Source organism: Eisenbergiella porci (genome assembly GCF_009696275.1).
GTDB classification, from domain to species: domain Bacteria; phylum Bacillota; class Clostridia; order Lachnospirales; family Lachnospiraceae; genus Eisenbergiella; species Eisenbergiella porci.
Window position 1 is genome coordinate 1 of sequence record NZ_VUMI01000038.1, and the last position, 52375, is coordinate 52375.

General features: G+C 52.5%; 72 protein-coding genes (1 of these 72 cut by a window edge). 14 read left to right on the forward strand and 58 right to left on the reverse strand.

What is annotated here, in order from left to right; translation table 11 throughout:
* Positions 1–418 precede the first annotated feature (418 nt).
* The 55 genes from FYJ45_RS19665 to FYJ45_RS19935 all read right to left on the reverse strand — a co-directional run bounded on the left by FYJ45_RS19665 (position 419) and on the right by FYJ45_RS19935 (position 38841).
* Positions 419–931, reverse strand: a complete 513-nt coding sequence (locus FYJ45_RS19665; RefSeq protein ID WP_154466849.1) for a hypothetical protein — start codon at positions 929–931, stop codon at positions 419–421.
* Positions 932–946: 15 nt separating this feature from the next.
* The gene (locus FYJ45_RS19670; RefSeq protein WP_154466851.1) at positions 947–1789 is read right to left on the reverse strand and encodes an endolysin-like domain-containing protein; all 843 of its coding nucleotides are present in this window, start codon (positions 1787–1789) and stop codon (positions 947–949) included.
* Between the two features lie 10 nt (positions 1790–1799).
* Positions 1800–2093, reverse strand: coding sequence for a hypothetical protein (locus FYJ45_RS19675; protein WP_195841900.1), 294 nt, complete (start codon positions 2091–2093; stop codon positions 1800–1802).
* Entirely contained in the window at positions 2090–2431 is a 342-nt protein-coding gene (locus tag FYJ45_RS19680; RefSeq protein WP_154466853.1) for a hypothetical protein, read from the reverse strand. Before FYJ45_RS19680 ends, FYJ45_RS19675 begins: the two co-directional genes overlap by 4 nt.
* Before the next feature lie 259 nt (positions 2432–2690).
* Positions 2691–2849, reverse strand: a complete 159-nt coding sequence (locus FYJ45_RS19685; protein ID WP_154466855.1) for an XkdX family protein — start codon at positions 2847–2849, stop codon at positions 2691–2693.
* Position 2850: 1 nt separating this feature from the next.
* The gene (locus FYJ45_RS19690; protein ID WP_154466857.1) at positions 2851–3192 is read right to left on the reverse strand and encodes a hypothetical protein; all 342 of its coding nucleotides are present in this window, start codon (positions 3190–3192) and stop codon (positions 2851–2853) included.
* Entirely contained in the window at positions 3098–4189 is a 1092-nt protein-coding gene (locus FYJ45_RS19695; protein ID WP_154466859.1) for an RNA-directed DNA polymerase, read from the reverse strand. Before FYJ45_RS19695 ends, FYJ45_RS19690 begins: the two co-directional genes overlap by 95 nt.
* Positions 4190–4677: 488 nt before the next feature.
* Positions 4678–6288: a hypothetical protein gene (locus FYJ45_RS19700; protein WP_154466861.1), complete on the reverse strand. Its 1611-nt coding sequence runs from the start codon at positions 6286–6288 to the stop codon at positions 4678–4680.
* Positions 6285–6863 carry a phage tail-collar fiber domain-containing protein gene (locus FYJ45_RS19705; RefSeq protein WP_154466863.1) on the reverse strand — a complete coding sequence of 193 codons (579 nt, stop codon included), beginning with the start codon at positions 6861–6863 and terminating at the stop codon, positions 6285–6287. The genes FYJ45_RS19700 and FYJ45_RS19705 overlap by 4 nt, the downstream gene beginning before the upstream one ends.
* Before the next feature lies 1 nt (position 6864).
* The gene (locus FYJ45_RS19710) at positions 6865–7512 is read right to left on the reverse strand and encodes a phage tail protein I (RefSeq protein WP_154466865.1); all 648 of its coding nucleotides are present in this window, start codon (positions 7510–7512) and stop codon (positions 6865–6867) included.
* A gap of 11 nt (positions 7513–7523) precedes the next feature.
* Positions 7524–8651 carry a baseplate J/gp47 family protein gene (locus FYJ45_RS19715; protein WP_154466867.1) on the reverse strand — a complete coding sequence of 376 codons (1128 nt, stop codon included), beginning with the start codon at positions 8649–8651 and terminating at the stop codon, positions 7524–7526.
* Entirely contained in the window at positions 8648–8938 is a 291-nt protein-coding gene (locus tag FYJ45_RS19720) for a GPW/gp25 family protein (protein WP_154466869.1), read from the reverse strand. The genes FYJ45_RS19715 and FYJ45_RS19720 overlap by 4 nt, the downstream gene beginning before the upstream one ends.
* Before the next feature lie 15 nt (positions 8939–8953).
* The gene (locus tag FYJ45_RS19725; RefSeq protein ID WP_154466871.1) at positions 8954–9391 is read right to left on the reverse strand and encodes a hypothetical protein; all 438 of its coding nucleotides are present in this window, start codon (positions 9389–9391) and stop codon (positions 8954–8956) included.
* A gap of 12 nt (positions 9392–9403) precedes the next feature.
* The gene (locus FYJ45_RS19730) at positions 9404–9610 is read right to left on the reverse strand and encodes a hypothetical protein (protein WP_154466873.1); all 207 of its coding nucleotides are present in this window, start codon (positions 9608–9610) and stop codon (positions 9404–9406) included.
* The gene (locus FYJ45_RS19735) at positions 9611–10540 is read right to left on the reverse strand and encodes a hypothetical protein (protein ID WP_154466875.1); all 930 of its coding nucleotides are present in this window, start codon (positions 10538–10540) and stop codon (positions 9611–9613) included. It abuts the gene before it with no gap.
* 4 nt (positions 10541–10544) lie between these two features.
* On the reverse strand, positions 10545–10760 hold the full coding sequence (locus FYJ45_RS19740; protein ID WP_154466877.1) for a tail protein X: 216 nt from the start codon (positions 10758–10760) through the stop codon (positions 10545–10547).
* Entirely contained in the window at positions 10750–12936 is a 2187-nt protein-coding gene (locus tag FYJ45_RS19745; protein WP_154466879.1) for a phage tail tape measure protein, read from the reverse strand. The genes FYJ45_RS19740 and FYJ45_RS19745 overlap by 11 nt, the downstream gene beginning before the upstream one ends.
* A 164-nt stretch (positions 12937–13100) precedes the next feature.
* Positions 13101–13478, reverse strand: coding sequence for a hypothetical protein (locus FYJ45_RS19750; protein ID WP_154466881.1), 378 nt, complete (start codon positions 13476–13478; stop codon positions 13101–13103).
* Between the two features lie 66 nt (positions 13479–13544).
* Positions 13545–14042 (reverse strand): phage major tail tube protein, encoded by a 498-nt coding sequence (locus FYJ45_RS19755; protein WP_154466883.1) that lies wholly within the window; start codon positions 14040–14042, stop codon positions 13545–13547.
* Positions 14043–14045: 3 nt separating this feature from the next.
* Positions 14046–15530 (reverse strand): phage tail sheath protein, encoded by a 1485-nt coding sequence (locus tag FYJ45_RS19760; RefSeq protein WP_154466885.1) that lies wholly within the window; start codon positions 15528–15530, stop codon positions 14046–14048.
* Between the two features lie 18 nt (positions 15531–15548).
* A complete protein-coding gene (locus FYJ45_RS19765) occupies positions 15549–16175 on the reverse strand; it encodes a hypothetical protein (protein WP_154466887.1) in 627 nt (208 codons plus the stop codon).
* A gap of 11 nt (positions 16176–16186) precedes the next feature.
* Positions 16187–16501, reverse strand: a complete 315-nt coding sequence (locus tag FYJ45_RS19770) for a sugar ABC transporter ATP-binding protein (protein ID WP_154466889.1) — start codon at positions 16499–16501, stop codon at positions 16187–16189.
* A complete protein-coding gene (locus FYJ45_RS19775; RefSeq protein WP_154466891.1) occupies positions 16498–16959 on the reverse strand; it encodes a Rho termination factor N-terminal domain-containing protein in 462 nt (153 codons plus the stop codon). Before FYJ45_RS19775 ends, FYJ45_RS19770 begins: the two co-directional genes overlap by 4 nt.
* 28 nt (positions 16960–16987) lie before the next feature.
* Positions 16988–18055 carry a major capsid protein gene (locus FYJ45_RS19780; RefSeq protein ID WP_154466893.1) on the reverse strand — a complete coding sequence of 356 codons (1068 nt, stop codon included), beginning with the start codon at positions 18053–18055 and terminating at the stop codon, positions 16988–16990.
* Between the two features lie 19 nt (positions 18056–18074).
* Positions 18075–18428 (reverse strand): hypothetical protein, encoded by a 354-nt coding sequence (locus tag FYJ45_RS19785; protein WP_154466895.1) that lies wholly within the window; start codon positions 18426–18428, stop codon positions 18075–18077.
* Between the two features lie 4 nt (positions 18429–18432).
* A complete protein-coding gene (locus tag FYJ45_RS19790; RefSeq protein WP_154466897.1) occupies positions 18433–19686 on the reverse strand; it encodes a head maturation protease, ClpP-related in 1254 nt (417 codons plus the stop codon).
* A 4-nt stretch (positions 19687–19690) separates the two neighbouring features.
* Positions 19691–21229, reverse strand: coding sequence for a phage portal protein (locus tag FYJ45_RS19795; RefSeq protein ID WP_154466899.1), 1539 nt, complete (start codon positions 21227–21229; stop codon positions 19691–19693).
* Between the two features lie 12 nt (positions 21230–21241).
* Positions 21242–21481 (reverse strand): hypothetical protein, encoded by a 240-nt coding sequence (locus tag FYJ45_RS19800; RefSeq protein ID WP_235930908.1) that lies wholly within the window; start codon positions 21479–21481, stop codon positions 21242–21244.
* Between the two features lie 11 nt (positions 21482–21492).
* Positions 21493–23397: a phage terminase large subunit family protein gene (locus tag FYJ45_RS19805; protein WP_154466903.1), complete on the reverse strand. Its 1905-nt coding sequence runs from the start codon at positions 23395–23397 to the stop codon at positions 21493–21495.
* Positions 23381–23947: a protoporphyrinogen oxidase gene (locus tag FYJ45_RS19810; RefSeq protein ID WP_154466905.1), complete on the reverse strand. Its 567-nt coding sequence runs from the start codon at positions 23945–23947 to the stop codon at positions 23381–23383. The genes FYJ45_RS19805 and FYJ45_RS19810 overlap by 17 nt, the downstream gene beginning before the upstream one ends.
* A gap of 282 nt (positions 23948–24229) precedes the next feature.
* Entirely contained in the window at positions 24230–24901 is a 672-nt protein-coding gene (locus FYJ45_RS19815; protein ID WP_154466907.1) for a hypothetical protein, read from the reverse strand.
* Between the two features lie 238 nt (positions 24902–25139).
* Complete coding sequence (locus FYJ45_RS19820; protein ID WP_154466909.1) at positions 25140–25637, reverse strand: hypothetical protein; 498 nt, start codon at positions 25635–25637, stop codon at positions 25140–25142.
* 15 nt (positions 25638–25652) lie between these two features.
* Positions 25653–27329: a site-specific DNA-methyltransferase gene (locus tag FYJ45_RS19825; RefSeq protein ID WP_154466911.1), complete on the reverse strand. Its 1677-nt coding sequence runs from the start codon at positions 27327–27329 to the stop codon at positions 25653–25655.
* A complete protein-coding gene (locus tag FYJ45_RS19830; protein WP_154466913.1) occupies positions 27326–27520 on the reverse strand; it encodes a hypothetical protein in 195 nt (64 codons plus the stop codon). Before FYJ45_RS19830 ends, FYJ45_RS19825 begins: the two co-directional genes overlap by 4 nt.
* Positions 27521–27651: 131 nt before the next feature.
* A complete protein-coding gene (locus FYJ45_RS19835) occupies positions 27652–28086 on the reverse strand; it encodes a helix-turn-helix domain-containing protein (RefSeq protein WP_154466915.1) in 435 nt (144 codons plus the stop codon).
* Positions 28083–28847 carry a DNA-methyltransferase gene (locus FYJ45_RS19840; protein WP_235930909.1) on the reverse strand — a complete coding sequence of 255 codons (765 nt, stop codon included), beginning with the start codon at positions 28845–28847 and terminating at the stop codon, positions 28083–28085. Before FYJ45_RS19840 ends, FYJ45_RS19835 begins: the two co-directional genes overlap by 4 nt.
* Positions 28825–28995, reverse strand: a complete 171-nt coding sequence (locus FYJ45_RS19845) for a hypothetical protein (protein ID WP_154466917.1) — start codon at positions 28993–28995, stop codon at positions 28825–28827. Before FYJ45_RS19845 ends, FYJ45_RS19840 begins: the two co-directional genes overlap by 23 nt.
* The gene (locus FYJ45_RS19850; RefSeq protein WP_154466919.1) at positions 28973–29836 is read right to left on the reverse strand and encodes a DNA-3-methyladenine glycosylase family protein; all 864 of its coding nucleotides are present in this window, start codon (positions 29834–29836) and stop codon (positions 28973–28975) included. The genes FYJ45_RS19845 and FYJ45_RS19850 overlap by 23 nt, the downstream gene beginning before the upstream one ends.
* The gene (locus FYJ45_RS19855; protein ID WP_154466921.1) at positions 29823–30437 is read right to left on the reverse strand and encodes a Holliday junction resolvase RecU; all 615 of its coding nucleotides are present in this window, start codon (positions 30435–30437) and stop codon (positions 29823–29825) included. Before FYJ45_RS19855 ends, FYJ45_RS19850 begins: the two co-directional genes overlap by 14 nt.
* 85 nt (positions 30438–30522) lie before the next feature.
* Positions 30523–30927 carry a DUF7768 domain-containing protein gene (locus FYJ45_RS19860; protein ID WP_154466923.1) on the reverse strand — a complete coding sequence of 135 codons (405 nt, stop codon included), beginning with the start codon at positions 30925–30927 and terminating at the stop codon, positions 30523–30525.
* On the reverse strand, positions 30924–31094 hold the full coding sequence (locus FYJ45_RS19865; protein WP_154466925.1) for a hypothetical protein: 171 nt from the start codon (positions 31092–31094) through the stop codon (positions 30924–30926). Before FYJ45_RS19865 ends, FYJ45_RS19860 begins: the two co-directional genes overlap by 4 nt.
* Positions 31095–31107: 13 nt before the next feature.
* Positions 31108–31671 carry a class I SAM-dependent methyltransferase gene (locus FYJ45_RS19870; RefSeq protein WP_154466927.1) on the reverse strand — a complete coding sequence of 188 codons (564 nt, stop codon included), beginning with the start codon at positions 31669–31671 and terminating at the stop codon, positions 31108–31110.
* 89 nt (positions 31672–31760) lie between these two features.
* Positions 31761–32504 carry a hypothetical protein gene (locus FYJ45_RS19875; RefSeq protein ID WP_154466929.1) on the reverse strand — a complete coding sequence of 248 codons (744 nt, stop codon included), beginning with the start codon at positions 32502–32504 and terminating at the stop codon, positions 31761–31763.
* 13 nt (positions 32505–32517) lie between these two features.
* Complete coding sequence (locus FYJ45_RS19880) at positions 32518–33027, reverse strand: replication protein (protein ID WP_195841901.1); 510 nt, start codon at positions 33025–33027, stop codon at positions 32518–32520.
* Positions 33024–33746: a replicative helicase loader/inhibitor gene (locus FYJ45_RS19885; RefSeq protein ID WP_195841902.1), complete on the reverse strand. Its 723-nt coding sequence runs from the start codon at positions 33744–33746 to the stop codon at positions 33024–33026. Before FYJ45_RS19885 ends, FYJ45_RS19880 begins: the two co-directional genes overlap by 4 nt.
* A gap of 1 nt (position 33747) precedes the next feature.
* Complete coding sequence (locus FYJ45_RS19890; protein ID WP_154466933.1) at positions 33748–34530, reverse strand: DUF6291 domain-containing protein; 783 nt, start codon at positions 34528–34530, stop codon at positions 33748–33750.
* Positions 34531–34551: 21 nt separating this feature from the next.
* Positions 34552–34989: a single-stranded DNA-binding protein gene (locus tag FYJ45_RS19895; protein WP_154466935.1), complete on the reverse strand. Its 438-nt coding sequence runs from the start codon at positions 34987–34989 to the stop codon at positions 34552–34554.
* Positions 34982–35425: a hypothetical protein gene (locus tag FYJ45_RS19900; RefSeq protein WP_154466937.1), complete on the reverse strand. Its 444-nt coding sequence runs from the start codon at positions 35423–35425 to the stop codon at positions 34982–34984. Before FYJ45_RS19900 ends, FYJ45_RS19895 begins: the two co-directional genes overlap by 8 nt.
* Positions 35422–36294, reverse strand: coding sequence for an ERF family protein (locus FYJ45_RS19905; protein WP_154466939.1), 873 nt, complete (start codon positions 36292–36294; stop codon positions 35422–35424). Before FYJ45_RS19905 ends, FYJ45_RS19900 begins: the two co-directional genes overlap by 4 nt.
* A gap of 12 nt (positions 36295–36306) precedes the next feature.
* A complete protein-coding gene (locus FYJ45_RS19910) occupies positions 36307–36912 on the reverse strand; it encodes a host-nuclease inhibitor Gam family protein (RefSeq protein ID WP_235930910.1) in 606 nt (201 codons plus the stop codon).
* An 11-nt stretch (positions 36913–36923) separates the two neighbouring features.
* Entirely contained in the window at positions 36924–37559 is a 636-nt protein-coding gene (locus tag FYJ45_RS19915) for a cell wall hydrolase (RefSeq protein ID WP_154466958.1), read from the reverse strand.
* Between the two features lie 159 nt (positions 37560–37718).
* Complete coding sequence (locus FYJ45_RS19920) at positions 37719–37892, reverse strand: hypothetical protein (protein WP_154466941.1); 174 nt, start codon at positions 37890–37892, stop codon at positions 37719–37721.
* The gene (locus FYJ45_RS19925) at positions 37889–38278 is read right to left on the reverse strand and encodes a hypothetical protein (protein ID WP_154466943.1); all 390 of its coding nucleotides are present in this window, start codon (positions 38276–38278) and stop codon (positions 37889–37891) included. The genes FYJ45_RS19920 and FYJ45_RS19925 overlap by 4 nt, the downstream gene beginning before the upstream one ends.
* A gap of 14 nt (positions 38279–38292) precedes the next feature.
* Positions 38293–38550 carry a hypothetical protein gene (locus FYJ45_RS19930; RefSeq protein ID WP_154466944.1) on the reverse strand — a complete coding sequence of 86 codons (258 nt, stop codon included), beginning with the start codon at positions 38548–38550 and terminating at the stop codon, positions 38293–38295.
* Positions 38551–38565: 15 nt separating this feature from the next.
* Positions 38566–38841: a hypothetical protein gene (locus tag FYJ45_RS19935; RefSeq protein WP_154466945.1), complete on the reverse strand. Its 276-nt coding sequence runs from the start codon at positions 38839–38841 to the stop codon at positions 38566–38568.
* Positions 38842–39011: 170 nt separating this feature from the next.
* Here FYJ45_RS19935 and FYJ45_RS19940 point away from each other — a divergent pair, with 170 nt between their 5' ends.
* The 7 genes from FYJ45_RS19940 (at position 39012) to FYJ45_RS19965 (ending at position 44035) form a co-directional block, all read left to right on the forward strand.
* Positions 39012–39371: a helix-turn-helix transcriptional regulator gene (locus FYJ45_RS19940; RefSeq protein ID WP_207708438.1), complete on the forward strand. Its 360-nt coding sequence runs from the start codon at positions 39012–39014 to the stop codon at positions 39369–39371.
* Between the two features lie 86 nt (positions 39372–39457).
* Positions 39458–40213, forward strand: a complete 756-nt coding sequence (locus tag FYJ45_RS19945; protein ID WP_154466947.1) for a potassium channel family protein — start codon at positions 39458–39460, stop codon at positions 40211–40213.
* A 36-nt stretch (positions 40214–40249) separates the two neighbouring features.
* Entirely contained in the window at positions 40250–41863 is a 1614-nt protein-coding gene (locus tag FYJ45_RS19950; protein ID WP_154466948.1) for a recombinase family protein, read from the forward strand.
* Positions 41864–41952: 89 nt separating this feature from the next.
* A complete protein-coding gene (locus tag FYJ45_RS19955; RefSeq protein WP_154466949.1) occupies positions 41953–42111 on the forward strand; it encodes a hypothetical protein in 159 nt (52 codons plus the stop codon).
* Between the two features lie 32 nt (positions 42112–42143).
* A complete protein-coding gene (locus tag FYJ45_RS30900) occupies positions 42144–42437 on the forward strand; it encodes an MATE family efflux transporter (protein WP_235930911.1) in 294 nt (97 codons plus the stop codon).
* Positions 42438–42451: 14 nt separating this feature from the next.
* A complete protein-coding gene (locus FYJ45_RS19960; RefSeq protein ID WP_235930912.1) occupies positions 42452–43096 on the forward strand; it encodes an MATE family efflux transporter in 645 nt (214 codons plus the stop codon).
* Positions 43097–43216: 120 nt separating this feature from the next.
* Positions 43217–44035, forward strand: coding sequence for an alpha/beta fold hydrolase (locus tag FYJ45_RS19965; protein ID WP_154466950.1), 819 nt, complete (start codon positions 43217–43219; stop codon positions 44033–44035).
* A 96-nt stretch (positions 44036–44131) separates the two neighbouring features.
* Here the strand turns inward: FYJ45_RS19965 and FYJ45_RS19970 are convergent, their stop codons facing one another.
* From FYJ45_RS19970 to rbr, 3 genes are all read right to left on the reverse strand, one after another.
* Positions 44132–44344, reverse strand: coding sequence for a DUF3006 domain-containing protein (locus FYJ45_RS19970; protein WP_154466951.1), 213 nt, complete (start codon positions 44342–44344; stop codon positions 44132–44134).
* 35 nt (positions 44345–44379) lie between these two features.
* Positions 44380–45540, reverse strand: a complete 1161-nt coding sequence (locus FYJ45_RS19975; RefSeq protein WP_154466959.1) for a ComEC/Rec2 family competence protein — start codon at positions 45538–45540, stop codon at positions 44380–44382.
* A gap of 154 nt (positions 45541–45694) precedes the next feature.
* On the reverse strand, positions 45695–46291 hold the full coding sequence (gene rbr, locus FYJ45_RS19980; protein WP_025490235.1) for a rubrerythrin: 597 nt from the start codon (positions 46289–46291) through the stop codon (positions 45695–45697).
* 171 nt (positions 46292–46462) lie between these two features.
* Between rbr and FYJ45_RS19985 the strand changes: the two genes are divergently transcribed.
* From FYJ45_RS19985 to FYJ45_RS20015, 7 genes are all read left to right on the forward strand, one after another.
* On the forward strand, positions 46463–46858 hold the full coding sequence (locus FYJ45_RS19985; RefSeq protein WP_021636312.1) for a hypothetical protein: 396 nt from the start codon (positions 46463–46465) through the stop codon (positions 46856–46858).
* 12 nt (positions 46859–46870) lie between these two features.
* Complete coding sequence (locus FYJ45_RS19990) at positions 46871–47710, forward strand: DUF5685 family protein (RefSeq protein WP_154466952.1); 840 nt, start codon at positions 46871–46873, stop codon at positions 47708–47710.
* Positions 47703–48446, forward strand: a complete 744-nt coding sequence (locus tag FYJ45_RS19995; protein WP_154466953.1) for a DnaJ domain-containing protein — start codon at positions 47703–47705, stop codon at positions 48444–48446. Before FYJ45_RS19990 ends, FYJ45_RS19995 begins: the two co-directional genes overlap by 8 nt.
* Before the next feature lie 43 nt (positions 48447–48489).
* Positions 48490–49014, forward strand: a complete 525-nt coding sequence (gene bilS, locus FYJ45_RS20000; protein ID WP_025490233.1) for a flavodoxin family protein BilS — start codon at positions 48490–48492, stop codon at positions 49012–49014.
* Positions 49015–49141: 127 nt separating this feature from the next.
* On the forward strand, positions 49142–50494 hold the full coding sequence (locus FYJ45_RS20005; protein WP_154466954.1) for an MATE family efflux transporter: 1353 nt from the start codon (positions 49142–49144) through the stop codon (positions 50492–50494).
* Between the two features lie 197 nt (positions 50495–50691).
* A complete protein-coding gene (locus FYJ45_RS20010) occupies positions 50692–51369 on the forward strand; it encodes a response regulator transcription factor (RefSeq protein ID WP_154466960.1) in 678 nt (225 codons plus the stop codon).
* 89 nt (positions 51370–51458) lie between these two features.
* Positions 51459–52375: the 5' portion of a sensor histidine kinase gene (locus FYJ45_RS20015; protein WP_021636318.1), read on the forward strand. It continues 655 nt past the right edge of the window; only the first 917 of its 1572 coding nucleotides appear in the window; its start codon is at positions 51459–51461; its stop codon lies beyond the right edge, outside the window.

A 52375-nucleotide genomic window follows, 5' to 3' on the forward strand; every position in this document is an offset into this window, starting at 1 on the left:
CGCTAATATTAGCGCATTGTCAATCATCAACAGAATAATACTAAAAATACGAAATAAATAAGTTTAAAAACTGAATAACTCGTGTTGCATTTCGTGTTGCATAGTATGGTATTATAATATAATTAAGCAGATTAAAATGCGAAAAACTGTATTATAATACAATGCATAATCCCGCATTTACGCCATTCCCCGTAAATACGGGATGAGTTTCTTCCTATTAAAATGGGTTCGACTCCCGTCTACTCCACTAAATGAGTCTTATCCGAACACGGTCGGACCGCTTATATATAGCGGGTTCGTGGCTTTTGCGTTTCGGTTGACTCTAGCAGAAAAAACACAATAAAAAAGGCCCGGGGATCTCTCCCCGGGTTCTTTTTGTGCACTTTTACTATGTGAAAATGTGGATAACTTGCCGCCGTTATTCCTGATCGGGTGGCTGCGCCTCAGCGGCGAGCTGCTGGATCGCTGTCGTGGCAACCGTAGCGGCCACGCTGGCGGCTTTTACTGCAGTGTCCGCATCTTTCTCCGTCTCGGGCTTTTTCGGCTCTGTCTTGAGGTTTCTGCACGTCTCCTCGATCTTTGTCTCCAGATACTTCGAGAGGTCTCCGTATATTTCAATGATCGCGTCCTTGACGTCAGTCGTGAGCATTTGCTCGGCAGCAGTCACCGCCTTGTTAAAGGCTGCGACCTGGGCCTCTTTGTCGAATTTCCCGGCAGCTTTGAGGCTGTCGACGTATGTCTGGTTGACATACGCCACGGCCTGAGTGATGGCGCTGTTGGCCATTCCGATCAGAGCCGCAAGATCCTCGCGGCCAGCTTCCAGAGCTTTGGCCTCGAGATACTCAGCCGCCTTATTGAGTAAGTTAAGCGCAAAGATCACGGCAATCACGACCGCGATCCCGATCAATATGTTTCCGATGTTCTGCATCATAGTTCTGGTACCTCCTTATGCTTTTTTGAGGTATTTGCTGCTGCAGAAGCCGGTGTACTTTTTGCCGTTCACCGTTGCGACAACATAATACCACTTGACGCCGTTTGTCACATTGTAATAACCGTAGCACTGTACCGATGTACCGGCCGGCATTACTACCATAGACGCGTACTTTGTAGAGTCTGCGCCATATCTCAAATTGAGCTCGGTTGTAGTCTTATACTTTCCGGCTATGCTCTTGTCGAGCTTTTCGGCGCTCTGGAGCTTTGTGCTCAGTTTTGAGCCACTGTCGGAAACTGGCGCCGCTGTCTCTGTCGTTGTGATACCGGCTTTTTTGAGCATGTCGGCGCACTTTGCGCCGTTATCCAGGGCGGCCATTGTATGAGACGAAGCCTTCACGTAGATTGCACCGCGTACACAATACGCCGCGCTCGCAAGCATCGTCGTATCTGTTACGATTTTGTAGCCCAGGGCCTTGAGCGCCGACTTCATCGTTGAAGTAGTCCAGCCGTTGCTTCCGTATGTCGCGCCGGATCCCGATGCCACCGCTGCCACGTTCTGGAGGCTGCTGCAGTCGCAATTACACTTTCCAACCTTCGAGAGATCGTAGCCTACGGCTTTGGCCAGTGTGTTCAATGTGTTTCGATCACTCTGGCCGTACCCGATGTTGTCGTTTTTGCAAGCTGCCTCGATTGCTTTGGCGTGTTTTTCTCGGACGGTTGCGTTCGGGTGGATAGCAGCGAAGTCCCACGGCTTGCTATAAAATTCGCGGATACATACTTCGCGGCCAGTACCGTCGCCTTTTGTTCCGTTGATCGTGCCTTTTTCGGATATACTTGCGTGTCCTATTCTTGCCATATCGCACCTCCTATTCCTCCGGATCTGAGTCCGGAACTGTCTGGTCCTGATCTCCAGGGCCGTCGCTTGTTTTTAGTCCGAGCTTCTTGCGCTCGATGTCGAGCTTGATCATATTCTCAGCTTTGGCCTTCCAGAAGTAGAAGCCGGTCGCTGCGGATAGCTCGGCAAAAATACCCGGGATGATGTACGCGAGGGCGCTGGTGTCCCCGGCGTGCCACATTAGAACGAAGGCAGCGACGACGATCGCCGCCGTTGCCACCGCTACCGTTGCGAGGATCCGCTTTGAAAATTCAATTTTTTTCATGCTGTACCTCCTCGTCGTTCAATGCCATGTTCTCGAGTCAGATGCTCGTCGATGCGGTTGTGGGCCGACTTCGCCGACTCATGTGCGCGACTTGCTTCGCTCGAGATCTCTGACATTTGCCGGCTGATCTCGTCGATCCGGCCCTCGAGACGCTGCGTGTCTCTGTCTAGCTTGGACTCTATGCGTCCGACGCTTTCTTTGACATACTTGAGATCGGTCTCCAGGGCTCCGGCAGCTTTTCCGTCGTTCTTGCTTGCTGTCTGTCTGCCGATGTAGAACGTGGCCACGGATAGCAGCAAGCCGACGATCGTGATGGTGATGCTGAGGTCTGTGCTCATAGCGTGCCTCCTTTCTCAAAAATAAAGCGACCAGGACGATCCTGATCGCTTATTCTTGCTGTGTCATTCCTCGATTGTGCTGCGGATGTTCGCTGCCAGGTTGATCTTGGCGACCGCCGGCAGCGCTTCGGCTTCCTCGACGTTATGTGCTGCATGAGTAGGCCGTAAAGGTCATTGATCACGTCTGCCTGGATCTGGATGATCCGGTTCTGTTTTTCTATAATTTCCGCCGTGTTTTTCAACATCCGAAGTACCTCCGTTATTCCGCATACTCCTCGCCGGTGATTTCTTTGTATTCCTCGGGAGTGAGCTGGCCGGCGCGTACAAAAGTTTTTACGTCGTCCTTGGAATAATATTTCGGGTAGTACCTTTTCACGGTATTGAAAAGCCTTGATTTTGTCGTGGTTGTTTCTGCCATGTTAATTTACCTCCATTTGACTCATTTGGTTTAATAATATGTTTGCAAGTGTCTCGTCCTGGGCGCTCTGGGTTGCCATGATGCTCATTTGGTTCAGTAGGGCGTCGGCGTTCTCCTCCTCTTGCATCTCAAACCGTTCCAGTATAATCAGCATTTCTGGTGACTCCATGAGTTCCAGGTATTTTTCGTATTCTGCGAGGCTCATCTGGCGCTCCTCGTAGCTCCACGCATCGTTGCCTTCTTTGTCCTTAATTTTGGTCGCGTTCCTCCTGAGGTACACGGTTGTTTTCCCGACCTCGACCGCTTTCGGCTCTGTGTAGCCGATCACTGTTTTCCATTTCATGCTTTTCGTTCTCCTTTCTCGCATGTTTTGAAACCATGCGCTTGAGTTGCTTTACGTTCACCTTTGGTTTTATTCTTTCGGCATAAACGCCGTACATGTCGGCATGCTCGAACCATCCCAGGTGGGAAAGCATTTGCTGGCCATCGTAAAAGGTTTTTCGCTCTTTCTTTGCGATTTTGTTCGCCTTTCTCGTAGTTTTCAACATGTGGCTTTCTCGCAATATGGTCCGGTTGCCATAAAATAGATAGCCGCACACATCGAGAGGTTTGCCGTGTTTCTTGCCGTGCCGATCCTCCCACTCGATCGGAAAAACCTGGTGGCTGTGGTTGATCTCCATGTTGTATTCGCGGCGCATGTAATCAATGACATCGCGCTCGACTTTGTGCAGCTTCTTTTTGTTTGGCCCGAATATCACAAGGTCGTCCATGTGCCTGAGATAATGAGCAACGCCGTCCTGTTCTGTCAGCCAGTGGTCGAACGGCGTGAAAAGGAAGTGAATGTGCCATACGCTTGTTGGCGATCCTGGAGCCAGTCCCAGAGGGCTGGCCCGGATCACCTTATCGTTCTCAATATTAAAATCTGCGTCTTTGACTTTCTCATGCCACCGGCGTATCAGGATGTCTTGATCGACTGACGGATAGCAGTGGTGCACGTCCATTTGTAGGCAATACCTCGTGCCCTTCGGATCGTTTCGGATCCATTTGCTGATCACCTGAGCCGACTGCAGAGGTCCGCGCTTTTCCAGCGAGCCGTGTGCGTATTCGTAAAGACTATGCAAAACAATCGGGCGGATCTGCGAGATCAGGACGTGCTGGATCATTTGGTCGTATTTGAACCGAGGTTTTGCAATTTCCCTCCGTTTCCGCTTGATGCCTTCCCGGATGGTGTGGAGCTCATACGTCTCGAAGCCGGTGTCGTGCCTGAGCATCATGTCCCGAACGATCTCCGCCTCTTTGTCGATGTTTTCGACAACTTTCCTGACGCACGCTTTTTTCATTTTCCCGTTTTTAGCCGCCTCGGTTATGCAATTTTTAATATTTCCCAGCTCTATGGCTGGAGCGTAAAGGTTTTTATATGTTATCACGTTATCGTGTAGCTTTTTGCTTATCGCCTAAAGAGCTTTCGCGGATTGCTACCGGCCCCTTCCCTTGTCACCGCTTGCGCGGCCGGCTTAATTTTCCCTCGATCCGGTTGTCCGGTAGACGTGTTGCAACGCCCTGTGGGGTAGGTGTCGATCACGAGCATTTGGTTAATAGCCCCATGAATTGATAAGCATGCGAAGGCCCGATGTTCCAATTCGAGTTCGAAAACGGATTGTTGACGTTGAAAGCAGCCCCAACATGAAGCCCGTTGTTGCAATTCGCGCCCCAGATCAGGAAACGGCCCAAAGATCGCTCGTGAAAGCCCCTAAGCGTATCGCTGCACATTCCTCCTATCTGTTTTGTTTTAAGTATTACGGGGGCGATCCCCCGGTCCCCCCGACGGCTACGCCGCTTTCGGGTATTTATAAGCAAGCGAAGGCCCGAGGGCCCAAGCCGAGTGCGAAAACGGAGCGTCGACGTGGAAAGCAGCCCCAACACGAAGCCCGTTGTTGCAATCCGCGCCCCAGAGCAGGAAATTAAGCTGCGTCGTATTCCACCAACATCCGTCCGGCTGATATGTGGTTTCTGATCCGCTTGCAACGATCGGGAACTCACCGAACTCGGTCATTTTTGTTTTGGAAATATATCCGCCGCTTGTGCCAGTGATGGTGATGCCGGTGTCTGTGTAGCCAGATCCGTCCGTGTTGTATGGAGGGTATGCTTTTGTGAGTATGTGGCCGGCCGTATTATATACAACGCCGTACTTCCTATCCCAGCGATCGCCGTAGTAATTCTCCAGCCATAGGAACTTCACGGACGCGTTCCCATTCGTGCCGTAGAACATACCCTTGTTTTTGAGCTGGCCGGTCTGGAGTAGTGAGCTAGCCGCTGAGCCCCCGTCATAATGGCCGCGGCCAAAGGTTGCCTGGAGATCCGACGATTTCCCCAGCAAGAACAAAAGATGGGTTACCATTTGCGCGTTCATCCAGTCGTCGAACTGCCAGCCGGATCCGTTTGCTTCGATCTGAGTCTTTTCAGTTGCTCCGGTTTGCGTATTCATCGGCGTCTGGCCGGCGAGAGATCTAACCTTGCCGCTTACGCTGGAGCCCTCGAACATAGGAAGGTAGATCGCATCCAGTTCCTCGCCGTTATACATGTGAGCGTAGCATTTGAAGTCGGTGTCGATCTGGACGTTTGAAACTCTCACATGTTGGCCGGTTGCATCTTGCCAGCGTTTGAAGTACATTTTCGGGAACTCGACCATGGCATTTCCGCCGTATGCCGTGTTGCTGATGTCGGACGCTGTTGAACCGTCCAGTTTGAAGCTCTGGTCGTCGTGGTTGAGCTCATAGTCCACGGTTCCGTCATATTTCAGCATAACCGGACGGATCGAGCGCATAAAAAACGTGTTGGCCCACCGACCGAGATCAAACGCGCCGCTCGATTGGTTCACCGTCATCGGATCCCACTCGGCATTGTCTACGTCGGAGGGATATGAGATACGCGTCGCCGGGTTGCTGTCGTCCTGGTCAATATCAAAGCCATAAAGCTCGTATTGTTTAGGGGTTGCCTCGGCTTTATTTTGTGGGTTTCGATTGTAGACGCCTTGATCTGAATATGGGAACGCTGCGTAGTAGTAGGTTGTGCCATTGGCGAGCCCGGCGTCCTCGTATGGTACTTCTTTGTACTGCCCGAAGTTCTCGCGCTTAATATCAATAACCAGGCTGCCATCCTTTTCGGTTTCTGGGTACCCAGTTTCGCTTCGCATGATTTTCACGCCAGCAATAGTGCTGAGTACCTGGCTGTCGATGATCGTGTCTCCAGGTTCCTCGATGTATAACTTCGCGGACCCATCCCCGGCGAAGGCGGAGAACTTGATCATATTAGACGGAGCGATGCCGCCAGATCCGCCTTGTGCAATTTCTTGAACGGATGCGCTGATATTGTCGACCTTAGCCTTTACGGCGTCGAGTGTCGGTTTGTCTGCAATATAGATTTTGTTTTCCGGTGTCATGCCTCATTTACCTCCTGAATATAGATTAGCCCATTATTTACTCCCAGCCGGTACACGATTTGGGTTGTATCGTCTGTAATTTTGTTCGCATCTTCCGCGAGCATTAGGGCGCCAGTTCCAGCCACGATTGTTACATCGGCGCTGTTTGACACTGTTGCATAATACTCCTGGGTGATTGTTGAAGGCGTGAGCCCATTGTACGGTGGCAAGTAGTCGGCCACGATTGCGATTGCGATGGAATAGAGGATCGGATCGCTGTCCTCGTCCAGTTCGTTTTTCGCATAGATCCCGACCTCTCGAACATAGTACCCGGTGGTGAGGTCGATGTTCGTGATTACTCCAGTGAGGAGCACGCTGGTTTCTGTCGCCATCTCTTTTTTAGAAAATCCAAAGGTCTGTTTTTGGTTCTTGAGGCTCGTGCGTTGTTGGAGGCTTTCTCGTCTCTTTTCCTCCTCGGTGTACTCGCCATTTCCAGTAACCATGGCCGTGAATTGCATCTTTGCAACCCCGGCCTGACATTGTGCGAGAAGTGCGGCGCCTTCGTTGGTCATAACTGCGCTGTTAAAGTCTGCCATGTTATCCCTCCTTTATTGTGTTTTTTGTATATTGGTTGCCGTTCCCGGCACCTGACGCGATAGTTGCGGACACTGTTCGGACTTGTGAAAAGTCGTCCGTGATCACATTGGTTGTCCATTGTCTGGTAGCGCATCCGGCAAAAAGCGGCTGCGTGATCATTCTTTCGATTTCTATGGCCTCCACATGAGAGCGTGTGCTTTTTACGCGCTCGATCATGCTCAAAAAAGTCGCCATGCCATCCTCTGTCAGTGTTGCGTTGGTTCTTACTTTGAAGCAATACGGATCGCCGCCGTACTCAAACCACTCCATCACCTCGCCGACTCCGAAAGCAGCGGCCACAAGTTGTTCGACAGCCCATTTCGTGCCTCGCTTTTCTTTTACACTGTCCGAGACCTTCACGGTGGCCCTTTTTCTGTCGATTGGCCACGAGCTTTGCCACCAGTCAATGTCAAGCTCCCAGGCAAGCTCGTCGAGTTCCTCGTTTGTTAGCTCGTCGATTTTGTCCCAGGTGCGAAGCGACGAGATCCGGCCGGCCGGCTGACTGAAAAGAAGGTCGATTGCTTGGGCCAGCGCTTGGTTTGCATCGTCGTCACGCATCCATGCCGGGAGGAGTTTCAACATTTTGACGGCATCTAGTTTCATTCCCATAGGCCGCCTCCTTACTCGCTGTCTGTGATCGCGTGCGTTACTGTCAGATTTCCGGAGAACTTAGCCACTGTTGTTGAGTTCAGCTCCTTGAATGTCGGGCTTATCACCTCTACACGTACAGCGCCGACCGCGTCGTCGCTCCAGTTTGGAGCCAGGATCAGTTTGCGAAGGTAGTCCGGGTTTATGTCTCTGTTTAGCGCCGAGCCTTGCCAGTACACGTACTTGTCGATGGCTCCGCCGTCTCCTTCGATTGTTTCCACGCATGCGCTCTCGTCTGCCTCCGTGGTGTAGTATTTCAGCTCTATGTCGTAGGCTTCCACGCTCGGAGCCTGAACCTTCACCAGATCGGTGAGTGGCCGTATATCATCCGCGGAGCATTTTTCCAGGACTTTCGCAAGTATTGACTCGTCCGGGATCTCTCCGCCGTAGCAGATCGGCGTTATCAATACGACGCCAGGAGAAGGCGAGCCGACCGCTGCATCTGCGACGGTGCTGTCTGCTTCCATGGCCCAGTATTTGTATGCGTTAGGGGGACCGGCCACGCTCAGACTTGCGCCGGACGTTCGTATTCTGTCTCGATATGCGTCGTCCGTTTCCTCGTCAGATCCTCCGGATGTTGCTGCGGTGTTGCTTACGCTGTCAATGTATGGAACCGTATCGACTAGGACGTTGATCTGGCCGATTGTGATGCCGTTGGCAGAGCTTCCCCCGGTTTCTGCAGTGACCGGAACATCCACAAAAGTGTCGCCCGCTGCTAGAACGGCCGTTGTGTCTGTTGCAAAATAATTTGTATAGTCCGAAGTGACTCTGGTCCCCTTCGGTATGATGATATTTTCCGAGATTGCTGTATTCAGTGAAAACCGCTCGGTTGTTGTTGCCGATACTGCTGCCGATCTGGTCACGTTCTCGCGTTCTCCGAGAGCGTCCAGGACTTCGCCCCTGGCATACCTGAGCATCTTTTGGCGGCACGCATCATTCACGGCATTGAATAGGGCCACAACCAGCGGCACCATAGCTTCGCCGAATATGCGGCGTTCATCTCCTGGATATAGATCCTCGCCGCATTTGTTTTCCAGCGAACCGATCACGATCTCATAAATCTCGGAGGCGTTCGTTTCGATGAATTTCAGGTCGCTCATGTTTCTTCCTCCTCGTCGTTAAAATTTACCGATAGATCTGCAACAATGCCGAAGTCGCCAACTCCATCCGGATCGCCGGCCTCGATGCTGTTGATCTCAACCCTCGGCTCGTATGTTTCCAGCAGCCACTCGGCGTCGGCAGCCATTTCGTCGGCGCTTTCTGCGGCCGGAGAGTCTACCAGCTCGCCGTCGATGCCTTTCAGCCTCTCGTATGGAACCGAAAAACGTGGCGTCTGGAGAAGGTTGGCCGCGCATGTCTGAGGCTCGCCGTTTCCTTTTCCTAGCATGTGAGTCCCTCCTTGCTATTTTTTCTTTTTCTTTTTCTTATCCGCCTTGGATGCTCCCGATCTGCTTGACTTGTTGGACGGTTTGACGTTCTCCTCTGTGAACTCCAGAGAGATCTCGGCATACCGGAACCGGCCTTTGCCATCGTTTGTTACGCTTCCCAGGCTTACTTTTTGGAGCTGGAGGCGGTTGCTTTTCCATTTTTTTCCGTGGATGTATAGGTAATTGGTCTGCCCGATCAAGCCGCGCCAGGTGTAATACTCTTTTTGAGGATCCACGCCGGCGTTTGCGTGGCATGCGATCGAGAGTTTCACGCTCTCGAGCTCCAGGCTTTTCTTTTTACTTTTGGAGTCTTTGTCCTTTTTCTCGGCAGCAGTAGAGAAGCCCTCGAAACCTCTGATCTTCTTAGTGCTGATCGTGAAGGACTGATTGCCCCAGCGTCCCATTGTTGCCATGAGCTTCCTCCTTTACATTTTGGCCAGGATCACGCCCGTCCCATCTGCGAAGGATAGGAAGGCAACCTGGTCACCTTTTTTTATGTCCTCGTCCTGGAGGTATTTCGGTATCTTGTAGAACGTGCTCACGGCATCGATGTTGTCGATCGGCGCCACTCTGAGCATGTTCAGGTTTGCACCTTCTCCAACGGTGAGGACTGTGCCTTTGTTTGCGGTCATTTAATATCCCTCCAGTGGTTTCCTCAGGAATATCGTGCTCTGGTTTTTGTGGAACTCGTGCCTTACGTGATGCACGAACAATGTCCCGGTCCATCCCTTAGGCACTGAGGAGCCACCCAGGGTGCATGTAACTCCGGCCGGTATTTCCGGGGAGAGTGTGGTTGTCATTTTCAGGCCGGTGAGGCCCTTGTTTTTATGCCTGAGAAGCCCGGCCGCATAAATCATACACTCGGCGTTGCTGGATGCCTGGAGGTTCCCGGGTTTTTCCGTGAGCTTTCTGGCAGCCCCATTGTTTGCTGCGTACGCGCCTTTGAATTGGCCGACGCTTATCAATGCCGATCCGTATGCTTTGGCCGAATTATCAAAAAACTCGACAAAAGCGCCGTTTGTGTCTAGTTCCGCAACCGGATCCGCTGCCTCCAGTTCCTTTTCTTTGGCCATTATGATCCGGCCGTCGAATACGACCAGGGCAGCGCCCTCAAGTATTGCAAGTTTGGCCAGGAAGGCCGCGTCGCTTTCTACTTCTTGCTTGATATACTCGAAGTAGTTGTCGTCTACGCCTATTAGCTCGAAGCTCAGGCTGTTCCTTGCTGCAATTTCCCCACCGATCTGGCTCAGGTGAGCACGCTCCCAGGCTTTTGTCCTTGGGATCTCGCGCATGTCCGTCGGTGTGGTTGTTGCATATAGTACGTGGCCACCGCTTGTCAATTCCTGGTCGAATATAAACAAGCGGCCAGTGTTCAGGCCGTCGCGTTGATAGGTGATAACATCGTCGATCTGTGGCCTCCATGTCGTCCAGGCTTCGTCCTCAGGAAAGTGAAGCTCCAGGACATCGGAGCGCTCTGATCCGGTGTATAGGTCGGCCGCTGCCGCGATCGCTGTCACGTCTGCGGTGATGTCCTTACCGTTGTATGTTAATTTCTCAGCCACCGGATCACCTCCTCCATGGTGGCGTTGTTTCTATGCCGTCAACATCCTCCACGATGGGTATGATCAATTCGACGTCAGCGTCGAAAATAATCACGTCAGAGTAGTCTGGATTGGCTTCGATGATGGTCGTCGCCATCTTTTCCTCGTCGTAGAAGTTGAGGGCGATCATGTCAAACGTGTCGCCCTCTTTGGTTGTGTATTTGTAATACTTAGTAGCCATAAGCGGTCTGCTCCTTTCTTCTGATCCAGGTCTCGAGCCAGTCAAAGAACTCCTGGCCAGCCTCTCGGAGCTGCGCCATGATGTCCGGTCCGTCTCCGGTTGTGTTGACGGTCGGGTTGTAGCTCATACCTGAGAAGTCGTAGACGACGGTGTTGTTCTCGCTTGCAAGTTCGGAGAGCGAGAAGTCGTCCAGCGTTAGGAGTTGGCCAGCCAGCGAGCTCGTTGTCGTGTTCTGGTTTTGTCCCAGGACTCCGAGCATCTTGCCGGCTTCCATCCAGTAGCCGATATTGGCCGATCTGTATGCCTGGTCGAAGCTGATCACGGCCTCGGTGCCGGCCTCGCCGGCGATTGATACGCCGTCCGTGAAGCCTCCAGTTGCCAGCATTGGTATCGTCGGTATGCTAAACCCGAAGTGCTTGCCTCCTAGACCTGGCACCCAGTCCGGGACGTCGATGCTGATCGAATTGATCGCGCCGATCGCTTTATTCACCAGGCCGATGATCGCATTGATTGGCGTCTTTACGATGCCGACCAGTCCGGAGAAGGCGGCCTCGAATACAGAGGCGATAGTGCCGACCACGGAGATCACGCCCTCGATCACCGGCATGAGCCCCTGGATTGCAACCGTCAGAACGGTCGATATGATAGAGGCAACGGTGGTAATTATAGGCATGAGCGTCTGGATCAGTGAGATCACCGGCGGCAAGAGCGTCGAGATCAGTTGTCCGGCTGCCGCGAGCACGGGGCTCAGGGCTGTGAAAAGCTGCGTCACGATAGGAGCCAGGGCTGTCAATAATTCCTGGATCACGGGCAGCAGCGCGGTCACGATTTGAACGACCGGCGGGATGATCTGCTGGATAATATCCACCAGGATCGGGAGTACGGTCTCGATCAGTACCTGAATTATTGGCATGAGCGCGCTCACGATGGAGATCGCTGCCGGGATCAGGCTGGTCACAATTTCCACGATCGGCGGGATCACGCTGCTGGCGAGTACGCCGGCCATGCTTACGATCGGCGGGATCAGTTGCGTGAGAAGTGGGGCGATCTGAGGTACCAGATCTTGCACGATCGGGATGATTGCCTGGGCTAGTTGCCCCAGGATTGGCATGAGCTGAGTCATGGCGTCCGCTGCGATTGGCATGAGCTCATTGAGCGAGTCGAACAAAGTGCTCGCAAGTGGCTCAAACGCGACTTGAGCTTGCTGCTTGAATAGCTGCAATTTTTCCGCGAAGTCATACGTGTCGCCGGCGCATCCGTTTATTGTTTCGCTTGAGCCTTCCAGCTCTGCAGTCAGATCTGCGACCGATAGGGTGCCGTCTCGTATAGCTGCTGCCATTGATGACGCTGCTTTCGATCCGAAGATCTCCGACGCGATTGTGGTCGCCTCTGTCATGCTTCCGGCGTTCTTGATCTGTTCGGAATATTTGGCCAGGCCTTCGCTTGCGCTCAGTCCTTCTTTTGCCAGAACTCCGACCGACTTTTTCAATGCACTCATAACCTCGTCGGCATTTACGCCAGCCTTGTCGAGCTGGCCCAGGAGCGCGGTGGTCTCCTCGAATGAGTAGCCCATTTCTTGCATCTGTGGCGCGAACTTCTGGACGTCTGCCATCAAGTCAGCGAAGCTGACGCCGGTGGACTGGGAAGCCTTGAAAACGTAGTCCATTTTGTTCCCCATTTCGTCCGCGTCGATGTTCCACGCCTGGAAGGCCTGGGACGACTCCTCGATAACGCTGCCGAGATCCTCGCCGAGCATGTCAGCGACCTGGATCGCCTGGGTAGATATACCCTGGAGGGCCGGGCCAGTTAGGCCGAGCCTTGTGTTATAGTCTGCGATCGCCTGGCTCGCGTCCTCCATGGTGGTCGGTACTGCAGAGTACACGGCCTGGAAGTCGTCCTCGAGGGCTTCGAGAGCCTCGCCCGTTGCTCCGGTTCCGATCCTGATCGAGTCGTATGCCTTGTCAAACTCGCCGCCGAGCTCTGTGAGAGCTTTGCCGGCCTCAAATACCGCCTTCGTAGTTGCGATTGCGATGCCTCCAGCGGCCGCACCGACGGCCAGGGCTTTGACATTGATGCCGTCGAGCTTATCAACGACGCCACCTATACTTTTTTCGAGTGTAGGACTCAGAGTTCCGGCAATTTCAACGATCGCCTGGAGTGTGTTGCTCTTTGCCACGGTGCCACCTCCTTCCGGTTAAAAATATCTATTATGGCGGCCTTTTCCTTTGCCGCGCATTTGGTTTCGTTTTTGCTGTATTCTCTTATTTTCAGCAGCCAGATCCTCGGCTGCCTCTGCGTATTGGATCAGAAAATCCGTCAGGCGTTTCTGGCTGATCTCTGTTACGCTTGTGTGGTAGACTCTGGCGAAGTCTCTGATTGCTCGTCGGAGGTCTCGCCCTCTGATCCTTCCGACTTCATAATAAAATTTCGCCCGATCACACTTATCTCGATGACGTCACGGCCTTTTACTCGCTCAACATCCTCGAATGTGTAGCCTTCATTGACTGCCAGGATGGCAGCGAAGCCGAGGTATAAGTGGAACGGGTAGTCGAGCTCCATCGCTCCGGATCTGTTGCCGTTTGCATGTCCGGCTTTTGCCTTTCTGGTCTCCGCCTCAGCATAAAGCTCCGGCGTGATCTCGTTGGTGTCGTATTTGAGTTGTTTGACGTTCTTGCCGTCGATCTTGATCGGGTTTACAAGTGTTAATTTTCCTTGCATGTGGGTTCCTCCTTAATAAATCAGGCCCAGGAGATCCCGGGCCCGTGTTTGCTTGGTTGTGTTGTATTAGAGCAGCTTTTTCACGTCTGCCATGTAGTCCACGCCGTTGATCTTGAGGATCTGGTTGAGCCTATCAACCAGCAGCACCTCGGATCCGTCCACGTAGAGCTGATAGCGGAGCACTGTGTATGTGCCGCCGAGCTCTGTGGCGCTTCCTACTTCGACGCTGATGCCAGGGATCTCCTGAGGGACTACGTTGAGGAAAGCCTTGCATCCGACGTGTGAAACGTCACCGGATGCGTTGACCTTATCCTGAACCCATCGGAACTCGACGGCCATCTTCTTGAGTTTATTCATGGAGCCGTAGCCCTTATCAACGCCGATCTTTGTGATCGTCATCGTCATGTCGTCAAGAAGCCCAGCGATCGGGAGCGATAAAGTTCCCATAGCCTGGAGATCTGCTGTCTGGAGCGCAAGAGACGGAAGCTCAAAAGAGACGTCCTCCGCTGCCTTTGTTTTGTCGACGTACATGCTGTCAGCAAGTACCGCGGTGTGTTTATCCATGTCTTACGCCTCCTCTCCAAAGAACGAGGAGAAGCCCTCGTCTGTATATGTTACCTTTGCTGTTGCCGACTTCATCGGTGGCGTAGGCGTTGCCATAATGTGGAACATAAAGTCGCCGTTGACCATATTGCTGGTAGGGTTTTCGCTCTCCAGGAAAATGATCTCCGGATCTCCGATAAGTGCACCGACGCCCTTGAGCGCGTCGAGCTCGCCTTGCTCACTGATCACGATGCTGTCGCGATCGTTTGGAGTCATAGGGGCGTCAATCTGCGTTCCGTTTCGCTTCTGGAAACCGTTGGTACAGTGCATGAGCATACGGATATTGTTATCGAAGATAGCAGCCGCATCCATCGAGCCGTTGTACTGGTACGCGGCCGTATGAGGTCCCCACAACTTGAAAGTTCCCTCCCAGTAGATCAGGGTAGTGATACCTTTTTCGTTGAGGTCGTTGGCCTCCATCTGGTCGAAGCCCTGATTTTTCGACTTGTCTCCAAAATATTGAGCTGTTGCCATGATGTCCTCGTTCGACGGGCTCTCGCATGGTACCGCATCATGTTCCATGTCTGTCGCCATCATTGTCGCCGTTGTGACTGTGCTGAGGTGGTAAACCTTGCCGGCGTTCTTGCTCATTGGCCAGCACACTTTCGAGATCTCTGATGTGTACCCGTTCTTTTCTTTCCAGTCAATCGCCTTCGCGATGGTGTCGATGTCCGTGCCGCTTTCCTCGAGAGGGATGTCGGCGTTTACAAAAGCGTCCCAGTGTCCGTTGATCTTCTGGGCTGCTGAGCATAATGCTCGATATACTTCCGGAATTTGTGACCATCCAGGCGCGGCCATGATGTTGGTGATCGCGTTATGTCTCAAATACATGAGAGCCACGGCAGCGATGCCGGAGTATTCTCCGCTCTGTGATTTCTGTCCGATGATGTCAGAAGTCTCAACCATTGAAGGATCGACCTCGTAGAATGTAACGGATATTTCCCCATCGAGAGGATTGGAGTCATTCAGGGACGAGATCGTCACCTTTCCGCTTGTGAAGTTGTAGTCCACGGCGTAGTCCACGCCCTCGACCTTTTCTGCAATCGCAAGAGTGTCGAGGATCACTGTGTCGCTCAGGAAGGACGCGCGGCCGTTGGAGAACGCGAGCGTCTCTTTTGTGGCCACTGCCTTTCTGTGAACGTCAGGATCCAGCACGTTGATCATGTAGATCGGGCCTACGTTCTGGACTGTGTTGTTGAAGTGATAGTCCATGACTTCGCATAATGTGAAGCCGTTTCCTGGCTCCCAGTTGTCGGAATATCCGACCTTTTGCTGGGCCTCGCCGATGTTTCTCAATCGAACGGGAACATTTACCAGGTCGGCGTCGTCGTAGCCTCTGATCAGGTTAATCGGAGCCGTTCCGAAGTAGACGGCAATTTCATCCACCTGGGCTGTGCTCTTGACCTGGGAAGCTGTGCGCTCGCCATAGGTTCCGTGCAAATATGCCATTGTTTGTGCCTCCTTTGCTTATAATAGGTCTGAGTAGCTGGCCGTCTTTTTCTCAGGAACGCCGCACGATATTGTGAAGCATACCCAGCCGAACCAGTACGGGTAAAAGTCCCATATTTCTCCGTCCTCCGTGAAGGGGCCGTATGTAATCGGGACTGACGAGTCCACTCTGACGCCGGCGATGATCTGGCTGCCTTCCAGTGCTGCGAGAGCGATGTCCTGGAAGTTGTAAAGATCTTTCCAGCCGTCCGAGTTTCGTTGGTATTCATCCTCCGGGCTGTCGTCCCGGATATATTTGTAGCCACCGAGCACCGTCGGATCCTCTACGGGGATCATGTTGTCGCCGGCGTGGTGGCCTGGGTTCCATGTCGAGAGGCTGAGCCTGATCTTCATGGTTCTGGAATGGTTCCGGATGTCGTCCGATCCTTCCATGAGCTGTACGCATACCGAAGGTATAGGAGCGACCGCCGTCGGTGCAAGCCGGTCTTTTGCCGGAACGTAGAGAGGGAAGGCCTCAGGGTTTTTATTCACGAGGTTATAGTCTCCGCCGTCCTGGTAGTCGTCCGGGACTTTCAGCTCGATTTTGCTGCATATATTCTCGCTAACCCATTGTGTGAGGTTCTCGATGATCTGCTTGGTTGTCATGGCGTCCCTCCTTATCGTGTCGCGTTCTGTTTGAGTGCGATTGCCGCGACTCCAGTGTTCTCGCTCCAGTCAATGACCAGCATTTCGCGGCCGTCATAGTTGATAAATGAGCCCGGAGCTTTTCGCTTCGGGAGGTCGGCGACTCTGGCGTAAATCAATAGAGTGGCTTCGGCCAGGCCGAGAGTCGTGGTTTTTAATGACTGCAAGGCGTCCGCATCGGGGACGCACTGGATCGTCGTCCCCTCGACCTTGTGTTCCTCTCCGAAGTCCTCCAGCATGAAAAAGAGATCGGCCACATCGCCGGCCATCATTTCCTTGAGCGTCATTCAGGCATAGCAGCGGAGAGGGCGGGAGCTTCGTCGTCCTCCTCACCGCCCAGATCTTCGTCCTGGTCGCCTTCATGCTCGGCGCGGGCCTTCTCGATCGCCTCAATGATGTCCTGGTTGGTTGCTTTTTTCGGCAGCTCAATTCCCAGATCGGTCGCGATCTGCGTGAGCTCCTTCTTGGTCATATCTGCGAGAGTTTTTTCAGGCTCCTGATCCGATTTCTGGTCGTTCTGGTCGCCCTGGTGAGCGTCCCCGTTGTCCTGGCCTTTACCGTCCGGATCCTGATCCGGATCTTCGTCCTGGTTTACTCCTCCGACGTATTCGGCAACGCCCAGTGCTACCAGGCGTGCCTCCTCGTCTTTGTCGCACGAGAACGGCTGGGCCTTTTTGTCCTTGGCCTCGACCGCTCCCGTCTTTTTATTCACGTAGCCGTATGTGCCGGCGATGATTTTGATCATGTGGGTTGACCTCCTTGCTTGGTATAGATTAGAGAACGCTCGCGCTGATCCATGCGTTCTGATTTCTTGGGATCAATAAAGGCTTAGCGCTGACCTTGAGGTTTCTCACCTCAGAGTTTGCGTCCGCTGTGTACTTAGGCACGCGGCTCGCTGCGTAGGTGTGAAACTGTCCGTCAGACTGCTCGAGCTGTGTGACTGCTCCGTAAAGAGAGCGGCCGGATGCTGGAGCTGTGAGCACCACGTTTCCGGATCCCATGAACGACTTGGTTGTTCCATCCTCGTCCTCAAATTCCTCGTCATATCCGATGAGGTTGATGTTCTTGCCGTGTACGTTAATCACGCCGACAAGTGTTGCACCGTCAGGAAGCTCCTGAGGGTTGATGCCTCCGAGCTGGATATTCTTAATGTCGAGCAGCTTTTGGATTGCCTCGTCATTGATCACGATGTCAGCAACGTCCGGAGACATAACGAGATCGGATGCCGGGAGTCCTTTGCTTGTGAGCATCTTGACCATGGCGCCGATGTCTGCGAGGATCTTTGCGTCGGCTGCGTTCCACTTGGCTTTCGGCACGTACTTCGCGTCGTTTGTTCCGTCATAGAACTGGATAGCGTACTCCTCGTACTTGCCACCGAAGTCGTCGGCGTACTGCTTGAGCACGTAGCCATTGTTGAGCATAGCCTGGGCTGCCATGTATTCCTCGCGGCCGTCGATCAATGTGCTGAGCTCCTGGAGATCCAGGCCGAGGATCTGGGCCTCGCGCTGCTGTGGAGTGATCTGGCTGTAAAGGTTCTCACCGAAGCCCTTCTTGTTGAGGTCGTCGATGGTGAGAGGTCTCTGAGGCGCTACGAATGGCGGCACGTACTTCACGGTCTTGTAGCCCTCGCGTGCGATATTGATGCCGCCCTTTCTAGGCATTACAACCGGTGCGATCTTCTTGTTTCCGTTTCTGTACTCGACGAGCACTTCCTCAGTCGGGAAAATGTCAGTCGCCGGAGTGCAAGGGAAGTAGCGGTCACGCAAGAAGGTGCGGTGTGATGGCATAGCCTGAACGGCTCCGATCATTGTCACTGTTCTGTAAATCTGTGGAATAGGCATTTACTTCGTCCTCCTTTTCTTAGTCTGCGACGGACTCGACGAAAAGTCCGACTTTTCTCATGTTTTCGATGTCCGCGTCTTTGAGTGTGTAGTCACTTGCTACAATGAGCGCGCCCTTGTTAAAGTTTCCGCTCTTGTATGCTGTTACGACTGTTGCGGCACCAGTTCCGACCACCTCGTCTGTGAGGATGCAATCAGGAGTCTGGCCCTCGGTTCCGGCGAAGATCTTGCCATCGGATCCGATCAGTGTGCCGCGTGCGAAGGTTTTGTCCTTCTCGACGGTGATGGTGATGCTCTTGACGTCGAGGCTGTGCTTTCCGTCAATGATCAAGCCGTCGTATGCAAAAGTTCCGATTGTTTCGTTTGCTTTCATTGGCTTAGTCCTCCTTTGCCTTGTTTGTAGGTGTGCCGAGGATCATCGCGATCGCGTCCTCCTCGCTCATTTCTGTCTCGCCTTCTGGCTTCTGTGGCTCAGGGTTGCCAGCGTTAGGGGTTGCTGTTACACCAGCGGCGCCACTTGCCTGGAAGTCGGCCTGAGTGTCTGCGACGTGTTGCTGTCCCTTCTGGGCGTCTCTCTGCATTACGCGGAGAGCGAGCTCGGAAGCTGTGCAAGCCTTCTCGCCGTACATGGCCTCGTTGATCATATCCTGGTCACCGACTGCTGCCGCGATCTCGCTGATCCCTCTGAGGCGTTCGCGTTCGCTTGTGATCGCTGCTGAGACAGCCTCGTCGTGTGCCTGGGCTCTGATCTGCTGCACGAGCTCAGGTTCCTGGTTCTGTAATTCTTCCAGTGTCATTTTGTGTACCTCCTTTGGGTTTGTGTTTTTATTTGCATCCTTCGCCTGGCGTGCGGAAGCACCTGGCGCCGGGGTTGCACTAGGTTGTGTGGTTGCTTTTACTACTGGCACCGACTCAGGAATATGGTCGAAGCCTTTGGCGCTCATGCTGAGGCCGTTGACGGTGAGAGTGCTGCCGTCTTTTGTGATGCTCATACTTGGATCATCGCCGTCGATCACTTCGTCGATCCAGCCTTCCTCAAGAGCTTCGCGGCCAGTCATCCATTTTTCGGCGGCCATCTGGCTCCTGATCTTGTCGATCTCGATGCCTGTCTTTCCGTGATACTGTTCGGCGACCGCTGAGTTGGCTGCTTCCAGCCTTTTATTGACCAGAAGCAAGGCCTTGTGGTTGTATGCTCCATATAGCTCGGTGAGAGCCTCGTGGATCATAAACATCGAGCCGTTGTATGCTTTGATGGTGTCGCATCCCATAGCGACGACTGTGGCAGCGCTGGCAGCTATGCCGTCGATTATTGCCACCGTGTTTCCTTTCAGCTCCTTGAGTCTGTTGGCGATGCCGATCGCTGTGTAAACATCCCCGCCGACCGAATTGATCCGGACGGTTATGTTCGCCGCGTCTTTGATTGTTGCCAGATCCTCCAGGAAGCCTTCCGGCGATGTGTAGAGTCCGTCCTCAGGTTCTCCGGTGAACCAGTTGGTCGGGCGATGGCTTACGATCTCACCGTATATGGTGATCTCAGCGTCGCCGTCGTTGCTGATCACGTTCCAGAAACGCGGAGCGGTCTGGCCTGATGGCGCCGGGCCGGCCAGGATCTTGATGCTGTTTTGCTTCATTGGCTTAGTCCTCCTTTGCCTGGGCCGCGTCACTTCCGGCGGCCTCTTTTAGTATTTTGTTTTCGTGGGCCAGTTGTGCCACATTGGACTCCCACTGGCCACCGTTGAGCTTGATCGTGCTTTGCTCGTGAGTAGAGAAGCCGTGCTCGACGGCCTTGATCTCTGCCTCGATCTCCTTGGTAGGATCGAGCTGTCCCTGAGAAGGACCAACCCATTCAGATCCGAGCCACGCTTCACGGATCAGCGGATCATTGAAAAAGCCAGGGGCCTGGATGCGTCCACGCGCCACGGCCTCAGACAGCCAGATCTCATAGATTGGCTTGCAAAAATCAGACACGAACCACTCGCGGCGCATCTTGAAGGCCTTCCATGCTTCCAGGAGAGCGGCACGGCTCGCACTGTACGAGCTATTGAAACTCTTGAGAAGTAGGTCGGCCGGTATCTCTAGGGCGGCGCCACATTGTTCGCATAATGCTCGAATGAACGCGTCGAAGCCGCTGTTTGGTCTCGATGGTGTTCCGAAGGTTATGGACTCGCCCGGCTTCATGTAGTTGATCTGGCCCGGTCCCATTTCGTACTCGTCGTCGCTGTGATCTATCTGAGGTTGTCCGGCTTCGTTGTACGGATTTTCCTCGGGGTTCTCAGTCATAACGAACGCCGTGAAAAAGCTCTCGATCAGGGCAGCGGTCAGCTCGCTTTCTGTGTATCTCCGTATCTGGAGAAGCGGCTCGATCACTTGGGCCAGGTAGCTGACGCCTCGGTATTGCTCCGGACGTTCTGACTCCATGATCTGGATAATGTTCGGCTGTCCGGTGAGGGATCCGTATGCTTCGACGCGAGTCCATTCACTGACGGCCATCTTGAGCTCGTTCGGGTAGTTGTTGCAAATGTAATACGCCACGATGGCGCCGTTCTTATCGACCTCTACGCCGTCGTAGATTTTGTTGCCGTTCTTCGCGATGCCTTCCGTCATATTCGAGAAGGTTGCGCCAGGTGATCCCGGTGTGCTTACTCGGTCAGCTTCGATTAGATGCAAGCGGAGAGAGTAGGGCGTGGCAGCAGTAGCGGGCACTTGCTTCATAATGCAAAAAACGTCGCCGGATAGGAGCCAGCTCATAAGAGCAAGCTGCTGGATCCCGTAGAAGTCATTGACGCCGGTCGCATCGCACGACTTCTTTCGCTTGGCCCATAGGTCAAACTCTGCCTCGGTCCTTCTTTGCCAGTCCTTGGCCGCTTCCGGACTTAGTCCCAGGAGCTCAGTGTTTGGACGTGCCTGGAGTTTTAAGCCGCACCCGATCACGTTTGTTCTGTTTGTCTTGATCGCACTCGTGGCAATAGGAGCGGCCATGTATAGCATCCTGGCCCGTTGCCGGAGTGTGTAGTTGTTTTCATCGATGTCCTGGTGTGCTCCGGAACTGTATGCCAGGAAGCTCTTGAGAGCTTTCTTGTTCCAGCTTGCTCCGGCGTCACTATAACCCGAAGCGGATGCCCTTGGAGCTTTGCCACCGGTTCGCTTTACCTCGACGTTGTTTGTTTGTTCCATATTGCCCCTCCTTTACCAGTCGCGCGGGATCACGCCGACCGCCTTGCGTGGAGTCTTGCACTCCAGCGCGGAGATCTCTGCCTCAATCTCTTTGATCGCCGTCCTCACTTGGGCGAGGTCGGTGTTGTACCTGGTAGCGTTTCTGGATCCTACGCCGTAGGACTGGACGCCTCCGGTGAGCATTTCCTTCTCGCGGCCTTTGTAGAGCTCGAGTCTCTCCTGGAGGTCTTTGATTTTCTCTTGCTTTGTCATGGTGTGCCTCCTTACCATTCGCCGTCGTATATGTCACGGCGCTTGTTGTGTCTTTTTGGTGGTTCCGGTTTTGCTTTGGGTTCTTCCAGGCCTTTGAGCCTTCGCTCAATCGCATCCAGATCCGGATCGACGATACGGTACCCGGCCAGTGCATAATTGCGAAGGTCGAGTGGCTCGTTTCTTTCGTGACCTGGCAGCTTTTTCCACGTCACTTTGTCGCGGCCGTTTGATCTTGTGAGTACCGGTGTCTCGGATAATAGGCCGTTAAAGTAGCCCGCGTCGTAGCCTCGGTCGTCATTATTTGGAAAGTGGCAATACTTGGTACCGCCAGGTTCCTGGACTTCCAGGGCGTTGTATATCATCGTTTTTCCGGCGTCAACTCCGATAGTGTAGAGCCAGCAGCGCACGCGCTTGTTGTCCCGGATTGGCACCTTGCTCGGCGGGTTAATGTATGGAATACCCTCGCCGCCTTTTCCTTTGATTGCGAACACATGCTTCGCGAGACGGGCGCGGCATTGTTCGTACACCTCCTGGGTGAAGTGACCGCCAGAGTCGACGCATGTGATCGAGATCTTGAGGCCTTTGCCGCTTGCGTATGTGTACGTGTGATCAATCAGGTCGTCGAGACGGTCCCACGGTTCTTGGGTGTCTGGCCGACCCATAATGTACCCGCGCTTGATCCCCCAGGTCTCGCCACCGTGTCCGTGGCCTACGACCTCGTACTCGAGACGGTTGTCCTGAGTGTCTACGCCGCAAGTTAAGACCAGAACTCCGTCCGGAAGCTCTGCGTCGTAGTGTTCGCGCCGGCCTAGCATTTCGTCGTCGTCCACGACTGCAGTGCGGTCCTCCCACAATTCCCCGAGGAGAGTGTTGCAGACTACCTTGAGCCGTTCCGGATCCCCTTGAGCATCCAGGAATTTGACGACGATCTTGCTCCATGGAGTCCACGGAGAAGCGAAGGCCGATAGCCAGAACGATCTCACGCCGTTCTCGTATGCCTCCGGATTGGTTGCGATCCACTTGGCCGGCTGCTTTCGCATTTCGGCCTCTGTGCTAATACACCCGCACTCAGGGCACACATAATTGATGGCGCCGACGACCTTATTGGCCATGCGCCCGTTTGGTGCTTTTATTTTTTTATGTTGGAAGCGGATCCGCCCGAAGGTGATCTCGCTGTATTCCCCACAATGAGGGCAGCGGTGGCACCATCGCTCCTGGGTTCCCTGGTAGTAGCTCGTCTCGATGTTGCTGCGTCCTTTAATTGTTGGAGTTGATACCTCCACGGCCTTCGCGTTGTAGAAGGTCGCCTGGCGCGCTTCGGCAAGAGCCCAGGGATCGCCTTCGCTGCCGGCCGATATAGCCCAGCGATCTCGCTCGTCTCCGAGGATGTACCTGGCCGGGGTGGATGCCAGGGCGCTGGCGCTGTTCGATCCGGTGATGGTGAGCATGCCGCCAGGGAAGGACTTCTGGAGCACAGTGCTCGTTGTGTCTTTTCCTCTGATCTCTGTCACCTTCTGGCGTAGTACCTTTGAGTCTCTGACCATCGGTGAGATCCTCAAGCGGGAGAACTTTCGAGCATCTTCGAGAGAAGGCTGCGCGAATAGGATGGAGCCAGGATCCTGGTCCATAATGTACCCGATTATATTGAGCTCCAGCTCAGACTTGCCGACCTGGGAAGCTGCGACCATGACGATCTTCCTGACTTTCGGATCCGTGAACGCTTTCATCGGTTCGGCCAGGTATGGTGTCCTCTTGGTTCTCCATGGTCCGGCCTCTGCCGAGTTCTCAGGGGAGAGGCGCCGGTATTTGTCAGCCCACTCGTCGACGGTTAGGTTCTCCGGCGGTTTGAAGTGTGCCACCTCTGGAGCGATCGCGGCGTTGAGAGCTGCCGCGGCCTTTTTAGTCGTCTTGCTCATCGGTGATCACCTCGCTCCAGCCTTCTCGGTCGCGCACGCGCTTCGCGTAGGCGTCCGGGTTGTACTCATACTGCGAGAGCTCCTCCAGGATCGCGTAACATTCGCGCCGGATTATCTCGGAGCACTCTGGCGCCGTGTTCACGTCTGCCACATCCACGGCCAGGCGGCCGGGTAGGGCGATGATCATGCTCCTGATTGCGTACACCAGGTCAGAAGTCATGGCGGCCACGTCCTCCGATCGGTGCATCCTTCCTTTGAGCTCGTCAAGTTGAAGCTGAGCGATCTCGGCCTTTGCGGTCTTGAGATCGGCCTCGGCTTTTTCCTTGGCCGCTGTGTTTTCGTTGTTCTTTTGTTCTCGACCGTTCGCCTTGTCGCTCAGGTATTTGATGTACGCCTGGATCGTAGGCAATAGGTCGTACTGGTTGGCGCCCTTGACCTTGACGGCCTGGATCACGCCTTCCTTTGTTAGCTGCTGGATCCTCCTGGTTGTGAGCCCGAATAGCTTGGCGATCACATCGGTGCTCTGGAGGTTCTGCTTCGCCTCAGCCATGTGACCACCTCCTTGGAATTTGGCCGGAGGGATCCGGTCGCTCCGACGAAACGAAACGCCGGAAAATTTCCCAGCAAAAAATTTTCAGATTTTGGGCTCGCCAGCACCGCAGCCGTTTTGGACGCCTGGAAGGCCCCGTGGAGCGCGTCGCTTCGCGTTTGAACCTTCGAGTCGTCTTGCGCGTTGTTCTCGAGGCCGACGCGTGGGGCGCGGCCCTGGTGTGCGGCTCCTGGCGTGTGGCCCGTGGCCGTCCGGTCGTGCCCGGTGGAGTGGGGCGGAGTGTCAGCCCTTCCCCATGCGCGAGGCGTGGTACTCGAGACGCTTCGGCAGCTCCTCGCTGATCTTGTCCTGGATGGCAGCGGCCACCTTCTCGTTTGTGATCATCTGCGGCACGCTGGTCGTCTTGATGCTGACGATGTCGGAGCGTTCTTCTCCTCGTCTCTGGAATGGTATGTAGCCGTCGCCTCTGTTGGTCGCCAGGAACGGGGCCGGGGCGTACTTGCCGGAGAGCTCCACCTTCTGTCCTTTGTGGATTTCCACGGTGATGGTCTGAGCTTTCAGTGGCGCGGCCATTACGACCTCGCTTGCTGAGCTGGTTCCTTCTCCTGGAATGAGTCGAGGCTTCTGTCGCACGGTGCTCGGTTTCTTCGGCGACATTTTGAAGTGTGTCGGTGTCAGGCTTCGGCCCTCGAACACGAGCTGGATGTTGTCGATCTGTGTGCCCTCGACCTTTATGCTCCCGGCTTTCTTTGCTCCGGTCATGGCGTCCTTGACTTCCTTTTTCTTGATGGTGTACTCGTCTGTCACGGCCTGAGATACCCAGCCAGGGGCTCGGCTTTTGAAGTCGGAGACGGTCCGGCTCAGTGCTTTCTCAGCGTCCTTGTTCATCGCCTTGAGGTTCTTGATCAGTTCCGCGTGGTTCTTGATGGCCACGCTCATGGATCCTTGTGCCATGTCGTTCCTCCTTCCTTGTTGCAATAAAAAGAGGAGCGCCCTCGTGAGCTCTCCTCGTTTCTGTCAGTGTATATAATACGGCGGTTGTTTGGCCGGTGCGTTCCAGCTTTATCCGTCTTTGTCTTTTCTTATCCGGATCTATCCCTCTATGATGCCCGCGTCGCTTTGTTCTTGCCGCCTTCCTTGGCTTTTATTTGTCCCGGTGATACATTGGAAGGGTACGGCATTTTTTGACGCTCTACGAGGCTTCTGGCGCTTCGATCTCTGCCAGGTGTGCCAGTGCCTCACCGTGTTTATTGTATGCCCGCTTTAGGTACCCGCTGGTGTTCCTCTTGTAGTCTTTCTTCTTGTGGTACTGGATCCAGGCTACGTCCACCCAGTCCTCGGCGTCGATGTATCTCAGGCGAAGGATGCACCGCTCCTCGGCGTTGTCTAGTTGTTTGATGATGGCGTCGATCTTTCCCTCGTCGTATCGGATCTCTTTCAATAGGTGCGCGATGTTTTCCTCGAGCTCGATCTTCCTGGCCACCTGGAGAGCCATCGGATCGCTTTCCGGTGTCCCTCCTGGCATGCCGTCGTATGTCTGAGCCTTTGGCGCTGTCATGGATGCCGTCAGTCTTTCCAGGCGCTCGCATTGGTTCTCGTACTCCCTGATTAGATCGACGTGAGCCTGGAGCCTCTCTTTGATCACCTCTGTCGGTTTTTTCTGCTGTTCGGTTGTTCCTTGCTCTTGCATCCTTTGGTCCTCCTTTTACTCTATGCCGTCGAGTAGGGCGTCCCACTCAGATCTTGGCACTTCTTTTCCTTTTCTGATTAGTCGCACGCCTCCGATATCCCCGGTGTTTTTGGCGTACCTTCTGACGATCACGTCGCACCATTTCGGCTCGAGCTCGAGCGTGGCACAGTTTCTCCCGGTGTTCTCGCAGGCTATGAGGGTTGATCCGGATCCACCGAAGAAGTCGACCACGAGCTCTCCCGGGCGGCTGCTGCTTAGGATGGCCCGCTCGCACAGCACGATCGGCTTCGGTGTTGCGTGGCCGCCGGCGTCATCTCTCTCGCTCATGTTCGTGATTGGGAAACGCCACACATCGGTCATGATCTCGTGCTCCTCACTGTCGTTGTGGGTGTTGTCGAAGAAGGCCCGTAGCTCCATCGCCTCGGCCTTCATGTTCTGGTACTCCGCGGACGGCTTATTACGCAGCTTCATAACTTGTTCATGAGAGAGGCTGAAGGCACGCCCTTTGAAGGCTTGCTGGAGCTTCTTGTAGTGCCGCTCTGGGATCGGGGTGAATTGCGATTTGCTAAACCAGTGCCCCCACATTTGGACTCCCGTGATCTCGGTGAGTTGCTTTGCTTTGAGCCCGACCTTCTGAGCCTCGCCGATCATGTAGTCGAGCATGGCTTGGTATGCGTCGTTGAAATGATCTTTGTTGTTGTTGAAGCCTTCGACGCCGCACATAACAAAGAGGCATTTCTCGGTTTCTCTTGGGTAGCTCCGCATGAGATCGCTATTCACGCCGAATGCCGAGTGCTTCGCCCATGTGATGTAGTTTCTGAATGTGATCTTGTTTGCTGCGATCATTGGCCGGAGAATGAAGGCGTAGATATCCATGAGGGGTTCGTCGATACCCCAACAGTACCAGCTCCCGTTTTCCTTCAGAATATCGAAGCTGAGCGCGATCCATTGTTTATTGAACTCGAGCAGATCGTTCTGGTTTTGGTTGTCGTTCTGGACGCCGTCGCTTTCTTTCCCCATGCCGTATGGCGGGTCGGTGAATACGAGATCAGCGCGTTGACCACCCGTCGCTTTCTGGACGTCGGCCATCTTAAGGCTGTCTCCGCAGTAGAGGCGGTGATCGCCGAGAAGCCAAAGGTCGCCGGCCTCAGTGAACGGATCTTCTGGCGGTTCGTCCGTTTCCGTTTCGTCCCCCTGTTCGCCCGGGTTATCATCGTGCAGCGCCTCGCTCAGTGATGTGACCAGCTTCTCAACTTCCTCGTCGGTGTACCCGGTCTGGTCCAGATCAATCTCTCCGGTGTCGATTTCTGCGAACACGTCGGCGAGCATCTTCTGGTCGATCTCTGAGAGCTCCGCGATCCTATTGTCCGCGATCAGGTCGGCATACTCCTCGGCCTCGCTTGCGTAGTCCTGGTAGTCGACCGGCGCTTGCTCCATGTTCCCGAGCTGGGCGGCCATGAGTCGGCCGTGGCCTTTTACTATGTACCCGGAGCGGGTGCTCACTGTGATCGGCTGCCTCCAGCCTCCGTTCTTGATGATCTTGGCCAGGAGCTTGATCTGGTCGTCTGGGTGCTTGTTGGGGTTCGCCGGGTTCGGTATTAGCTTTATGATGTCAACGATCTCGTCGTGCGCACAATATACCGGTATCCCTCCGGCCATTCCTTTCGGTTTTACTTCCTTGTCTTTGCTCATTGTCTGTGTGTCCTCCTTTGGTTTCTTTCTTCTTTGTAGCGATCGCGTGCAATCGCATCCCACTCGATCCGCTGGCCGCACCAGTGGCACCAGGAGTCCGGCACTCGGATCCATCTGCCGCATGTAGGGCAGCAGTACCCGAAGTCGTCCTTTTTAATTGCCAGGGCCGTCGTCTCATACCTGGCCGTCATTCTTGCGGCACTCTGGCACGCTGCATCGTAGTCGCTTATGATGTCGCATGCCTCGGCGACTGCTGCCGCCTGATCACCTTCGAGCCCCTCGATGGCTTCCAGGACCTTGATGATCTTGCTATACTCAGCCGTCAATAGCGGATGCCTCTGCCTTCTCTGTCTATCTTCTCGGCCTTCTCTCTGTATTCTTTGGCCATCTTTGCGAGAGGGCAGCGGCCGCACGCTTCCTCGGTCTGGTTTTCCGGCTCAGGTTCCGGGCACGTTGCCATTATCAGACTGCAGAAGCCCGGGCCCTTTTTGCCTTCTTTTTGCCTCTGGAGTCCGACCAGGTTCCTGAGCTTGCTTGCCTGGTCCTTCCTGGCTGGGTTGTTCGGATGCCCTGGCATGTACTTCGGATCCATGTCGAGCACTTTGGCGATGTTGAAGATCTCAGGACCTCTTGGTATTCGTTTTCCCTCTGCGTATCTTCTCAGGGCTGTCGGTGTTACGTGTGAGCGTTCTGCAATTTCCTCAAGAGAGAGCGGTGAGGCCTCAATAGCCTCGGCTAGTTTTTCGTGTGCTTTCATGTGGTTCCTCCTTCTTTCTTTACTCGTTCGGCAGCTATGTCGGCCCACTTTCGGCCGTCGAGCTGCTTGTGCTTGCTTTTACATGTTCCGTTGTCGAAGCCGATCCAGTCCCTTCCCTCGAGCTCAGCGGCGACGAGAGTGCTCCCGCTGCCGCATGCGTTATCCAGGACGACGTCCCCGGTGTTTGTATATGTCCGGATGATCCAGCGGAGGAGAGCGATCGGTTTCTGTGTTGGGTGTATGCTGCTTTTCTGTTTATCTGAACCGAAGCGGAGCACCGACCTCGGGTACCGGTCTGTGTTTCCTCCTCCGGAGATCGTTCGTGTTTTCTGGTAGTTCGTGCCGTCGTTCGTCTTTGTGTATCTGTTTACCGGTTTGTGCCCGGTGCTCATTTGCGGGTTGTATGTCGGCGGCTTCTTGTAGAATACGGCCAGATCCTCGTGGGCTCTCAGTGGCATGAGTTTCGCGTTCAGGAAGCCGGTGGCGTTTGGTTTTTCCCATATCAGGCTGTACCGGTACATGCTGCGTCCGGCCATGATCAGCTCTGCAGTGAAGGCTCCAGATCCAAAAAGCACGATGGCGCCGCGTGGCTTTATTATCCTCCGGTATTGCTCCCAGAGTTCGTCCATGTCGATCGGTGTGTCCCATCCGTTGGCTGTTGCTCCGTATGGAAGGTCGCACAATATGAGATCCACCGACTCACTGGCCAGGTGTTTCATGCCTTCTATGGCGTCGATGTCATAGACTCGCTTTTTCTCCATGCTTTTCCTCCTTGTGGTTCTCTATATACTCAGTCAGCGCCGCGACGACGGTCTCGGCCTCGTTTCTGCTTAATTCGTAGCCGCAAAACGAGAACATCCCGCGGACCGCGTGGTCTTTTATGCTTTCAATTATTCTCCCTGGCTCCATGTTCTTCGCACCTCCTCGTTTGCATGTAGTAGAAGATCCACTGCTGCACGATGCCGGCTGTCCCGATGTAATTCTCTACCGGGAACTTTCCGCCGTATTCATTGGCCACGACTTTTCTGATCCAGGTATCGATCGGGAAGCTCTCTTTATGTCCCAGGCCGTAAAGGCATATACAGTCGGCCACCTTGTCACCTATGCCGTAGATGCTTTTCAGGTACGTCCTGGCGTCTGCGTAGTCCATGGCGGCCAGCTTGATCAGGTTCACCTTGCCGCTTGCGACGTTCTGGGCCAGTGTCGCGATGTATTTGTCGCGATAGCCGAGGCCGAGTCCCTGGAGCGCTTCCAGGTCTGTCAATTTCTCAGGATCCGGGAAGGTTGTGTATTCGTCACCGTTCGCTGCCGTTCGCCGCTCTCCGAAGTATTCACACATGGCGTCGATCGTTTTCTTGATCCGCGGGATGTTGTTGTTCTGGCTTATCATAAAGCTGACCATTATCTCCCAGAGTTCCTGGTTGAGCACGACGACTTCCTGAGCTGCTGCCTCCAGTATCTTTTTAATGAATTGATCGCCGGCCTGGTCCATTTTCTCGGCCTGGCTCAGCGCTTTGTTGTATAATCGGCCAGCCTGGTCGAAGTAGTTTTCCCAGTATGCCGCGTATGCTGTGTCGGTGATCGCAATCATGAACGGGTTGATCTGTCTGGCCCTGGTGTATGCTCCAGCGGACGGGATCCCGAAGCATCCGTCGCCGAGTTTCTTCCATCGGAAGCACTGGCCGCTTGCTGCGATTTTTTCCAGGTCGATCGCGTGGTCAAAAATTATTTTGTGCTCATTGGTTTCCATCTGTTTCGCCTTCCTCTCCGTATTCAAGCTCTACGCCATCCAGGACCTTGATCACGCCGGCCATGTAGGCCACGCGGAACGGTTCAAGCTCCGTCTGTTTGATGTGCTTGTGTCCGTATATCTTTTCCATGTCTCTCCAAACTTCCCAGGGGATCCGGTAGAAGTCCTGGAGCCCGATGCTCACAACGACAAAAGCAGCAGCGCCGAGCTGGTAGTGTGTCTCCAGGGCCTTGATCTGTTCTTCGGTGAGTCTGCTGGCTTCGATCCGGTCTCCGTCTGTGTGTTTTGCCTCGAATACGATCGAGCGACCTCCGGTGAGTGTTCCTTTGAAGTCCGGCTGTCCGCTTTTCGTGTAGCATGCCTCGAAGCGTCCGGCTCCTATTGGCCGGATCGGTTTCATCGGTTCCGGTGTCTTTTCTATGTATGCCAGGTTTAGATCTCGGTAGAAGTCGAGAGAAGCCTGGAGCATGCTCTCGAAGTGTTCCCCGGCAATCCTTGACTGTCTGCCTTTTATCCTTCTTTCATAGTTGGCCACCTTTCCGATGGCCTCGCTTGCTGTCGGATCCGGGTAGCCTTCCCGGTTTTTCCCTTTTGCTGCCATGTAGTACCTCCTTGATCTTGTACCTGAGGACCTGTGTGATCTGGCTCAAGTACGGGTGTTTTTGCTTATATCCCATGCGCGCCTCCTATGTTGCTGGCATTAGCGCCGGAGCTGCTGCGCTGTCTGCAGCGTCTTTTGCTGCCTTCGGTCTTGTGAAGTATTCAATATCCACGATCTTGATGCCGTGGCTCTTTGCGTATTCGATTTCCCTGGCCATGCCTTCGCTTGGCTCCATTACTCCCAGACCTTCGACTGCGATGGTATCACATAGATCTAGGAGCTCGATGCCTTTGGCCAGTCCGTAGGCTCTGCAGTCTGGATCTCGGTCGTCCATAAACTGTGGGAAGTATAAGTGCGGCGCGATCGGCATGAGCTCCGGGTGGAGTCTTGCTACGATCTCACAATAGTGGCGCGCTCTGCGGATGTTTTCCGCTTCGCTAACCTTGCTACTCCCTCGGAACGGCGAGCATATATAAACCATGTTTTTCATGTCTTGTCCTCCTTCTTTGTTTTTCGATCCATTTCCTCAAGTCTGTCTAGGTGTGCCTTTGTTGTTATTGCATAGCGTCCGCCGTCTGTTTCGATCCTTGTCGGATGGCAAATAAACGGTTTTCCTGTCAATGCTTTTACCACATTCTCGGCGTCAGTTCTCGTCATTGTCTGTACCTCCTTAAATGACCTTGATCGTCTGTTTTCCGTCACCTCCTGGCTGCCATACGAACCAGGAATAGCTTGTCGCGTCCGTTCCTTTTCCGGTGAAGCTCGGCCGCTTGTGTAGTGTGTATAGTCCGGCCAGTTGGTTCTCTGGATCCTTCCAGAACTCGAAGCGAGCGTCTGACTCCAGGAAGGCCGTGCGGAGTAGGAAGATCACCATGCCGCCAGGTTTCACGAGCTCGAGGCTCCTCTTGACGAAGGCCATGGCCTCCGAGAACGGTGGGTTGCCGATGATCAGGTCGTATGGTTCGAGCTCGGCCGTCATATAGTCGCCGATGATCACCCGGTCGGCGAGTGGCTCCAGGTGTTCGCGTTCCTCCTCGCGTATCTCAAGTGCGTCGATGTGCATGCCTTCGTATCTTCTCAGGGCCTTTACTATGTTTCCGGATCCGGCTCCTGGCTCAAGTACGCGCCACCCCCCCCTCAGAGGGAGAGCGTCGAGGAGCGCGTTGATCGCGTCGTCTGGTGTAGGGTAGAAGTCATTGTCCCTTCTTTTGGTTCCTCTGTTTGTTGCGCTCATTGTGTGTACCTCCTTTTTGTTGTGGGCTCTCTATTTTCCCAGGAGAGCCGTGGCCCTCCTGGATGTTTCCGACACTTATGCCGGGAAGTTTATGCGATTATTGTGATCTGCTCGCGGTTCTCGATGTCGGCCAGCTCGTCCTCCAGGTATTTCTTGACGTTTCCGACTGCTTGGGACTTCCAGAGCCCTCCGTCTGCTGCCACGAGCTTGAATACCGGTTCGCCGCCTCTGCCTTCGCTGATCCTGAAAATAAAATCACTTTCAGGCTGATCGACCTCGAGGAAGGTGCGGTATGGAGTCAGGTGCACCGGGTTCGGTACCAGCGCTTGTTCTTTGGTTGTTATTCCGGTTTTGATCACCGCTTGCTGGGTGATGCCATCGTCCGAGAATGTCTGCGACTGAGCGTTGACGATATTACTGGCCAGGATTGCCACGGCCTCGCGGTCGTCAGTTTTTCCACTCTGGAAGCATGACTGCAGAGAGATCAGGAAGCCTTCCTGGCTGTATTCTCTGCCATACTCAAACTGTGGCAGCAGCGCGGTCGCTGTGAAAAGCTCCTCGCGATCTCTTTCCTCCAGTAGTCCGGAGTAGAGTCGCACCTCTGTCGGGCTCACGACCTGGATGATCATGTGCTCGCGGAGCTCGTCGCGCCTCTGCTTTATGTAGTCCACCAGGGATGTGAGGGTTGTTGCCTCGATTGGCTTCGCCTTCTCTGGCTTGTCGTATCTCGTGAGGTTCTTCGTGCAGTATGTCTTGCCGTTGATTTCGATAGTCTTAGGATCCTGAGCCTCGACGGCCAGGCTTGTGATGTATGCGATTGCTTCTTTGATCATTTTCTTTTCCTCCTTATGCTTGCGCTGTTTTTCCCATTGGTACGACCTTTCCGGTCAAGATCTCACCAGTTTCAGGATCGAAGTCCTCGTCCTGGGCCTTGTTTCTATTTCTCAAGTCAAGAGGCTTGCCGGCCGGCTTTTCTGGCTCCTGAGCCTCTTGGGGTTCGTCCTCCTTGCTCTCTGCAAGGTCGTCGAACGACATTTGGCCGCGTATCTGGCCATCGTACTCGGCGATCTCTAGCTGACCGGTCCTCATGTTCACGCCCATGATCATCTGGGTGTCGATGGCCTCCGTCGCTGCGAGGGTAGTGGTGACGCCGATCTGTGTGCTCACGAGCTGCCTGGTCTTATTTGGCGCAAAAGTTAGTGTGATCGTGATCTTTCTCTTTTTCGTGGCGTCGGTGTTCATGTTCTGGATGTTCTCGCCCACCTGGACGAGTGCCTCGTTGACCTTCTCCGCAAAAGCTCCACCGCATAGGGTGTTGAGGTCGACGCTGCTTTTTACTGCTTGTTTCTTGCTCATATGTTTCCTCCTTTATCTCCAGGATCTTTCTGATCCGTGGGTGCTTTTCTATCCCCCAGGAGCGAAGGCTCCGTGGTGTCTGCGTTAATTGCCAGCGGTTGCATCCCGCTCAGCCGTCTGTATATGTTCTCGTGCTCGATGCGTCGCGCCTGAGCTATCTCCAGTGACTTCCCGGCGCCTCCCGCTGCCGATCTGTCCTCTATGGCCTCGATCTGCTTCCTGAGAGTAGGGGAGAGTTGAGCCTTCTGGCGTTCTCGCTCATATACTGGCTTGTATTGGTCCATGAAGGCCACCCGGTCAAGTCCAGGTTTTCCGCCTCTGTATGCCTGGCGGTGCATTTCGATCAGCGTCGTCCATCCGATCGACTCGACGGCCCGGCGTATCATTTCCGGCATGTCCGCCAGAGCTGCCTCTCCTCCGAACTCACCGTGGCCGGCGATCAGGTCGCTCACCAGTAGCCACGCCTGATCCGGCGGCAGTAGGTCCGGGTTGGATGCCCTGGCCATGAGCTCGCGGATCTCTGCGATGCTTGGCGGCCACTTGCTCGTCTGTATGTGTTGGTTGGTCGCTATTGCCACGAGCTCGACCGGATCGTCTGCGAACTGTGTGGCCCAGAGGGCGATTGTGTCCTCTATGGCCTCAATGCTGTCGAAGCGTGCCGCGTTCGGGTATGCTCTGACGATCACCATGACCAGCTCGGTCGCGTTCTTTTCTGTCATGTTATCCCTCCTCGAACGATGCCAGCTTCTCCTTGAGGTATCTGCCGGCGTCAAATTTCTGGCCGGATCCTTGTGGTGCGGTTGATCCGGATGCTGCTGCCGGTTCCAGTTCATCATCCCAGCGCCCTTGGTTCAGCCATGTGGCCGGGTTTGGTATGTACTGGCCGTTGTTCCTGGTCCATTGTGCTGAGTTCTTTGCCTTCTGGACTGCTGCCAGGATCCGCTCAAACAACTCGGCGTTTGGTTTGATCCGCTTCCAGGAGTTTTTCGCTGCTTGCTTCCCGACTTTCTTCGGGTAGAGCTTCCAGAACTCGTCGAAGCGACGATCCTGGAGCGGTTCTTTCTTCGCGTTGTCACCATCCGGCTCGGCCGGTGGTGTATATACTGTTTTTTCTGTTTCTGTTTCTGTATCTGTATCTGTGACTGTTTCTGTTTCTGTATCAGGTTTTGTAGGTTTTTTAGAAAACCTTTTGGTTTCTTTTGGTTCTTCTTGGTTTTCTATTTCTGCATTTGCTTTTTTAGGTCTGCCGCCTTTCGAGCCGTTTTGCCTCAGTCTTTCGCATTTTTCCTCGTATTTCTGACGATCGCGGTCAAGTTGGGCTCGTATGAACGAGTAGGCCATGCTGACCGCTCCTGGTTGGAGAGTGGGCTCCGGTTTATCAGGATCCTCATGTGAGAATATTGCACGAAGCAGTTGGCCCGCTTCGGCGTCAGTCAGTTGATCGAGGTGCTGCGCGTAGTCCAGGTATAAGACAAAGCCCTTTTTCCCGTCATTCTCTGCCATACCGGCACCTCCTTCGTGTTTTTAATTGAATGGTAGCTCTCCGGCGATGTCGTCCGGTATATTCATAAAGCCGTCGCCGTCTACTGGTCCGGTGGGAGCGGGCTTGCTATTTCCGGTGTGGCTCTGGTTTGCCGCTTTGCTTTCTGCGAACTCCTGGGACTCGATGATCACGTCCAGGGTGTAGACTTTGTTGCCGTCCTTGTTGGTATAGCTGCCGCTTTGCAAGTGGCCCTCGATCACGATCTTCGTGCCTTGGGCCAGATACTTCTCGGCGAACTCTGCCAGCTTGCCGAAGGCCACGCAAGGTATGAAGTCGGCCGACTGCTGGTTGTCGCTGTTTCTGCTTTGTCTACGATCGACGGCGAGAGTGTACCGGGCAATCGCCATCGGCTCAGCTCCTTGTGTGTATCTTATTTCTGGATTTCTGGTGAGTCGTCCCACCTCAATTACTTTATTCATGCGCTTTTCTCCATTCTTCCATTGTGTAGTAGTTAGGTTTTGGCGGTAGGATGATCTCGCGTTCTTTTTTCTCTTGTGTTACCTTCGAGATCCCCCCACGGCAAAACGGGCAGTCGATATACTCGCGAGACACCGGTTGACGCGTCTCGACTATGCTTCCACACTGGCAGCGGTAGCGGTACATGGTCGTTTTGATCGTTGTCGTGACCGGTCCGCCGTATGACTTGCTCAGTGCTTCGAGCTCCTCAAGCTCGTCCTCTCGGATCTGTATCGCTTTTTCGCATCTTCCGGTGGTTCCTCCGCCTAGTCCGTACACATACTCGGCGTCTCTTTTTTTCTGTTCAAACTCCTGGATCTCTTTCTGCAGTCTGGCTTTTCTCACGTTTATGAGGTCCTGGATCTGCTGCTGGATTGGTTTCGCTGGTTTGTGGCTCATACTGGGCCTCCTTCCTGGTTGCTTGCCTGGCTTGCTGCCTGGCGGTCGAGAGCTGTGCAAGTGTCGTCATATTGCTTGCGGCTCATAGCTCCCGGATCGCTTACGTTGAATTTTTTGAGGATCCAGGCGTCAACGTCTGCCGGAGTCACCCCAGCAGCTTCGCCCTTCTTGTACATGCGGTTGAGCTGTGCCTCTGTAAGCCGCTTCTGGTCCCCTCCGCTCGATCCCGCTGCCTGGTGGTTGCTGGTGTTTCGGTACCCTCCGGTGTATTCTGTTTCAGCATCCAGGGGCCGCGTGTTGTCCTTGTTGTCCGGATCATCCTGGCCCTGGTCAATGCCGAGAAGCTCGAAAAAGTAGTATTTCAAGCAATAGGTGAAGGCGGAGCCTTTTGCCTTGTCTGGTCCGGCGTCATTGGTTCCCAGGGCGTGAAGCATGACGCTCATGCGATCCTCTGGGTTGTCGATGTTGATCCATTCCATGGCCAGGTCGCCCTCGTAGATCCACACCATGCGCTCACCGTTTTTGGTGTGCTGGATGTAGTTGGTGTAGAATACCGGGTCCCCGTTGTCTGCGTGCCTTGTTGCCGCCTCCTCGTTTATGGATAGCAGCACCCCGAGCTCATTCATGGCCGGAGTGAGGTGCTCGTAAATGTCGTCCAGGTTGATATATGCGTACTTTACGCTGTCACTTTTCTGGCTCTTTGGGATCCTTGGGATCCTTTTCTTAATTTCCACGAGCTTGGCCACCAGTGGGAGAGAGCGCAGATCCTTCACCGGAGCCTCTGCCTTCTTTTCTGGGGCTGCCGCCTTTGTCGTGGTTTCTTTTGTGCCGGTCTTGGCCGGTGTGGTCTTTGTCGTAGCTGCTGCCATGTTATCCCTCCTTTATAGCTTGATGTCGAACGTGTCCGGCTTTTCCTCGACGCGGATGCACTCGACCATTTCGCCGGTATCTGTCAGGATCGCGTTGCCGTCCTGGAATGTGAGGAGCTTTTTGAACTCGCCCCACTTTGGCTCCTGGGTGGTCTTTATATAGTCGTCCATGCCTTCCGCTGCCAGGTAGTCCAGAAGCTCGTCCTTGTCATATTTCTGAGTGACTCCGCCTTTCTTGAGGACCAGCGTGCCGCTCAAGAGCTTGTACGTCTCCTGGGTTTTGGTCTTTTTATGCTCAACGGTTCCAAAATACTGAGCCAGGCAGCTCGTGAGGAAGGCGGTGCGACGTTCCGCGCGCGTCTTTTCGGCTTCGATCTTCTCCTGGATCTTTGCGATCTGCGTTTCTGCCAGCTCTTTGAGTCTCTCGTAGTCTGAGCGCTCCTCTGCGATCTTGCGGATGGCCCAGTCAGCCACCTCGTCGTTGTCTATCGTGAAGCACGGACGCCCACCCTCGGCCTGATCCTGGTCGGATCCTTCCACGTAGCCGGTGGAGTAGTCGATTGACTCCAGGGCCTCGGTTAATGTTTCCTCTGTTGCGATAATATTCATGTTCTCCATGTCGTTCCTCCTTATTTTTCCTTGTAAAATGTTAAGGCACCATGCTCGAAAAGCCGATCGAGGTGCGTGCTGTGCCATGTTTCTCCGTCTGTGGTTGTCTCGAAGTATAGAGCACCCTGGCTTTCGTCCCATCCAGACATAACCAGATCGAGAGCCTCCCAGCAGTCGGCGTCCGGTTCCACCCGGTCGTATCTTCCGTTTTGGTATGGCGCGAAGGCGTTCCGCTGCGTGATCACTCCCTCGATGGTGTCAGGGAACCTGTCACTCCAGACTCGGTTGAGAATGACCAGGATCACGAGAGCCTTGCACTCTGTGTCCTCGCTTTCAGCTTCGGCCATGGCCATCTTGGCCATCATGTAGGACTCGTCTGCATCCCAGTCCATGGAACCGATCAGTCTTGTGGTCGTTTCTTCTGTCGCGGCCTCGGTCTCAATTTGAGTCGTCGGCTCCTCTGTTGTTGGCTCTGGCTTTTCTGTTGTCAGTTGAGGGGCCTGGTCTTTTCTTCCGATGTTGGCCAGCTTGGATATGCCAGCCACCAGGCCGGCGATGATAGCGGCGACGATCAGGATCCGGACCGTGTATGCGATAGGGTATCGCTTCGCGAGCCTTCTTTGCCTCTTGAAAAATCTCTTGATTTTTGTTATCATAGTTGTGGACTTCCTCTGAGTTGTGGGCTCTGGGAATGATCCACGGCGTCGGTCATATTGGCCGGCGCCACTTTTTATGCCTTGCCGGCGTAGCGTCTTTGCTTCCATGCTTCGTACTCCTTTTGTGTGTTATTGTCTGCGAAGGCTCTGCGGACCGCGTCAGCCAGCGATCTGTATAGCACGGCGCTCACTGGCTCCGGCATCTTTTCTGGTTGTATCTTTACTGTCTGCATGCTTTTCCTCCTTTTTCTTCTGATCATGGCAGTCGCAACGCTCCCCAGGATCCAGGGCGCTCCCACAATACGGGCAAGCGTAGAACTCGTTATATTTCAAATTTTTTCACCTCCTCTTTGTGCTTTGATTGCCTTTTTTATCAGTTGGTTCCTCCATTTCTTCCGAACCCTTGGCCGCCCGTGCTTGTATAGGTGCCATTGTCTCGGTGTGGCCACGCTGTGGATGATCTCGTCCTCATATTTTGGCCAGGTGTTCCAGAAAGCGTCCGCGATGTTCCTGAACGTGTCGACGATCGCATCCACAACCGGCCTCATAGAGTCGGCGAAAGCTCTCCCGAAGGCCACGAGTGCATCTGTGAGCTGCTGCGCGGCTTCCGCCATCGTGCCATCCACCGCATCGACCTCAGGAACTGCAGAGAGCTCAGCGACCTGGGTGATCGTTTTCCCGCCGATGGTGATCTGTGTTGTTTCTTCCTTTGGTGGCATGTCGCTCCTCCTTCCTATGCGGTGGCTACTGCAGCCCCAGGCTCCGGCGTTTTAGAAAAAAGGTAAGCGATCGTCATGCCTGGGAAGTATGCTTCCTGGATCGCGAAGGCGTCGGCGATTGTAAAGTCGCCGTTTCCGACGCCTCTCATGTAGTCGTAAATGCTGCTTTTGCTTTTTCCAGTCGCCTGGCAGAGATCCTGGATCTCAACGCCGGTGCGGCTCATTTCTGCCACCAGGTTCGGGTATTTCGGCGCGCTCTTTGGCTTTCTCATATTGTTCCTCCTTTCTTAGTGCTCAGCTATTGAAAAGCTGACGTTTGAAATTCTGTTAAGTTCCCACATGATCGCCTCGATCGTGTAGTCTGTTTCGCTATGATCTTTGATGTCTTTGGCGATTTCTGCCAGTTTGTCAGCCTTGAAGTTCGTGCCAGCATCCTCCATGTCGTAGATGCTGTTGAGTAGGTTGCTGTACGCCTGGCAGTCGCCTCGTGTGTACCATTCTTTTGATATGCAAAGGCTCCTTACATCGTCGGCGCTCAAGTTTCTGTGTTCTGTGTATTCCATGCGGTTCCTCCTTTTTTGATTTTCCGCACGTGCGGAAATTATGTTATTATAATATTCCACCCGTACGGAATTGTCAAGAGATAAAGTGGATTTTTTTCCGTTCGTGTGGAAAAGTCTTGATTTTATGGTGTTTTTCCGGTATAATGGAAAATGTGAAGGAGGTGAAAAAGATGCGCGAATTGCTCGAAAAGTATCTAAAAGCCAGAGGGATCAGCGTTGTTGAGTTTGCTCAGGAAGCTGAGGTTTCAAAAACAACGATTTACGATCTCTTAAAGGGCGAAAAGGATGCTACAAAAATTTACGCAAATCAGGCAATAAAAATAGCGAAGGCCATGAATATCAGCGTCGAGGAGCTGTATGGTCGTAAACTCCCGGAGCCCACACCTGAGAGGAAGCAAGAGAGCCTGACAAGCGACGAGCGTGTTCTGCTGGATGTCTGGAGATGTGCCACCGATGCCGCGCGAGAGTCGGCGATGATGGTGCTCCGGTGCAATCCGGCACCGGTTGTGAAAAAAGAGACGGCAATGTGATCGTTGTCGATTTCACACGACACAAAAGAGGCCCGCGATAAAAAGCGGGCTGACTTTGTGCACATATTACAAGAGGAGGCGACTGCATGGAAATGAAACCAAGGCTGGAGAAGTTTTACGATGTTGCAACCGGAATTTTGGCGCTGTTTGCTGTATCTCTGGCTATCATTGACATGGATCGGGGGCTTAACGAATGGCAGCGCATAGCTGACAACATCGTGCTTGCTGTTTTTGTTGTCGATTATGTCGTGCGACTCTGTATTGCAAAGAATAAAAAAATATTTTTCAAAGAAAATATTTTTGACCTTGTTGCTATTTTTCCGTTTAATTCATTTTTTAGAGCTTTTAGGATTGTTAGGCTTGCAAAGTTGGCAAAATTGGTAAAACTTTCAAAAATGTCGCGCCTTGTCTCTTATAGTCTCAGACTCTTGAAACGTGTTCGGGCTTTCTTAGATACGAACGGTTTCAAGTATGTTTTAGCGTTGAGCTGCGGGCTTGTCGCGATTGGTGGCGTTGCTATTCATTTTGCTGAGGGTATGGAGCTGTCGGACGGCTTTTGGTGGGCCTTTGTTACGACAACAACCGTAGGCTACGGAGATATTTCTCCCAGCACGGCGACCGGGCGCGCCATAGCCATTATTTTAATGATTACCGGTATTGGTTTGATTGGTTCCCTAACGAGTACAATTACGTCTTTTTTTCTCAACCTAAAACCAGAAAAGCCGGAGCATAAAGACGAGATACTCTCGGTTGTGCGGGCTCAGCTTGACGACCTTGAAAAAATGAGCAACGAGGATATTGATAGAATTTGTGAAATATTACAGACGTACAAAAAGAAGTGACGTTTTTGTGCTCATATTACGAGAGGAGGCGATAGCATGGATCAAGTTGGTGTGATCTATGCGCGTTTCTCCAGCCACGCCCAGCGCGAGGAGTCGATTGAGGACCAGCTCAGAGAGTGCCACGCCTTCGCGGAGCGCAACGGGATCCGGATCGTTGAGGAATACTGCGACCAGGCCCTCACCGGAAAAACGGACGCAAGGCCGGCGTTCCAGCGTATGGTTAGAGACTCGGCAAAGGGCCGTTTCAGCATCGTGATCACCTATAAGGTGGACCGCTTCGCCAGGAACCGGTACGACTCGGCCACATACAAGGCCAGGCTCAAGAAAAACGGTGTCCGGGTGCTCTATGCAAAAGAGACGATACCAGACGGGCCGGAAGGGATCATTCTGGAGAGCGTTCTGGAAGGATATGCCGAGTATTATTCCGCGAACCTTGCGCAAAATATCACGAGAGGGCTGGAGGGAAATGCTTTGAATTGTAGGACCAACGGCGTCGTGGTTTTAGGATATAAAAAGAGTGACGACGACCATTATGAGATAGACGAGACGACCGCGCCGATCGTGCGCGAGATCTTCGAGAAGTATGCGTCCGGAGTCAAACAGATGGAGATCTGCGAGGAACTCAATGCCAGAGGCCTTAGGACGACACGGGGCGGGCCGTTTAATAAAAATAGCCTCGTGCGCATCCTGAAAAACCGGAAATATATCGGCGAATACCATTACATGGACGTCACGGTACCCGGAGGCATGCCGGCCATAATATCCGTCGAGCTGTTCGAGGATGTACAACAAAAGCTCAAGAGAGGTAGACGCGCCCCGTCGAAGGACTGGAGCTGCGCGGACTTCCTTCTCACCGGCAAGCTGTTCTGTGGAGAATGTGGCGAGCCTATGGTTGGCACTTCTGGCCATGGCCGGAGCGGCCGCAAGTATAATTATTATATATGCGGGGCGAAAAAGCGCCGCCAGGGATGCAAAAAAGAAAACGTGGCCCAGGATTGGATCGAGGAGGTTGTTCTGGCGTACACGATGGAAGTCGTGCTCCAGGACGACACGATCCAGGAGATCGCTGACGGTGTGATGGACTTCCTGGCCAGAGAGGCAGCAGACGACGGCGTTCTGGTCAGCCTGGAAGCCCGTCTGGCCGAGGTCAAAACGTCGGTCAAAAACTTAATGAAGGCGATCGAGGCCGGGATTATTACGAAGGCCACGACCGAGCGCATGATGGAGCTGGAGAACGAGCGTGTTGAGCTCGAGGATGCGATTGCGATCGAGAAAATAAAAGAGCCAGAGATCGAGAGGGATCAGGTGGTTTTCTTCCTGGAGAAGTTCCGGGACGGAGATCTGAACGATCCAGCTTTTCGGTTGAGGCTTGTCGAGGCCTTTGTCTCGTCCGTGTACCTATGGGACGACGGCCGCATCGACATCAATTACAATTATACCGGCCAGGGCTCGAAGGTTTCGCTGGACCAGGCCGCCGACATCGTCTCAAAAATAGCCGGAGGAGACGGTTCGGACTTAGACTCGTCTGGTCCATTAAAAACACTGATAAAATGGGGCTTTTTTGGACACGATTTTAAAAAGGTAATACCTGGAATTGTTCAAGGCTTTCCTGCAAATTCAATTTATTATTATTTTGGGGCTATGGAGTAGAAGACTTAGGTTTTCTACTCTATTTTATAGTATAACAGAACGGAAAACGTACATAAATGAAGCAACAGGCTTCATGGGGAGGGAACAATATGCACAAGGAATACTTACTCAGCTGCTTTGACATGACAAAAATGGAAGATGAAAATGAATTCTTTGAATCCTTCGATGAGATGGAGCTTTTTATAGAGCAAAATAAAGAAAATATAATAATTGACGGGACATATCATCTGGAGGAGCTCAATCTCTAAGGAAGACATGACAGGAGGCTCACAGAAGCTTTATGGCAGCAACAAGAAAAAAAGATACGCTTATGACAGAGGGCGCTATCTGGAAAAACATTCTTCTGTTTGCACTTCCCCTGATGCTGGGGAATATTTTTCAGCAGCTTTACAATACGGTAGACAGTATTGTGGTGGGCAATTTTGTGGGAAAAGAAGCACTTGCGGCGGTGGGTACAACGGACAGCATCATAAATACCTTTATCGGATTTTTTTCCGGACTGGCGACCGGTTCGGGGATTATTATATCCCAGTATTTTGGCGAGAAAAATGAAAAGGGTGTGCGCGGAAGGTAAGAATCAATCCGGTGATGACTCGTAAAATATTTCAAATCGATCTGCCTTCCGCGCTGCAGATGGCGGTTACTTCGTTTTCCAATGTATTTGTCCAGTCCTATATCAATCATTTTGGTTCTGCTGCCATGGCAGGCTGGTCCTCTTATGGGAAAATAGATAAATTCTGCCTGCTTCCCATTCAGAGTATTTCGATGGGGGTAACCACCTTTGTAGGCCAGAATCTGGGCGCCAGAAAGCTTGAAAGAGTGAAGCGGAGTACCAGGGTGGGGCTCATGATTTGTTTTGGTATAGCCCTTGTTATCATTATTCCGGTGTGGCTTGCCGCCGGCTCGCTTGTGAGGCTTTTTAACCAGAGCCCGGATGTCCTGTCCTATGGCACGTTGTTTGTCCGCCTTGAAATGCCGTTCTATTTTGCGCTGTGTATCAATCAGATATACGCGGGGACGCTCAGAGGCGTGGGAAATACAAAGGCGCCCATGGTGATCATGATGTCCTGCTTCATTGTTTTCCGGCAGGTGTATCTGTTTTCCGTTTCTCATATTACCGAGTCAATCATCTGGGTAGCGCTGGGGTATCCCTTTGGCTGGATTCTGTGCAGCCTGTGCCTTGTTCTTTATTTCAGGCATACCAATCTGGAGAAGTACAGGGTGGCCGGATAATGGGAGAATGCCGTTCTGTAAAATCGGCGGCAAACGGCTGTAACGGATTTTTCAGCCGCAGGTAAAGCACTGGATAAGTACAGACCGCATATAATATCAAAAACAGGAAATGGGTGGAATATGTATTTTGTAAAGACATCCGATGATATAAATCTTGCTGTCTATGATTATAACCCCAAGGGAAAGAAAGCGGTGCTTCTGATTCATGGCTGGCCGCTGTCCCATCTGATGTATGAATACCAGCTGGAGATGCTGATTTCCTGCGGTTACAGGGTAATCACCATGGATTTGAGAGGCTTTGGAAATTCCGATGTGCCTGCAGACGGCTACTGTTATGACCAGATGGCGGAGGATATTTATAAAGTGGTGTGTGCGCTGCGACTGAACCGGTTTACGCTGGCCGGATTTTCCATGGGCGGGGCTGTCGTGCTCCGGTATATGAAAAAATTCCAGGGATACGGCGTGGAGCGGCTGATTCTGCTTGCCGCCGCAGCGCCCAGCTGGACCAGGAGAGAGGGCTTCCCTTACGGGCTGACCAGGGAATATGTGAACGGGCTTATCAGGGAAGCCTGTACGGATCGTCCCAGGCTGGCCTGTAAATTCAGCCATGAACAGCTTTTTGCAAGCTGCCAGTCCGAGCCTTTGAAAAACTGGTTTGAGGATATAGCCCTTTCCGCTTCAGGGATCGGTACGGTGCAGGCGGCCATTGCGCTGCGGGATGAGGATGGTAGAAATGATCTGAAGGCTGTTGATGTCCCAACTGTGATCATCCATGGGAAAAAGGATGTGGTGGTATCCAGTCTGCTGGCGGAGTATCAGCACATGGCAATCCAGGGCTCCAAGCTGTATGAGCTGGAAAACAGCGGGCACGGTATCGTTTATGATGAGTTGGAACGTTTTAACGATTTGTTTTTGATGGCGGTGGAAGGAAAGTGCTGATACCAACCGTTTTTACTTCAAGGTTTTATGAAATATATAGAGAAAGCAAAAAAGGCAGATATCCTTTTCCGGGATACCTGCCTTCTCTGTCATGCTTCAGCCAAACAGCCTTTTCCTTTTTTCTTCAATCCTTCTGCGCCGCTCCTGTGTTGCGTCGCTGTCTACTCGGTAAACGCCATCCTCATACACCAATACGTCGCCCTCCATGGACTGTGGCGGCAATTCGCAGCGGGGGACAAGAAGGGTGGTGCGGTCTTCCTTTTCACAGACTGCGTTATCACCTTCAAAACGATCAATGATATAGCTCATAAATTCTCCTTTCAGCCCTGTAACCCGGGCGGACATCAGGGATTGCACTGACTGCAGGGCGAATAGCCCATGCCGGTTATTTCCTCCCTGCTTCCTTCATAGTAAATTTTATTGGCCTCCTTCATCTGGGCAACAGAGGCGCAGTCCGGGTAGTGGAACTTCATGCTGTTTTTATTCAGTACATAGGTAGCCGCCTTAGGAGCATCTTCCTGCACAGTTCCCGGCAAAGCTTCCCCGGAGCCTGGGGAAGCGGCGGTTTCCCATGTGATTCGGCTTCCGTCTGAAGTGGCTATCAGCGTTCCATGTTCATCCGTACGGTATACCCTGATGCCGGAGGAGGACAGCTTTTCCATGGTTTCCCTGTGAGGATGGCCGTAGCTGTTGTCTGTTCCGCAGGAAATCACTGCACAGGAGGGGCTGACCGCCTGGAGGAATTCATCGCAGGTGGAAGTGGAACTGCCATGATGGCCCAGCTTCAGGACGTCGGCCTTCAGGGAAAGGCCGCTTTCCGTCATGGCTTTTTCCGAAGGCGCCTCCGCATCGCCGCACATAACAAAGGCATTGGAGCCAAAGGCCAGCCGGATTCCAACGGACAGGTTGTTCAGATCACCGTCCTTTGCCGCCTGTTCGGCAATGTCTGCGGCAGGGGAGAGAATGGTAAAATCAGCCTCTCCAAGAGAATAGGTATCGCCCGGCTCTGGTCTGGTGACCCGAAGCTCCTTTTCCAGAAGCGCATCCAGCACATCCTCATAGGTCCGCGTTGTATGGGATACGTCTGGCATGATGACCGTGCCGATGTCAAATGCACGGATAACGTCGTCCATCCCGCCGATATGATCCTCATGGGGATGTGTTCCTATCAGATAGGATAGCTTTGTAACTCCCAGAGATTGTAAATATGCGGTGACGGTGGGACCGCTTTCATTGGTGCCGGCGTCCACCAGCATATTTTCCGCTCCTGACTGGATGAGTATGGAATCTCCCTGTCCCACGTCGATGAAATGTACTTTTAGTACCCCGGCAGCATCCGGCGCCGGAACCGGCTGGGCTGCCGTTTCCTCAGACCTGCTCATTTCACCCGGGCCGGATACTGCGGAGGCGCATCCTGTAAAAATGAGGGAAGCGCACAACGCCAGAGAAGCGGAAAACAGGAACCTTCGGAAAGTACCGTATCCGTTTCTGCGTACTGCATACATATGTTTTAAATTCGCTTTCATGTTCTAATCCTCCTGACACTTTATGATATAACAGATTCCCGCGGAAGAAAAGAAAAAAATAAGGCATGTGCCAACCGCCATTTTCCGTCCTGTTACGGGACTGGCGGTTGGCACATGCCTTTTCAGGGCCTTCCTATTCGCTGAAGGGAGCCATGGATACGCGGATAAAATAGCCTTTGTCGTGATCGCAGACCGGGCATTTTTCCGGCGCATTTGTACCGGTGTATACATAGCCGCAGTTTAAGCAGATCCAGCCGGTTTCCACATCGGAAACAAAAAGCCTGTTCTGTTCCATAAGCTGGGCAAACTTCCCGAAGCGGTCTCCGTGTGTTTTTTCAATTGCGGAGATCATATGGAAGGATGCGGCAACCCTGGAGAAGCCTTCCTCCGCGGCTTTGTCTCCAAAAGCCTTATAAATCGGATCATATTCTTCATATTCATTGTGCTGTGCGGACAGAAGAAGCTGCTTTATATCAGGATAAATATCTACAGGGTAGCCGCCGTCCACAACGATGGTTTCTCCCGCAAGCTCCTTTAAGTGATTATAAAAAATTTCTGCATGCTCCTTTTCCTGGTTGGCCGTAAATGTAAAAACGGCTTCAATAACATGAAGGCCATCCTTTTTAGCCTGGGAGGCTGCAAATGTATAACGGTTTCTTGCCTGACTTTCACCTGCAAAGGCACGCATCAGGTTATCCTTTGTTTCACTGTTCCTGAAATCAATGGGCATTTTCATCCACTCCTTTTCTGATATGGTTATTTCTAGTATGGGCAGCGGGAAAAGGTTTATACTTTTTTTATAGTAAGTTTTCAGCCAGTTAATTGCAATTTGTGTACATAAGGGTAAAATGAAGAACAGAGTAGCAGACACAAGAGTCTGTATGAATGGGAGACATGTAAAATGAAAGAAAAACTGATACGGTTTATGCAGGGCAGGTATGGGGTGGACCAGTTTACCAGATTCCTGATGGGAGTGGCGCTGGCGTGCATGATCATTTCTCTTTTTACCAGAAATGCCGTCTGGTCGTTTCTGATCTTATTAGTTCTGGTTTACAGCTATTTCCGTATGTTCTCCAAAAATATCCAAAAGCGCTATGCGGAAAATCAGAAATATCTGCAGATGACTGCCGGAATCAGAAAAAAATGGGCATCCTTCCAGAGGGATATGAAGGACAGAAAAACCCATCACATTTACAGATGCCCTGGCTGCAAACAGAAAATCAGGGTTCCGAAGGGAAAAGGGAAAATCGCAATCCGCTGCCCGAAGTGTCAAACGGAATTTATCAAGAAGAGCTGACGGGAGAAAAATATGTTCGGGTACGTAATTGTTAACAAACAGGAATTGAAATTCAGGGATTTTGATTTATATCAGTCCTATTATTGCGGCTTCTGCCGGGAGCTTAAGGAGAGATACGGTGTAAAGGGCCAGATTACGGTAACCTATGACATGACGTTTCTGATTCTGCTTCTGACAGGCCTTTATGAAACTGAGGACAAAGTAAGCGAGTGTAAGTGCATTGCCCATCCCTTTGACAAACATCCCACAAGAAGGAATTCCTTTACGGAATATGCGGCGGATATGAACATCCTCCTTACCTATTATCAATGTATGGACGACTGGGAGGATGAGAAAAAGGTATGGAAGAGAGGTTATGCAGGCATCCTGAAAAAAGCCTTCCGGGACACATCGGCAAGGTACCCGGAAAAGGCCGAGGTAATTTCCGCCCAACTGAATGCGCTCCATGAATATGAAAAAAAAGGAGAAAAAAATCTTGACATTGTAGCAGGGTGTTTTGGTAATATAATGTCGGAGATTTTTGCCTTCAGAAAAGACGAGTGGGAGGAAGACCTTCGCAGGATGGGCTTTTTTCTGGGGAAGTATATTTATTTGATGGACGCTTATGAAGATATGGAAAAGGATGAAAAAAACGGAAACTTCAATCCCTTCCTTTCCATGCGCGGCGAGAGCGGTTTTGATGATAAGGTTTATCAGATTTTAAGAATGATGATGGCAGAGTGCTCCAGAGCGTTTGAAAAACTCCCCATTCTTGAGAATACGGATATTCTCCGGAATATTCTTTACTCCGGCGTCTGGTGCCGGTACGAGATGGTAAGAGGCAGAAGAAAGGAACAGCAGGAAAATGCGTGACCCGTATCAGGTACTGGGTGTATCCCGTGATGCATCTGACGAAGAAATTAAAAAAGCGTATCGAGCACTGAGCAGAAAATATCACCCCGATGCCAATGTCAACAATCCGAATAAGGAACAGGCGGAAGAAAAGTTCAAGGAGATCCAGCAGGCTTACCAGCGGATTATGGATGAAAGACAGCATGGAACCTCCAGCAGCTATTCAGGAAGCTCCGGCTCCGGAAGCTATGGAGGCGGTTACCAAAATTACGGCGGTTTCGGTGATTTTGAAGATTTATTCGGCAGCTTCGGCTTTGGCGGCCAGAGCTACCGGAGACAGCAGAGCGCTGCGGGCGGTGACGAGTATACGGTTCACATGAACGCGGCCTTTAACTATATCCAGAGCAGACATTTCAGGGAAGCCCTTAACGTCCTTTCCGGCATCAGTGAGAGAACTGCAAAATGGTATTATTACAGCTCCATTGCCAATTCAGGGCTTGGAAATAATGTGATAGCCCTGGAGCATGCAAAGAAAGCAGCGGCGATGGAACCGGGAAACCAGCAGTATCGAGTATGGCAGCAGCAGATGGAATCCGGCGGAAGCTGGTATCAGACACAGCAGTCCCCTTACGGAATGCCGGCAATGGACGGAAGCAACTGGTGCCTGAAGCTCTGCATTGCGAACCTGATCTGCAACATGTGCTGCGGGGGCGGCGGCCTGTGCTGCGGAGGCGGCATTCCAATAGGAAGGTTCTGATGCGCCTGCCATTTTGCGGCAGGAAAAGAAAGGAGTACGGAATATGGACGTAATGGTTATATATTCAAGCCGTACCGGGAATACAAAAAAAGTGGCGACCAGTATATTTGCGGCGATCCCAGGAGAGTCCAAGGATATGCAGCCGATAGAAGAATATAACGGTAAGGATGCGGAAACCTATTTTATAGGCTTCTGGACGGATCAGGGAACCTGTGATATGCGGGTGGTGGATTTGCTGTCTGAGCTGGAAGGTAAAAATGTGGCGCTGTTTGGCACCTGCGGCATGGGCGCCAATATGGAATATTATAAAAGTATCGAACAGAAGGTAAAGGTCTGGCTTCCGGAAACCTGCAGATATTTTGGCGCATATATGTGCCAGGGAAAAATGCCCATGCAGGTCCGTCAGAAATATGAAATGATGGAGAAAAACGGGATGGGTGAGGAAAAAATCAAACCGCTGCTCCGCAATTTTGACGAAGCGCTCCTGCATCCCGACAGTGAGGATTTGAAAGCAGCCGCAGCCTTTGCCGCAGATATTGTGGAACGGATAAAAAATGATGAATGCTGAAAAAAGCTGCGTAGGGCCAACAGACGGCCTTACGCAGTTTTTGCATTTTTTTACAAAAACGTTTGTAATCTCTTTTCGTATATGATATACCACATATAGAAATAATAAGCGGAAGCGGGGAGAAATTATGACAAGGGATATGACAGAAGGCAGGCCGTTAAAGCTCATACTGGGGTTTGCGGTGCCTCTTTTATTCGGAAATCTGTTCCAGCAGTTCTATAATCTTGTGGATACCATAATTGTGGGGAAATTTCTGGGAGTGAAATCATTGGCTGCAGTGGGAAGCACAGGCTCCATAAATTTTCTGATTATCGGTTTCTGCATGGGCATCTGCAACGGCTTTGCAATTCCAATAGCGCAGAGCTTTGGGGCCAAAAATGATAAGACGCTTAGAAAATATGTGGCGAACAGCACCTGGCTTGCGCTGTTTTTTGCGGTGGTGATGACAATTGCCACAGTGCTTTTGTGCAGGCCCATTCTCCGGCTCATGCGGACACCGGAGGATATTATCGGTGGCGCCTATACCTATATTGTAATTATTTTTGCAGGGATACCGGCGACAATTCTTTATAATATGGTTTCCGGTATCCTGCGGGCCATGGGTGACAGCAAAACGCCTTTGTATTTCCTGATATTGTCGGCATTCCTGAATATCCTGCTGGATCTGATCTGCATTGTAGTGCTGCACATGGGTGTGTCGGGAGCTGCCCTGGCCACGGTTGTATCCCAGGCTGTTTCAGGAGTGAGCTGTCTGACTTATATGCGCAAAAAATTCGATATCCTTCATGTGAGAAAGGATGAATGGAAGCTGGAGGCACAATATGTAAAGAACCTGTGCGGCATGGGAATCCCCATGGGACTGCAGTATTCCGTAACTGCAATCGGCAGCGTTATTCTCCAGAGCGCGGTGAATTCCCTGGGTTCGGTGGCAGTAGCCTCCATGACGGCGGCAAGCAGAATCGGCGGCTTTTTTGCCTGTCCTTTTGATGCGCTGGGGGCTACTATGGCGACCTATGCGGGGCAGAATATCGGGGCGGGGAAGCCGGAGCGTATCCGCAGGGGCATCAAAACAGCCAATATTATCGGCGCAGCCTATGCGGCAGTGGCATTAACCGTGATGTTTTTTGCCGGAGGAAGCCTTGCGCTGCTGTTTGTGGACAGGACGGAAACGGAGATACTTTCCAATGTAAGGCTGTTTCTGCTGTGCAACGCATTGTTCTATTTCCCGCTGGCCCTTGTAAATAATATCCGTTTTCTGATTCAGGGAATGGGCTACAGTATGCTTGCCATATTGTCCGGGGTGAGTGAGATGATAGCAAGGGCGCTTGCCGGCTTCCTGCTCGTTCCCGTGTTTGGCTTTGTGGCAGCAGGTTTTGCGAGCCCGCTGGCCTGGGTGCTGGCCGATATATTTTTAATCGTGGCCTATTTTAAGGTCATGAAGAAAACGGAACGGCTGTTCACAGATAAAAACCAGGCATGATGCAGTATTCGGTATACTGTAATAAAAGCTGTGCAGCGCCGGCTGAAAAGTTGGAAAAACTCTGAAAAGTTCACATGTTTTTCATAAATATCTGTTACACTGTTATTACATACAGAATAAAGGACCGGATGGAGGCAGTGCCGGTTATAATATTAGAGAGAAGGCCGGTTATCAGGAACGGCGGAATCGAGGTTGGTATGGATCGGACAAAAATACTGGTTGTGGATGACGAAAGCAGAATGCGCAAGCTGGTAAAGGACTTTCTCCAGAAAAACAATTACGATGTGGTGGAGGCAGGAGACGGAAGCGAGGCGCTGGATATTTTTTTTGAACAAAATGACATTGCATTGATCATTCTGGACGTTATGATGCCGAAGATGGACGGCTGGCAGGTATGCAGGGAAGTCAGGAATTATTCCAAGGTCCCCATCATCATGCTCACGGCCAAAGGAGATGAAAAGGATGAGCTTCAGGGCTTCGCTCTGGGAGTGGATGAGTATATTTCCAAACCCTTCAGTCCCAAGATACTGGTAGCCCGCGTGGAGGCGATTCTGCGCAGATCCGGCAAAACGGCTTCCGGAGACGTCATGGAAGCGGGAGGAATCCACCTGGATAAAGCCGCGCATATGGTAACCATAGACGGTGAGAACGTGGATTTAAGCTACAAGGAATTTGAGCTTCTTACTTATTTTATGGAGAACAGGGGAATTGCGCTGTCACGGGAGAAAATTCTCAACAACGTCTGGAATTACGACTACTTTGGTGACGCAAGAACCATAGACACCCACGTAAAAAAACTCCGCAGCAAGCTGGGCCCCAAAGGCGACATGATAAAAACAATCTGGGGAATGGGCTATAAATTTGAGGTTGAATAAGTGTGGATTACATTCCCCTGGAATGGGATATAAATTCGAGGTTGAATAAGTATAAATTACATTCCCCGGCAGCATGAACGGAGCGGATTATGAAATATTCTATCAGAAAACAGTTTGCTTATATATTTATCGGATTAATGGCCGGCACAATTTTATTGTGCTGGTTTATTAATAATACCTTTCTGGAAAGATATTATTTCCATAACAAACAGACGGTAGTTATGGATGCATATAATCAGATGAATGCCGCAGCCCAGAAGGGGAGTATCAGTTCGGATGATTTTGACATTCATCTGCAGCAGCTCAGTGCGAGATACAATATTTCTATTCTTGTACTGGACGAAGACTCCGAAACCATCAGAGTCAGCGGAGGCGATCCTGCCATATTGAAAATAGAGCTGTGGAATCATGTTCTTTTTGACAGCGCGGAAGGCTCTGAGAAGCTGTATCCTGATACGCCGGAACCTAAAAGCGGCCCGGGCGGAGGCAAGGCTTCTAAATATGAAGAAAACATAATCACCAATAAAACCCTGGTACGCAATGACAGCCCCTTTTATATTGTCCAGCTTGTAACAAGCAACCGGGTCAGCATGGAATACCTGGATATGTGGGGCTTCCTTGATAATGGCAATCTTTTTTTTATAAGGACGGCACTGGAGGGAATCAGGGACAGCGTTGATATTGCCAACCGTTTCCTGGCCTATGTGGGGATTGCGGCTACGGTAGCCAGCGGTATTATTATCTGGATCGTTTCTAAAAAAATAACAGATCCCATACTGGAGCTTGCCCATATTTCAGAACGGATGACCCACCTGGATTTCGATGCCAGATATAAAGGGCGGAGTTTTAATGAAATTGCCATTCTGGGAAATCATATTAATCAGATGGCGGATACTCTGGAAGTTACGATTTCAGAATTGAAGACGGCCAATAATGAACTGCAGAAGGATATTGAAAGAAAGAATGAAGTTGATGAGATGCGTAAGGAATTCCTTTCCAATGTCTC

What these genes read in the sequence shown, in the direction of transcription:
- rbr (WP_025490235.1), bottom strand. Translation starts at nt 46,291, where the DNA reads ATGCCCATTGATTTCAGGAACAGTGAAACAAAGGATAACCTGATGCGT.
- FYJ45_RS19965 (WP_154466950.1), top strand. Translation starts at nt 43,217, where the DNA reads ATGTATTTTGTAAAGACATCCGATGATATAAATCTTGCTGTCTATGAT.
- FYJ45_RS19945 (WP_154466947.1), top strand. Translation starts at nt 39,458, where the DNA reads ATGGAAATGAAACCAAGGCTGGAGAAGTTTTACGATGTTGCAACCGGA.
- FYJ45_RS19950 (WP_154466948.1), top strand. Translation starts at nt 40,250, where the DNA reads ATGGATCAAGTTGGTGTGATCTATGCGCGTTTCTCCAGCCACGCCCAG.
- FYJ45_RS19685 (WP_154466855.1), bottom strand. Translation starts at nt 2,849, where the DNA reads ATGGCAGAAACAACCACGACAAAATCAAGGCTTTTCAATACCGTGAAA.
- FYJ45_RS19785 (WP_154466895.1), bottom strand. Translation starts at nt 18,428, where the DNA reads ATGAAAGCAAACGAAACAATCGGAACTTTTGCATACGACGGCTTGATC.
- FYJ45_RS19765 (WP_154466887.1), bottom strand. Translation starts at nt 16,175, where the DNA reads ATGACAACCAAGCAGATCATCGAGAACCTCACACAATGGGTTAGCGAG.
- FYJ45_RS19880 (WP_195841901.1), bottom strand. Translation starts at nt 33,027, where the DNA reads ATGAGCAAGAAACAAGCAGTAAAAAGCAGCGTCGACCTCAACACCCTA.
- FYJ45_RS19865 (WP_154466925.1), bottom strand. Translation starts at nt 31,094, where the DNA reads ATGACGAGAACTGACGCCGAGAATGTGGTAAAAGCATTGACAGGAAAA.
- FYJ45_RS19755 (WP_154466883.1), bottom strand. Translation starts at nt 14,042, where the DNA reads ATGGATAAACACACCGCGGTACTTGCTGACAGCATGTACGTCGACAAA.
- FYJ45_RS19760 (WP_154466885.1), bottom strand. Translation starts at nt 15,530, where the DNA reads ATGGCATATTTGCACGGAACCTATGGCGAGCGCACAGCTTCCCAGGTC.
- bilS (WP_025490233.1), top strand. Translation starts at nt 48,490, where the DNA reads ATGGACGTAATGGTTATATATTCAAGCCGTACCGGGAATACAAAAAAA.
- FYJ45_RS19700 (WP_154466861.1), bottom strand. Translation starts at nt 6,288, where the DNA reads ATGACACCGGAAAACAAAATCTATATTGCAGACAAACCGACACTCGAC.
- FYJ45_RS19815 (WP_154466907.1), bottom strand. Translation starts at nt 24,901, where the DNA reads ATGGCACAAGGATCCATGAGCGTGGCCATCAAGAACCACGCGGAACTG.
- FYJ45_RS19870 (WP_154466927.1), bottom strand. Translation starts at nt 31,671, where the DNA reads ATGAGCGCAACAAACAGAGGAACCAAAAGAAGGGACAATGACTTCTAC.
- FYJ45_RS19935 (WP_154466945.1), bottom strand. Translation starts at nt 38,841, where the DNA reads ATGGAATACACAGAACACAGAAACTTGAGCGCCGACGATGTAAGGAGC.
- FYJ45_RS19985 (WP_021636312.1), top strand. Translation starts at nt 46,463, where the DNA reads ATGAAAGAAAAACTGATACGGTTTATGCAGGGCAGGTATGGGGTGGAC.
- FYJ45_RS19750 (WP_154466881.1), bottom strand. Translation starts at nt 13,478, where the DNA reads ATGCAAGGAAAATTAACACTTGTAAACCCGATCAAGATCGACGGCAAG.
- FYJ45_RS19665 (WP_154466849.1), bottom strand. Translation starts at nt 931, where the DNA reads ATGATGCAGAACATCGGAAACATATTGATCGGGATCGCGGTCGTGATT.
- FYJ45_RS19675 (WP_195841900.1), bottom strand. Translation starts at nt 2,093, where the DNA reads ATGAAAAAAATTGAATTTTCAAAGCGGATCCTCGCAACGGTAGCGGTG.
- FYJ45_RS19890 (WP_154466933.1), bottom strand. Translation starts at nt 34,530, where the DNA reads ATGGCAGAGAATGACGGGAAAAAGGGCTTTGTCTTATACCTGGACTAC.
- FYJ45_RS19835 (WP_154466915.1), bottom strand. Translation starts at nt 28,086, where the DNA reads ATGAAAGCACACGAAAAACTAGCCGAGGCTATTGAGGCCTCACCGCTC.
- FYJ45_RS19790 (WP_154466897.1), bottom strand. Translation starts at nt 19,686, where the DNA reads ATGAAGCAAAACAGCATCAAGATCCTGGCCGGCCCGGCGCCATCAGGC.
- FYJ45_RS19695 (WP_154466859.1), bottom strand. Translation starts at nt 4,189, where the DNA reads ATGAAAAAAGCGTGCGTCAGGAAAGTTGTCGAAAACATCGACAAAGAG.
- FYJ45_RS30900 (WP_235930911.1), top strand. Translation starts at nt 42,144, where the DNA reads ATGGCAGCAACAAGAAAAAAAGATACGCTTATGACAGAGGGCGCTATC.
- FYJ45_RS19795 (WP_154466899.1), bottom strand. Translation starts at nt 21,229, where the DNA reads ATGGAACAAACAAACAACGTCGAGGTAAAGCGAACCGGTGGCAAAGCT.
- FYJ45_RS19940 (WP_207708438.1), top strand. Translation starts at nt 39,012, where the DNA reads ATGCGCGAATTGCTCGAAAAGTATCTAAAAGCCAGAGGGATCAGCGTT.
- FYJ45_RS19670 (WP_154466851.1), bottom strand. Translation starts at nt 1,789, where the DNA reads ATGGCAAGAATAGGACACGCAAGTATATCCGAAAAAGGCACGATCAAC.
- FYJ45_RS19810 (WP_154466905.1), bottom strand. Translation starts at nt 23,947, where the DNA reads ATGGCTGAGGCGAAGCAGAACCTCCAGAGCACCGATGTGATCGCCAAG.
- FYJ45_RS19855 (WP_154466921.1), bottom strand. Translation starts at nt 30,437, where the DNA reads ATGGCAGCAAAAGGGAAAAACCGGGAAGGCTACCCGGATCCGACAGCA.
- FYJ45_RS19805 (WP_154466903.1), bottom strand. Translation starts at nt 23,397, where the DNA reads ATGAGCAAGACGACTAAAAAGGCCGCGGCAGCTCTCAACGCCGCGATC.
- FYJ45_RS19895 (WP_154466935.1), bottom strand. Translation starts at nt 34,989, where the DNA reads ATGAATAAAGTAATTGAGGTGGGACGACTCACCAGAAATCCAGAAATA.
- FYJ45_RS19885 (WP_195841902.1), bottom strand. Translation starts at nt 33,746, where the DNA reads ATGACAGAAAAGAACGCGACCGAGCTGGTCATGGTGATCGTCAGAGCA.
- FYJ45_RS19715 (WP_154466867.1), bottom strand. Translation starts at nt 8,651, where the DNA reads ATGAGCGACCTGAAATTCATCGAAACGAACGCCTCCGAGATTTATGAG.
- FYJ45_RS20005 (WP_154466954.1), top strand. Translation starts at nt 49,142, where the DNA reads ATGACAAGGGATATGACAGAAGGCAGGCCGTTAAAGCTCATACTGGGG.
- FYJ45_RS19850 (WP_154466919.1), bottom strand. Translation starts at nt 29,836, where the DNA reads ATGGAAACCAATGAGCACAAAATAATTTTTGACCACGCGATCGACCTG.
- FYJ45_RS19990 (WP_154466952.1), top strand. Translation starts at nt 46,871, where the DNA reads ATGTTCGGGTACGTAATTGTTAACAAACAGGAATTGAAATTCAGGGAT.
- FYJ45_RS19740 (WP_154466877.1), bottom strand. Translation starts at nt 10,760, where the DNA reads ATGGCTACTAAGTATTACAAATACACAACCAAAGAGGGCGACACGTTT.
- FYJ45_RS19830 (WP_154466913.1), bottom strand. Translation starts at nt 27,520, where the DNA reads ATGACGGCCAGGTATGAGACGACGGCCCTGGCAATTAAAAAGGACGAC.
- FYJ45_RS19915 (WP_154466958.1), bottom strand. Translation starts at nt 37,559, where the DNA reads ATGATAACAAAAATCAAGAGATTTTTCAAGAGGCAAAGAAGGCTCGCG.
- FYJ45_RS19955 (WP_154466949.1), top strand. Translation starts at nt 41,953, where the DNA reads ATGCACAAGGAATACTTACTCAGCTGCTTTGACATGACAAAAATGGAA.
- FYJ45_RS19900 (WP_154466937.1), bottom strand. Translation starts at nt 35,425, where the DNA reads ATGAGCCACAAACCAGCGAAACCAATCCAGCAGCAGATCCAGGACCTC.
- FYJ45_RS19840 (WP_235930909.1), bottom strand. Translation starts at nt 28,847, where the DNA reads ATGGAGAAAAAGCGAGTCTATGACATCGACGCCATAGAAGGCATGAAA.
- FYJ45_RS19775 (WP_154466891.1), bottom strand. Translation starts at nt 16,959, where the DNA reads ATGATCAAAATCATCGCCGGCACATACGGCTACGTGAATAAAAAGACG.
- FYJ45_RS19930 (WP_154466944.1), bottom strand. Translation starts at nt 38,550, where the DNA reads ATGAGAAAGCCAAAGAGCGCGCCGAAATACCCGAACCTGGTGGCAGAA.
- FYJ45_RS19770 (WP_154466889.1), bottom strand. Translation starts at nt 16,501, where the DNA reads ATGACGCTCAAGGAAATGATGGCCGGCGATGTGGCCGATCTCTTTTTC.
- FYJ45_RS19825 (WP_154466911.1), bottom strand. Translation starts at nt 27,329, where the DNA reads ATGAGCAAAGACAAGGAAGTAAAACCGAAAGGAATGGCCGGAGGGATA.
- FYJ45_RS19910 (WP_235930910.1), bottom strand. Translation starts at nt 36,912, where the DNA reads ATGGAGAACATGAATATTATCGCAACAGAGGAAACATTAACCGAGGCC.
- FYJ45_RS19725 (WP_154466871.1), bottom strand. Translation starts at nt 9,391, where the DNA reads ATGGCAACAATGGGACGCTGGGGCAATCAGTCCTTCACGATCAGCACT.
- FYJ45_RS19820 (WP_154466909.1), bottom strand. Translation starts at nt 25,637, where the DNA reads ATGCAAGAGCAAGGAACAACCGAACAGCAGAAAAAACCGACAGAGGTG.
- FYJ45_RS19720 (WP_154466869.1), bottom strand. Translation starts at nt 8,938, where the DNA reads ATGCTAGGAAAAGGAAACGGCGAGCCTCAGACATGCGCGGCCAACCTT.
- FYJ45_RS20010 (WP_154466960.1), top strand. Translation starts at nt 50,692, where the DNA reads ATGGATCGGACAAAAATACTGGTTGTGGATGACGAAAGCAGAATGCGC.
- FYJ45_RS19705 (WP_154466863.1), bottom strand. Translation starts at nt 6,863, where the DNA reads ATGGCAGACTTTAACAGCGCAGTTATGACCAACGAAGGCGCCGCACTT.
- FYJ45_RS19875 (WP_154466929.1), bottom strand. Translation starts at nt 32,504, where the DNA reads ATGATCAAAGAAGCAATCGCATACATCACAAGCCTGGCCGTCGAGGCT.
- FYJ45_RS19730 (WP_154466873.1), bottom strand. Translation starts at nt 9,610, where the DNA reads ATGACCGCAAACAAAGGCACAGTCCTCACCGTTGGAGAAGGTGCAAAC.
- FYJ45_RS19860 (WP_154466923.1), bottom strand. Translation starts at nt 30,927, where the DNA reads ATGAAAAACATGGTTTATATATGCTCGCCGTTCCGAGGGAGTAGCAAG.
- FYJ45_RS19690 (WP_154466857.1), bottom strand. Translation starts at nt 3,192, where the DNA reads ATGAAATGGAAAACAGTGATCGGCTACACAGAGCCGAAAGCGGTCGAG.
- FYJ45_RS19970 (WP_154466951.1), bottom strand. Translation starts at nt 44,344, where the DNA reads ATGAGCTATATCATTGATCGTTTTGAAGGTGATAACGCAGTCTGTGAA.
- FYJ45_RS19925 (WP_154466943.1), bottom strand. Translation starts at nt 38,278, where the DNA reads ATGCCACCAAAGGAAGAAACAACACAGATCACCATCGGCGGGAAAACG.
- FYJ45_RS19905 (WP_154466939.1), bottom strand. Translation starts at nt 36,294, where the DNA reads ATGGCAGCAGCTACGACAAAGACCACACCGGCCAAGACCGGCACAAAA.
- FYJ45_RS19995 (WP_154466953.1), top strand. Translation starts at nt 47,703, where the DNA reads ATGCGTGACCCGTATCAGGTACTGGGTGTATCCCGTGATGCATCTGAC.
- FYJ45_RS19710 (WP_154466865.1), bottom strand. Translation starts at nt 7,512, where the DNA reads ATGGGAATGAAACTAGATGCCGTCAAAATGTTGAAACTCCTCCCGGCA.
- FYJ45_RS19800 (WP_235930908.1), bottom strand. Translation starts at nt 21,481, where the DNA reads ATGACAAAGCAAGAGAAAATCAAAGACCTCCAGGAGAGACTCGAGCTC.
- FYJ45_RS19975 (WP_154466959.1), bottom strand. Translation starts at nt 45,540, where the DNA reads ATGTATGCAGTACGCAGAAACGGATACGGTACTTTCCGAAGGTTCCTG.
- FYJ45_RS19845 (WP_154466917.1), bottom strand. Translation starts at nt 28,995, where the DNA reads ATGGAGCCAGGGAGAATAATTGAAAGCATAAAAGACCACGCGGTCCGC.
- FYJ45_RS19960 (WP_235930912.1), top strand. Translation starts at nt 42,452, where the DNA reads ATGACTCGTAAAATATTTCAAATCGATCTGCCTTCCGCGCTGCAGATG.
- FYJ45_RS19780 (WP_154466893.1), bottom strand. Translation starts at nt 18,055, where the DNA reads ATGCCTATTCCACAGATTTACAGAACAGTGACAATGATCGGAGCCGTT.
- FYJ45_RS19680 (WP_154466853.1), bottom strand. Translation starts at nt 2,431, where the DNA reads ATGAGCACAGACCTCAGCATCACCATCACGATCGTCGGCTTGCTGCTA.